The 55,065-nt window shown below is 63.0% G+C and carries 60 protein-coding genes (1 of these 60 only partly in view); 25 read left to right on the forward strand and 35 right to left on the reverse strand.

Going from position 1 to position 55,065, the window contains the following annotated elements:
* Positions 1-146: 146 nt before the first annotated feature.
* From NKI06_RS01415 to NKI06_RS01425, 3 genes are all read right to left on the reverse strand, one after another.
* Complete coding sequence (locus NKI06_RS01415; protein WP_352512606.1) at positions 147-1,559, reverse strand: circularly permuted type 2 ATP-grasp protein; 1,413 nt, start codon at positions 1,557-1,559, stop codon at positions 147-149.
* A gap of 273 nt (positions 1,560-1,832) precedes the next feature.
* Entirely contained in the window at positions 1,833-2,069 is a 237-nt protein-coding gene (locus NKI06_RS01420; RefSeq protein ID WP_023670963.1) for an Lrp/AsnC family transcriptional regulator, read from the reverse strand.
* Positions 2,070-2,137: 68 nt separating this feature from the next.
* Positions 2,138-2,749 (reverse strand): DsbA family protein, encoded by a 612-nt coding sequence (locus tag NKI06_RS01425; RefSeq protein WP_352983643.1) that lies wholly within the window; start codon positions 2,747-2,749, stop codon positions 2,138-2,140.
* Between the two features lie 193 nt (positions 2,750-2,942).
* Between NKI06_RS01425 and NKI06_RS01430 the strand changes: the two genes are divergently transcribed.
* Positions 2,943-3,365: a DUF4864 domain-containing protein gene (locus NKI06_RS01430; protein ID WP_023684643.1), complete on the forward strand. Its 423-nt coding sequence runs from the start codon at positions 2,943-2,945 to the stop codon at positions 3,363-3,365.
* A gap of 6 nt (positions 3,366-3,371) precedes the next feature.
* Here NKI06_RS01430 and tgt read toward each other — a convergent pair whose 3' ends face one another.
* The 7 genes from tgt to coaD all read right to left on the reverse strand — a co-directional run bounded on the left by tgt (position 3,372) and on the right by coaD (position 8,024).
* Positions 3,372-4,502, reverse strand: coding sequence for a tRNA guanosine(34) transglycosylase Tgt (gene tgt / locus NKI06_RS01435; RefSeq protein ID WP_352983646.1), 1,131 nt, complete (start codon positions 4,500-4,502; stop codon positions 3,372-3,374).
* On the reverse strand, positions 4,495-4,764 hold the full coding sequence (locus tag NKI06_RS01440; RefSeq protein WP_023684641.1) for a hypothetical protein: 270 nt from the start codon (positions 4,762-4,764) through the stop codon (positions 4,495-4,497). The genes tgt and NKI06_RS01440 overlap by 8 nt, the downstream gene beginning before the upstream one ends.
* Positions 4,754-5,842, reverse strand: a complete 1,089-nt coding sequence (queA, locus tag NKI06_RS01445; RefSeq protein ID WP_023746162.1) for a tRNA preQ1(34) S-adenosylmethionine ribosyltransferase-isomerase QueA — start codon at positions 5,840-5,842, stop codon at positions 4,754-4,756. The genes NKI06_RS01440 and queA overlap by 11 nt, the downstream gene beginning before the upstream one ends.
* Positions 5,842-6,291: a DMT family transporter gene (locus tag NKI06_RS01450; protein ID WP_023693398.1), complete on the reverse strand. Its 450-nt coding sequence runs from the start codon at positions 6,289-6,291 to the stop codon at positions 5,842-5,844. Before NKI06_RS01450 ends, queA begins: the two co-directional genes overlap by 1 nt.
* A gap of 12 nt (positions 6,292-6,303) precedes the next feature.
* On the reverse strand, positions 6,304-6,816 hold the full coding sequence (locus NKI06_RS01455) for a peptidylprolyl isomerase (protein ID WP_023696509.1): 513 nt from the start codon (positions 6,814-6,816) through the stop codon (positions 6,304-6,306).
* A 43-nt stretch (positions 6,817-6,859) separates the two neighbouring features.
* A complete protein-coding gene (locus tag NKI06_RS01460; RefSeq protein ID WP_352983838.1) occupies positions 6,860-7,354 on the reverse strand; it encodes a peptidylprolyl isomerase in 495 nt (164 codons plus the stop codon).
* 169 nt (positions 7,355-7,523) lie between these two features.
* Complete coding sequence (coaD, locus tag NKI06_RS01465) at positions 7,524-8,024, reverse strand: pantetheine-phosphate adenylyltransferase (protein ID WP_023670954.1); 501 nt, start codon at positions 8,022-8,024, stop codon at positions 7,524-7,526.
* Between the two features lie 194 nt (positions 8,025-8,218).
* Here coaD and NKI06_RS01470 point away from each other — a divergent pair, with 194 nt between their 5' ends.
* Positions 8,219-8,365 (forward strand): hypothetical protein, encoded by a 147-nt coding sequence (locus tag NKI06_RS01470; protein WP_023670953.1) that lies wholly within the window; start codon positions 8,219-8,221, stop codon positions 8,363-8,365.
* A 55-nt stretch (positions 8,366-8,420) separates the two neighbouring features.
* Here the strand turns inward: NKI06_RS01470 and gyrA are convergent, their stop codons facing one another.
* Positions 8,421-11,210, reverse strand: a complete 2,790-nt coding sequence (gene gyrA, locus NKI06_RS01475) for a DNA gyrase subunit A (RefSeq protein WP_023696506.1) — start codon at positions 11,208-11,210, stop codon at positions 8,421-8,423.
* A gap of 223 nt (positions 11,211-11,433) precedes the next feature.
* Positions 11,434-12,285: a helix-turn-helix transcriptional regulator gene (locus NKI06_RS01480; protein WP_352983840.1), complete on the reverse strand. Its 852-nt coding sequence runs from the start codon at positions 12,283-12,285 to the stop codon at positions 11,434-11,436.
* An 87-nt stretch (positions 12,286-12,372) separates the two neighbouring features.
* Between NKI06_RS01480 and NKI06_RS01485 the strand changes: the two genes are divergently transcribed.
* From NKI06_RS01485 to NKI06_RS01495, 3 genes are all read left to right on the forward strand, one after another.
* Positions 12,373-12,909 carry a hypothetical protein gene (locus NKI06_RS01485; RefSeq protein ID WP_352983648.1) on the forward strand — a complete coding sequence of 179 codons (537 nt, stop codon included), beginning with the start codon at positions 12,373-12,375 and terminating at the stop codon, positions 12,907-12,909.
* A gap of 33 nt (positions 12,910-12,942) precedes the next feature.
* On the forward strand, positions 12,943-13,320 hold the full coding sequence (locus NKI06_RS01490; protein WP_023706192.1) for a VOC family protein: 378 nt from the start codon (positions 12,943-12,945) through the stop codon (positions 13,318-13,320).
* A gap of 106 nt (positions 13,321-13,426) precedes the next feature.
* On the forward strand, positions 13,427-14,056 hold the full coding sequence (locus NKI06_RS01495) for a MarC family protein (protein ID WP_023670949.1): 630 nt from the start codon (positions 13,427-13,429) through the stop codon (positions 14,054-14,056).
* A 52-nt stretch (positions 14,057-14,108) separates the two neighbouring features.
* On the opposite strand, the gene NKI06_RS01500 is transcribed toward NKI06_RS01495, so the two are convergent.
* The 4 genes from NKI06_RS01500 to NKI06_RS01515 form a co-directional block, all read right to left on the reverse strand.
* Positions 14,109-14,534, reverse strand: a complete 426-nt coding sequence (locus NKI06_RS01500) for an OsmC family protein (protein WP_023706191.1) — start codon at positions 14,532-14,534, stop codon at positions 14,109-14,111.
* A gap of 23 nt (positions 14,535-14,557) precedes the next feature.
* Positions 14,558-14,956: a DUF2306 domain-containing protein gene (locus NKI06_RS01505; protein WP_023752202.1), complete on the reverse strand. Its 399-nt coding sequence runs from the start codon at positions 14,954-14,956 to the stop codon at positions 14,558-14,560.
* 37 nt (positions 14,957-14,993) lie between these two features.
* Positions 14,994-15,527 (reverse strand): single-stranded DNA-binding protein, encoded by a 534-nt coding sequence (gene ssb / locus NKI06_RS01510; RefSeq protein WP_023670946.1) that lies wholly within the window; start codon positions 15,525-15,527, stop codon positions 14,994-14,996.
* A 210-nt stretch (positions 15,528-15,737) separates the two neighbouring features.
* Entirely contained in the window at positions 15,738-16,139 is a 402-nt protein-coding gene (locus NKI06_RS01515; protein WP_023706189.1) for a hypothetical protein, read from the reverse strand.
* 132 nt (positions 16,140-16,271) lie between these two features.
* Between NKI06_RS01515 and NKI06_RS01520 the strand changes: the two genes are divergently transcribed.
* From NKI06_RS01520 to NKI06_RS01555, 8 genes are all read left to right on the forward strand, one after another.
* Positions 16,272-16,586, forward strand: a complete 315-nt coding sequence (locus tag NKI06_RS01520) for an ArsR/SmtB family transcription factor (protein ID WP_352518810.1) — start codon at positions 16,272-16,274, stop codon at positions 16,584-16,586.
* The gene (locus NKI06_RS01525; protein WP_352518811.1) at positions 16,583-17,050 is read left to right on the forward strand and encodes an SRPBCC family protein; all 468 of its coding nucleotides are present in this window, start codon (positions 16,583-16,585) and stop codon (positions 17,048-17,050) included. The genes NKI06_RS01520 and NKI06_RS01525 overlap by 4 nt, the downstream gene beginning before the upstream one ends.
* Before the next feature lie 29 nt (positions 17,051-17,079).
* Complete coding sequence (locus tag NKI06_RS01530; RefSeq protein ID WP_352983652.1) at positions 17,080-17,688, forward strand: ATP-dependent Clp protease proteolytic subunit; 609 nt, start codon at positions 17,080-17,082, stop codon at positions 17,686-17,688.
* A 146-nt stretch (positions 17,689-17,834) separates the two neighbouring features.
* Positions 17,835-18,056 carry a hypothetical protein gene (locus NKI06_RS01535; protein ID WP_245260866.1) on the forward strand — a complete coding sequence of 74 codons (222 nt, stop codon included), beginning with the start codon at positions 17,835-17,837 and terminating at the stop codon, positions 18,054-18,056.
* Positions 18,057-18,839: 783 nt separating this feature from the next.
* A complete protein-coding gene (uvrA, locus tag NKI06_RS01540; RefSeq protein ID WP_023746153.1) occupies positions 18,840-21,761 on the forward strand; it encodes an excinuclease ABC subunit UvrA in 2,922 nt (973 codons plus the stop codon).
* A 34-nt stretch (positions 21,762-21,795) separates the two neighbouring features.
* Complete coding sequence (locus tag NKI06_RS01545; RefSeq protein WP_352983654.1) at positions 21,796-22,254, forward strand: GNAT family N-acetyltransferase; 459 nt, start codon at positions 21,796-21,798, stop codon at positions 22,252-22,254.
* Positions 22,255-22,287: 33 nt separating this feature from the next.
* A complete protein-coding gene (locus NKI06_RS01550; RefSeq protein WP_352983656.1) occupies positions 22,288-23,091 on the forward strand; it encodes a DUF72 domain-containing protein in 804 nt (267 codons plus the stop codon).
* Between the two features lie 316 nt (positions 23,092-23,407).
* Positions 23,408-24,553 (forward strand): GGDEF domain-containing protein, encoded by a 1,146-nt coding sequence (locus NKI06_RS01555; protein WP_352983659.1) that lies wholly within the window; start codon positions 23,408-23,410, stop codon positions 24,551-24,553.
* A gap of 92 nt (positions 24,554-24,645) precedes the next feature.
* On the opposite strand, the gene NKI06_RS01560 is transcribed toward NKI06_RS01555, so the two are convergent.
* From NKI06_RS01560 to urtA, 6 genes are all read right to left on the reverse strand, one after another.
* Positions 24,646-24,822, reverse strand: coding sequence for a hypothetical protein (locus tag NKI06_RS01560; protein ID WP_023670936.1), 177 nt, complete (start codon positions 24,820-24,822; stop codon positions 24,646-24,648).
* A gap of 355 nt (positions 24,823-25,177) precedes the next feature.
* Positions 25,178-25,873, reverse strand: a complete 696-nt coding sequence (gene urtE, locus NKI06_RS01565) for an urea ABC transporter ATP-binding subunit UrtE (RefSeq protein ID WP_023688639.1) — start codon at positions 25,871-25,873, stop codon at positions 25,178-25,180.
* A gap of 69 nt (positions 25,874-25,942) precedes the next feature.
* On the reverse strand, positions 25,943-26,689 hold the full coding sequence (gene urtD, locus NKI06_RS01570; protein WP_023696501.1) for an urea ABC transporter ATP-binding protein UrtD: 747 nt from the start codon (positions 26,687-26,689) through the stop codon (positions 25,943-25,945).
* Between the two features lie 4 nt (positions 26,690-26,693).
* On the reverse strand, positions 26,694-27,926 hold the full coding sequence (urtC, locus tag NKI06_RS01575) for an urea ABC transporter permease subunit UrtC (RefSeq protein ID WP_023670933.1): 1,233 nt from the start codon (positions 27,924-27,926) through the stop codon (positions 26,694-26,696).
* Positions 27,923-29,539, reverse strand: a complete 1,617-nt coding sequence (urtB, locus tag NKI06_RS01580; RefSeq protein WP_023684622.1) for an urea ABC transporter permease subunit UrtB — start codon at positions 29,537-29,539, stop codon at positions 27,923-27,925. Before urtB ends, urtC begins: the two co-directional genes overlap by 4 nt.
* A 112-nt stretch (positions 29,540-29,651) precedes the next feature.
* Entirely contained in the window at positions 29,652-30,962 is a 1,311-nt protein-coding gene (gene urtA / locus NKI06_RS01585; RefSeq protein WP_352983665.1) for an urea ABC transporter substrate-binding protein, read from the reverse strand.
* 313 nt (positions 30,963-31,275) lie between these two features.
* On the opposite strand from urtA, the gene NKI06_RS01590 reads away from it, so the two are divergent.
* Positions 31,276-31,671, forward strand: a complete 396-nt coding sequence (locus NKI06_RS01590) for a hypothetical protein (protein WP_352983667.1) — start codon at positions 31,276-31,278, stop codon at positions 31,669-31,671.
* 117 nt (positions 31,672-31,788) lie between these two features.
* On the forward strand, positions 31,789-33,702 hold the full coding sequence (locus NKI06_RS01595; protein WP_352983670.1) for a PhoX family protein: 1,914 nt from the start codon (positions 31,789-31,791) through the stop codon (positions 33,700-33,702).
* A 64-nt stretch (positions 33,703-33,766) separates the two neighbouring features.
* Here the strand turns inward: NKI06_RS01595 and NKI06_RS01600 are convergent, their stop codons facing one another.
* The 3 genes from NKI06_RS01600 to NKI06_RS01610 all read right to left on the reverse strand — a co-directional run bounded on the left by NKI06_RS01600 (position 33,767) and on the right by NKI06_RS01610 (position 36,391).
* On the reverse strand, positions 33,767-35,338 hold the full coding sequence (locus NKI06_RS01600; protein WP_352983673.1) for a GMC family oxidoreductase: 1,572 nt from the start codon (positions 35,336-35,338) through the stop codon (positions 33,767-33,769).
* Positions 35,339-35,388: 50 nt separating this feature from the next.
* A complete protein-coding gene (locus NKI06_RS01605) occupies positions 35,389-35,913 on the reverse strand; it encodes a gluconate 2-dehydrogenase subunit 3 family protein (protein ID WP_352512627.1) in 525 nt (174 codons plus the stop codon).
* Between the two features lie 82 nt (positions 35,914-35,995).
* A complete protein-coding gene (locus NKI06_RS01610) occupies positions 35,996-36,391 on the reverse strand; it encodes a VOC family protein (protein WP_352983677.1) in 396 nt (131 codons plus the stop codon).
* Between the two features lie 220 nt (positions 36,392-36,611).
* Between NKI06_RS01610 and NKI06_RS01615 the strand changes: the two genes are divergently transcribed.
* A complete protein-coding gene (locus NKI06_RS01615) occupies positions 36,612-36,914 on the forward strand; it encodes a ribbon-helix-helix domain-containing protein (RefSeq protein ID WP_023670924.1) in 303 nt (100 codons plus the stop codon).
* Between the two features lie 5 nt (positions 36,915-36,919).
* Here NKI06_RS01615 and NKI06_RS01620 read toward each other — a convergent pair whose 3' ends face one another.
* Positions 36,920-37,630 (reverse strand): purine-nucleoside phosphorylase, encoded by a 711-nt coding sequence (locus tag NKI06_RS01620; protein WP_352983679.1) that lies wholly within the window; start codon positions 37,628-37,630, stop codon positions 36,920-36,922.
* Between the two features lie 84 nt (positions 37,631-37,714).
* The gene (gene cckA / locus NKI06_RS01625) at positions 37,715-40,285 is read right to left on the reverse strand and encodes a cell cycle histidine kinase CckA (RefSeq protein WP_352983681.1); all 2,571 of its coding nucleotides are present in this window, start codon (positions 40,283-40,285) and stop codon (positions 37,715-37,717) included.
* Between the two features lie 205 nt (positions 40,286-40,490).
* Between cckA and NKI06_RS01630 the strand changes: the two genes are divergently transcribed.
* The gene (locus NKI06_RS01630) at positions 40,491-41,207 is read left to right on the forward strand and encodes a hypothetical protein (protein ID WP_352983683.1); all 717 of its coding nucleotides are present in this window, start codon (positions 40,491-40,493) and stop codon (positions 41,205-41,207) included.
* Positions 41,208-41,383: 176 nt separating this feature from the next.
* On the opposite strand, the gene dksA is transcribed toward NKI06_RS01630, so the two are convergent.
* Complete coding sequence (gene dksA / locus NKI06_RS01635; RefSeq protein ID WP_023673491.1) at positions 41,384-41,800, reverse strand: RNA polymerase-binding protein DksA; 417 nt, start codon at positions 41,798-41,800, stop codon at positions 41,384-41,386.
* Positions 41,801-41,805: 5 nt separating this feature from the next.
* Positions 41,806-41,985, reverse strand: a complete 180-nt coding sequence (locus tag NKI06_RS01640; protein ID WP_023706174.1) for a hypothetical protein — start codon at positions 41,983-41,985, stop codon at positions 41,806-41,808.
* 69 nt (positions 41,986-42,054) lie between these two features.
* On the opposite strand from NKI06_RS01640, the gene NKI06_RS01645 reads away from it, so the two are divergent.
* The 4 genes from NKI06_RS01645 to NKI06_RS01660 all read left to right on the forward strand — a co-directional run bounded on the left by NKI06_RS01645 (position 42,055) and on the right by NKI06_RS01660 (position 45,815).
* Positions 42,055-42,558 (forward strand): SixA phosphatase family protein, encoded by a 504-nt coding sequence (locus tag NKI06_RS01645; RefSeq protein WP_352983685.1) that lies wholly within the window; start codon positions 42,055-42,057, stop codon positions 42,556-42,558.
* Between the two features lie 86 nt (positions 42,559-42,644).
* Positions 42,645-44,123, forward strand: a complete 1,479-nt coding sequence (locus NKI06_RS01650; protein WP_352983687.1) for a YcjX family GTP-binding protein — start codon at positions 42,645-42,647, stop codon at positions 44,121-44,123.
* The gene (locus tag NKI06_RS01655; RefSeq protein ID WP_352983691.1) at positions 44,120-45,184 is read left to right on the forward strand and encodes a YcjF family protein; all 1,065 of its coding nucleotides are present in this window, start codon (positions 44,120-44,122) and stop codon (positions 45,182-45,184) included. Before NKI06_RS01650 ends, NKI06_RS01655 begins: the two co-directional genes overlap by 4 nt.
* A gap of 82 nt (positions 45,185-45,266) precedes the next feature.
* The gene (locus NKI06_RS01660) at positions 45,267-45,815 is read left to right on the forward strand and encodes a hypothetical protein (protein ID WP_023673495.1); all 549 of its coding nucleotides are present in this window, start codon (positions 45,267-45,269) and stop codon (positions 45,813-45,815) included.
* Between the two features lie 343 nt (positions 45,816-46,158).
* Here NKI06_RS01660 and NKI06_RS01665 read toward each other — a convergent pair whose 3' ends face one another.
* The 3 genes from NKI06_RS01665 to NKI06_RS01675 all read right to left on the reverse strand — a co-directional run bounded on the left by NKI06_RS01665 (position 46,159) and on the right by NKI06_RS01675 (position 48,867).
* Entirely contained in the window at positions 46,159-46,425 is a 267-nt protein-coding gene (locus tag NKI06_RS01665; protein WP_023688654.1) for a hypothetical protein, read from the reverse strand.
* A gap of 183 nt (positions 46,426-46,608) precedes the next feature.
* The gene (locus NKI06_RS01670; protein WP_352983694.1) at positions 46,609-47,817 is read right to left on the reverse strand and encodes an MFS transporter; all 1,209 of its coding nucleotides are present in this window, start codon (positions 47,815-47,817) and stop codon (positions 46,609-46,611) included.
* Positions 47,818-47,877: 60 nt separating this feature from the next.
* Positions 47,878-48,867, reverse strand: a complete 990-nt coding sequence (locus tag NKI06_RS01675; RefSeq protein WP_352983843.1) for an AraC family transcriptional regulator — start codon at positions 48,865-48,867, stop codon at positions 47,878-47,880.
* A gap of 160 nt (positions 48,868-49,027) precedes the next feature.
* Here NKI06_RS01675 and NKI06_RS01680 point away from each other — a divergent pair, with 160 nt between their 5' ends.
* A complete protein-coding gene (locus NKI06_RS01680) occupies positions 49,028-50,875 on the forward strand; it encodes a monovalent cation:proton antiporter-2 (CPA2) family protein (RefSeq protein ID WP_023715853.1) in 1,848 nt (615 codons plus the stop codon).
* Positions 50,875-51,423 (forward strand): DUF924 family protein, encoded by a 549-nt coding sequence (locus tag NKI06_RS01685; protein ID WP_023673500.1) that lies wholly within the window; start codon positions 50,875-50,877, stop codon positions 51,421-51,423. Before NKI06_RS01680 ends, NKI06_RS01685 begins: the two co-directional genes overlap by 1 nt.
* Here the strand turns inward: NKI06_RS01685 and folK are convergent.
* Genes folK through folP form a run of 3 tightly spaced genes read right to left on the reverse strand, consistent with a single transcriptional unit; the run spans position 51,420 to position 53,144 of the window.
* A complete protein-coding gene (gene folK, locus NKI06_RS01690; protein ID WP_352983696.1) occupies positions 51,420-51,938 on the reverse strand; it encodes a 2-amino-4-hydroxy-6-hydroxymethyldihydropteridine diphosphokinase in 519 nt (172 codons plus the stop codon). The genes NKI06_RS01685 and folK overlap by 4 nt on opposite strands.
* Positions 51,922-52,281, reverse strand: a complete 360-nt coding sequence (gene folB, locus NKI06_RS01695; RefSeq protein ID WP_023673502.1) for a dihydroneopterin aldolase — start codon at positions 52,279-52,281, stop codon at positions 51,922-51,924. The genes folK and folB overlap by 17 nt, the downstream gene beginning before the upstream one ends.
* Positions 52,282-52,298: 17 nt before the next feature.
* The gene (gene folP, locus NKI06_RS01700) at positions 52,299-53,144 is read right to left on the reverse strand and encodes a dihydropteroate synthase (RefSeq protein WP_352983699.1); all 846 of its coding nucleotides are present in this window, start codon (positions 53,142-53,144) and stop codon (positions 52,299-52,301) included.
* Between the two features lie 148 nt (positions 53,145-53,292).
* Here folP and NKI06_RS01705 point away from each other — a divergent pair, with 148 nt between their 5' ends.
* A complete protein-coding gene (locus tag NKI06_RS01705; protein WP_023728091.1) occupies positions 53,293-53,913 on the forward strand; it encodes a DUF922 domain-containing Zn-dependent protease in 621 nt (206 codons plus the stop codon).
* A gap of 232 nt (positions 53,914-54,145) precedes the next feature.
* Positions 54,146-55,065, forward strand: partial view of an MDR family MFS transporter gene (locus tag NKI06_RS01710; RefSeq protein WP_352983701.1) — the 5' portion only. The gene runs 565 nt beyond the window's last position; the window shows 920 of its 1,485 coding nt (coding positions 1-920); its start codon is at positions 54,146-54,148; its stop codon lies beyond the right edge, outside the window.

A 55,065-nucleotide genomic window follows, 5' to 3' on the forward strand; every position in this document is an offset into this window, starting at 1 on the left:
CCCCGGGCCCCGCCCAGCCCCAACGAGCCAGCCCCACTACTGCCTACTGCCGACTGCCTACTGCCTACTCCCTACTGCCTACTCCCTACTGCCTACTGCCTACTGCCTACCGCCTACCGCCTACTGCCTACTGCCCTATTCCCTACCTAATCGTCCAACACCCACGTATCCTTCGTGCCGCCGCCTTGCGAGGAATTCACGACCAACGACCCCTCCTTCAGCGCCACCCGCGTCAAGCCGCCGGGAACGATCTGGATTCGGTCGGAGACCAGAACATAGGGCCTGAGATCGACATGGCGCGGCGACAGGCCTTTTTCGGTCAGGATCGGGCAAGTCGACAGCGCCAGCGTCGGCTGGGCGATGTAGTTGGAGGGCTTCGCCTGCAGCTTCTTGGCGAAATCCTGGCATTCCTTCTTGGTCGCAGCCGGGCCGACCAGCATGCCGTAGCCGCCGGAGCCGTGCACTTCCTTGATGACCAGCTCATGGATGTGTTCGAGCACGTATTTCAGGCTGTCGGGCTCCGAGCAGCGCCAGGTCGGGATGTTGCCGAGGATGGCCTTGCGGCCGGTGTAGAACTCGACGATGTCGGGCATGTAGGAATAAATCGCCTTGTCGTCGGCGATGCCGGTTCCCGGCGCGTTGGCGATGGTGATGTTGCCGGCGCGGTAGACGTCCATGATGCCGGGCACGCCAAGGGCCGAGTCCGGCCGGAAGGTCAGCGGATCGAGGAAGGAATCGTCGACGCGCCGGTAAAGCACGTCGATCTGCTTGTAGCCTTCGGTCGTGCGCATGGCGACGTGGCCGTCTACAACGCGCAGATCCTGGCCTTCGACCAACTGCACGCCCATCTGGTCGGCGAGGAAGGCATGTTCGAAATAGGCGGAGTTGAAGCTGCCCGGCGTCAGCACGGCAATGGTCGGTGCGCCCTTGGTGCTTTGCGGCCGCACTGCCGCCAGCGACTGGCGCAGCAATTGCGGATAATTCTCCACCGGCCGCACCTTGATCCGCTGGAACAGCTCGGGAAAGAGCTGCATCATCGTCTCGCGGTTCTCCAGCATGTAGGAGACCCCCGACGGCGTGCGCGCATTGTCCTCCAGCACGTAGAACTCGTTCTCCGAGATGCGGACGATATCGACGCCGATAATGTGGGTGTAGACGCCGGCCGGTGGCCGCACTCCGATCATTTCCGGCAGGAACGCCTCGTTCCTGGCGATCAGCTCCCTCGGCACGCGGCCGGCGCGCAGGATTTCCTGGCGGTGGTAAATGTCGTCGAGGAAAGCGTTCAGCGCCTGCACGCGCTGTTCGATGCCCTGCGTCAGCCTTCGCCATTCATTGCCGGAGATGATGCGCGGCACGATGTCGAAGGGGATCAGCCGCTCGGAGGCTTCCTGCTCGCCATAGACGGCGAAGGTAATGCCGGTCTTGCGGAAGACGCGCTCGGCGTCCTGCATCTTTTCGGTAAGCCTGGCCGGATCCTGCTCCTTCAGCCAGCGGTCGTAAGCCGTATACGGTTGTCTCAGCCCGGAAACTTCCGGAAGCATTTCATCGAACGCTGCCAATCGCATACTCCCCTGTGACGCCATTTCACTGGCGTCGCGGGAGAAAATCAAGCGCAATCGGTGATTTGGAGGATATCGGCGATCAGTATGTTCCGACTGCCCAAAATTCGGGCAGTCGGAACAGGACCTTAATCAGGCTCTGCCTTGTCGCCGGGCAAGTGCCTGATGCGGCCATAGCAGTTCACCGTTTCATGGAAACGGTGAACTGCTATGGCTTTTTGCTTCGACGCAATTCCGGACGGAAAACCGCTTCACACTTTTCCTGGAATTGCTTTAGAAAGCGCGGAAAGTGACGACCGTGAAGGTGTCCTTGATTCCGGGAATAATCTGCACCTTCTCGTTGACGAAGTGGCCGACATCTTCCTCGTCGTCGACGTAGAATTTGGCAAGCAGGTCGTAATTGCCGGCGGTCGAGTAGATTTCCGAGGCGATTTCGGCATCGGCGAGCGCGCTGGCGACCTCGTAGGACTTGCCCAGATCGCACTTTATCTGCATGAAAAACGTCTTCATTGCCGGTCCCGATCAAGCTTCAGCACACAAGCGGCCCTTGTGGCAGACTGCCGCCCGGCTTTCAAGCATCAGGCCGAGCGCGCCTTGGCGACGGCTTGTCTCAGTTCGGACACCGGCATGCCGCGCCGATACAAGTTGCCGCCGATGACCAGGGCTGGCGTGCCGCGCAGCTTGAACGCCGTCGCCTGGACTTCGGTGCGGACAAGGGCAGCGTCGATGTCGGGTTCACGGATGGCGAGGTCGGCACGCACCATCGCCACATCGACACCGACGGAAGAAAGGATGTCGTTGGTGCGGCGTTCCGAAAGGCCGCGCTGGTTGGTCATCAGCGCATCGACCGCCGCGCCATAGTGTTCGCCGCTCAGCAGCGTCACCCGCGCCGCGTCGCGCGACACGTCGCCGAAGATCGGCCAGTCCTTCATCACAAGCCGGACGCCGTTGTCCTCTTCCATCAACTTCTTCAGCTCGACGAAGACGAGCTTGCAGATCGGGCACTGATAGTCGACGAATTCGGCGATGGTGACGTCGCCATCGGGGTTGCCGAGCGCTGGAATGGCGGGATCGAAGGCGACTTCCGTGACGGTCGGCCCAGTGCTTGCCCGGGCGGGCAAGGGAGCCAAAACTGCGAGGCTTGCCGCGCCCTTCAGCAAAAGGCGCCGGTCGATCGGCTGCTTGAACATGGTTGTCCCCTGGTTGCGCGAACGGGTCCCCACCCGTCCCTACGATGCGCGCCCCGCGTTAAAGGAGGCTTAAGCATGATCATGTGGCACTTGCGTGGCGAATATTGCGGTTGCTGAAACCGTGAGGCTCCGCAAAGCGTATGGTATGATGCGTCCCGGGACAGGTTTTGTTGGGGGACAATGGAGACAGGCCATGCGCCGCACCGCATTCGCAGTCGTTTCATTGCTGTTCGCGTTGTTCGTGTCGGCAGCCCTTGCCGGCGACGCCGAAGTCAAGGCCGGCCAGGCCGTCATCGATGGTCAGTTGAAGGCGCTCATCGCCAATGATGGCGCCAAGGCGTACAGTTTCGCCGCTCCAAATGTGAAGCGCATCTTTCCGACCGTCGACACCTTCATGAACATGGTGACCAACGGCTATCCGCCGGTGCGCCAGCCGCAGAGCTATTCCTTCGGCAAGGTCGAGCAGATGGGGCCAACTTCGCTAATCCAGCAAGTGCTGATCGTTGGGCCCGACGGCAAGGACTATGAGGCGGTCTACACGCTGGAACAGCAGCCCGACGGCAGCTTTCAAATCACCGGCTGCAGCTTGCGCGCAGCGAATTCGCTCAGCACCTAGATGTGCTTATAGCACCGGAATATCGCCCCTCGCCCATCCCTCTGAAATGTCTGATGTGCGCGCCTCGAAGGCCTTTGCCTCGATCGCGGCGCGAATCTCCTGCATCAGCTTCTGATAGTAAGACAGGTTGTTCCAGGTCAGAAGCATCGCGCCCAGCGCCTCCTGCGAGCGCACGAGATGATGCAGATAGGCGCGTGAATAGTCGCGTGCCGCCGGGCAGTCACTCTCCTCGTCCAGCGGCCGCGGATCGTCCGCATGGCGGGCATTCCTGAGATTGACCTTGCCGCGCCTGGTATAGGCCAGGCCATGGCGGCCGGCGCGGGTCGGCATCACGCAGTCGAACATGTCGATGCCGCGCGCCACCGATTTCACGATGTCGTCCGGCGTGCCGACGCCCATGAGATATCGAGGCTTGTTGTCAGGCAATTCCGGACAGGTGATCTCCAGCATATCCAGCATCACCGCTTGCGGTTCGCCGACGGCCAGGCCGCCGACCGCATAGCCCTTCAGCTCCATCGCGCTCAGCGCCTGCGCCGAACGCACCCTGAGAGCTGCGTTGTCGCCACCCTGGACGATGCCGAACATCCCCTTGCCGGGCTGATCGCCGAACGCTGTCTTGCAGCGCTCGGCCCAGCGCAGCGACAGCTCCATCGCGCGCTCGATCTGCTTGAGGTCGGCCGGCAGCGCTGTGCATTCGTCGAGCTGCATCTGGATGTCGGAATCGAGCAGGCCCTGGATCTCGATCGAGCGCTCCGGCGACATCTCGTAGGCAGCGCCGTCAATGTGCGAGCGAAAGGTGACGCCCTTCTCGGTCAATTTTCTGAGCTTCGACAGCGACATGACCTGAAAACCGCCACTGTCGGTCAGGATCGGCTGCGGCCAGCGGGCGAATTCATGCAAGCCACCAAGCCGCGCCACGCGCTCGGCGCCTGGCCGCAGCATAAGATGATAGGTATTGCCCAGGATGATGTCGGCGCCGACGCCGCGCACCTGGTCCATATACATGGCCTTGACCGTGCCGCCGGTGCCGACCGGCATGAAGGCCGGCGTGCGGATTTCGCCGCGCGGCATGGTGATGGAACCGCGCCGCGCCTTGCCGTCGGTGGCGAGGATCTTGAAGGTGAATGTCTCAGCCATTGAATTCCTTGTCATGGACAGGCGCGCCTGGCGCCTGCCTGTCGAGCGACTGGCGGTATTGGATGCAGCCGCGCATGAATTTCGGCCATGGCGGCACGGCAATCGATGGATCGGTCTTTTCCGGCAGCAGGTCCCACAGGTTGGGATGATGCCAGCATAAATCATGGCCGGTAGAATCTCGATGCTGGCGAATGCCGGCACGCAATTTCTTCACTTCGGCGATCAGGCTTTCGCGATCAAAGGCCTGCAGGTCATCGTCCATCGCTCATCTCCGCTCGATAAAGCAGGCTTGCATCTCCGTAGGAATAGAACCTGTAATTGTTCCCGATGGCATGAGCATAGGCCGCACGCATCGTATCTAGGCCGCTGAAGGCCGAAACCAGCATGAACAGCGTCGAACGCGGGAGATGGAAATTGGTCATCAGCAGGTCGGCGGTCTTGAACCGATAGCCCGGCGTGATGAAGATGTCGGTCGGGCCGGACCAGGCGGTCAGCGAGCCATCAGGCCGTGCCGCGCTCTCCAGCAAGCGCAGCGAGGTGGTGCCGACAGCGATGATGCGCCCGCCCCGCGCCTTGGCGCCATTCAGAGCGTCGGCTGTTGCTTCGCTGACCGAGCCGGTCTCGGCATGCATCTTGTGGTGAGCGGTGTCGTCCGCCTTGACCGGCAGGAAGGTGCCGGCGCCGACATGCAAGGTCACGAAGCGGCGTTCGATGCCTTTTGCATCCAGCGCGGCAAACAGCTCCGGCGTGAAATGCAGGCCTGCGGTGGGGGCAGCGACTGCGCCCTCCTCCTTGGCATAGATTGTCTGGTAATCCGTCAGGTCGCGCGCGTCGTCGTCGCGCTTGGAGGCGATATAGGGCGGCAGCGGGATGTGGCCGACGGCATGCAGCGCCTCGTCGAGAAACGGCCCCGACAGGTCGAAACCGAGCAGCACCTCGCCGGCATCGCCCTTCTCGATCACTGTGGCGTCGAGCTGGCCGAGGAAACAGGAATTGCCGTCATGGCCGAAATGGATGCGGTCGCCGGCGGCGATGCGCTTGCCCGGCCGCATGAAGGCCAGCCAGCGGTCCGGCGCCATGCGCATATGCAGCGTGGCGTCGACCTGCGCCTGCGCTTCGCCGCGCCGCCTGATGCCTCTCAACTGGGCAGGAATGACCTTGGTGTCGTTGAAGACCAGCACGTCGCCCGTTCTGAGCAAGGACGGAAGGTCGCGCACCGCGCGGTCCGCAAAGTCTTCGCCTGGCCTGACCACCAGCATTCTGGCGCTGTCGCGCGGCTCGGCCGGGCGCAGCGCGATGCGCTCCTCCGGCAGGTCGAAGTCGAAGAGATCGACGCGCATCAGTAGAGCCGGACGAGCAGCGCTCCGGCCAACAGCAGCACCGCGCCGGCGATGCGGCCGAGCGAAATCTCGCGCACCGCCACGCCGAGAAAGCCGACGCGATCGATCAGCATGCCGGCCAGCAACTGGCCGGCAACCAGGAACGCCATCAACGCGGCTGCACCAATGCGCGGCGTAAGAATGGTTGACAGGGTAACATAGAAACCGCCGAGCATGCCGCCGGCGATGAACAGCCAAGGCGCCGGCGCCTTCCAGTCGAGCGAGATGTCCTGCAGCCGCACAACGGCAATGGAGATGATACCAAGCACGATCGCGCCTGACAGGAACGAAAACGCAGCAGCCGCGACCGGGAGCCCCAGGCCGCGCGCCAGCTGCGAGTTGATCGGCGCCTGGACGGCGATGAAGGCGCCTGACAGGATGCCGAGCAGCGACCAGACCACGCCCATCATCGTCGTTTGTCCTTACTTGACGTCGGCCGCGACCTTCAGCGACACGATCTTGTCGGGATCGACCACCGGCTCGCCGCGCTTGATCTTGTCGACATTGTCCATGCCTTCGATGACCTGGCCCCAGACCGTGTACTGGCGGTTGAGGAAAGCGGCATCGTCGAAGCAGATGAAGAACTGCGAATTGGCCGAGTTCGGGTTCTGCGAACGGGCCATCGAGCAGGTGCCGCGGCCATGGTTGGCGTTGGAGAACTCAGCCTTCAGGTCCGGCTTTTCCGAGCCGCCCATGCCCGCACGCGAAGGCGCGAAGGTCGGCTTCGACGAATTGCCGAACTTCACGTCGCCGGTCTGCGCCATGAAGCCTTCGATGACGCGGTGGAAGACCACGCCGTCATAGGCGCCTTCGCGGGCCAGTTCCTTGATGCGGGCGACGTGGCCGGGAGCCAAATCGGGGAACAGTTCGATGACGACCTTGCCCTTGGTCGTTTCCAGGATGAGCGCGTTCTCGCGGTCCTTGATCTCAGCCATGTCGTATATCCTTTATCTCAGAAAACAGATTGATTTGATTGGTTTACTTGTCGGCGGCGATGCGTACCTTGATCATGCGGTCGGGGTCGCTGACCGTGCCGTTGTCGGCCTCGTCGCCCTTCTTGATCTTGTCCACCAGCTCCATGCCGCTGACGACACTGCCAACGATGGTGTACTGGCCATCGAGGTTCGGCGCCGGCGCGAACATGATGAAGAACTGCGAATTGGCGGAGTTCGGGTCCTGCGAGCGGGCCATGCCGAGCGTGCCGCGCTTGAAATGTTCGCTCTGCGAGAATTCGGCCGGCAGATCGGGCAGGTCTGAACCGCCAGTGCCGACGGCCTCGGGGCTGAACCCCTTCTTCATGTTGCCGAACTTGACGTCGCCGGTCTGCGCCATAAAGCCGTTGATGACCCGGTGGAATGCGACATCGTTATAAGCGCCTTCACGCACCAGCTTCTTGATCTGCGCGACATGCTTGGGTGCCAGGTCGGGGCGTAGCGCGATGGTGACGTCGCCGTTCTTCAAGGTGATGACCATGGTGTTTTCCGGTTCGGCGGCGAAGGCCGAAACGGATGCGGTCACGAGACCGGCAAGCACGACGAGGAACGAGGCGAGCTTTTTCAGCTGCATAAGGGATCTCCGAAGGTCTTTGTTAGGGTGCATGTCGTTGCCCCAAAAACCGGCATCCACTTTGGGGCGACATGCACTATTTCGCGAATTTGGCGGTGAGCGCACCGGCAACGGCGGCCGGTACGAAGGGACGGATGTCTCCGCCCATCGAGGCTATCTGGCGCACAAGTGTGGCAGTAATGGTGCGTACCGATGGGCTGGCGGGCAGAAAAACCGTCTGCAGTTCCGGCGCCATGGTCTCGTTCATGCCAGCCATCTGCATCTCGTAATCGAGATCGGTGCCGTCGCGCAGGCCGCGGATCATGATCGAGGCGCCATGCTTGCGGGCCGCGTCGATGACCAGCCCGTCAAAGGCGACGACCTTGATACGGTCGCCGTCGCGGCCAAATTCGGCCTTGGTCGCGGCCTCGATCAGCTTCACCCGTTCGTCGAAGGAAAACAGCGGCGTCTTGCCGGGGTGGGTGCCGATCGCCGCATAAACCGTGTCGGCGACAGCCAGCGATGCCTTCAGGACATCGAGATGGCCGTTGGTCAGCGGGTCGAAGGAGCCGGCATAAAGGGCGATGCGATCGGTCATGGGAGGTGCTTCTAGCGGGGCATTGGGCGGAAGGCAAATGCGATTGGGAACATCTGCGTGAACCTTTTCGCAGACATGAACGACAGATGAATGCCTTGATCACGAAGACTTCACGCCGCGTTCGCTAGTTTGCACTTCGGAAAATGAAACCAAAACCCGATCTAACCGTTGGATAGGCGCAGGAGAACACGCACATGCTGATCTACATGCTCGCCACCGCAATGACCGTCGCCATGCTGATCGCCACCGCATTCGGATTGCATAGCGAGGCAGAGCGCGTCCGTGTCCGCACAAAGCGGTTCGAAGGTTTCGGCGCTCGCTGGCCCCACCGTCGCCCCTGATTTATTGCTAGTTCTTGTTTGCGCCGGCCCATCGGGCCGGCGTTGTTGCTCAAACCTATTCGGTGCTGTCCGGTACGGCATCTCCGGCGCCGGCCTCAATGACACCCTCTTCGACATCCTCGTCGGCCTGCGGCTCCGAAATCCGTTCGACCGAAACCACCTTCTCGCCTTCGGCGGTGTTGAAGATGGTCACGCCCTTGGTGGCGCGGCTGGCGAAACGGATACCGTTGACCGGCACCCGGATGACCGTGCCGCCATCCGAAACCAGCATGATCTGGTCGTCATTGCCGACCGGGAAAGTCGCCACCAGCTGGCCGATCTCGGCCACCTTCGACACGTCGGTGGCGCGGATGCCTTTGCCGCCGCGTCCGGTCAGGCGGAAATCGTAGGATGACGAGCGCTTGCCGTAGCCATATTCGGTCACCGTCAGCACATACTGCTCATGCGCCTTGAGCTCTTCGTAACGGCTGTCGGAAAGCTCGGTCTCCTCGCCAATCTCCTCATTGGTGAGTGCAATCTCTTCTTCCTCGCCGGTCACCTCGGCGGCAAGCCGCCGCTCCAGTGCTGCCCGCTTGAGGTAGGCGGAGCGTTCCGCCGGCGAAGCATCGACATGCTCGATCACCGACATGGAGATGATGCGGTCGGTCTCGGCCATGCTTATGCCGCGCACGCCGACCGAATTGCGGCTCTGGAAGACGCGCACATCGCCAACGCGGAAGCGGATGCACTGGCCGGAACTGGCGGTCAAAAGCACATCGTCATTGTCTGTGCAGGTCTCGACGCCGAGAATCTCGTCGCCCTCCTCCTCCAGCTTCATGGCGATCTTGCCATTGCGGTTGACCTGGACGAATTCGGACAGCTTGTTACGGCGCACGGTGCCGCGCGTGGTGGCGAACATGACGTCGAGTTCGCCCCAGCTGGTCTCGTCCTCGGGCAGCGGCATGATGGTGGTGATGCGCTCGCCCTGCTCCAGCGGCAGCATGTTGATCAGCGCCTTGCCGCGCGACTGCGGATTGCCGATTGGCAGCCGCCAGACCTTTTCCTTGTAGACGATGCCGCGCGAGGAGAAGAACAGCACCGGCGTATGCGTGTTGGCGACGAACAGCCGGGTGACGAAATCCTCTTCCTTGGTCGACATGCCGGAGCGGCCCTTGCCGCCGCGGCGTTGCGCCCGGTAGAGCGACAGCGGCACGCGCTTGATGTAGCCGGAATGGCTGACGGTGACGACCATGTCCTCGCGCTGGATCAGATCCTCGTCTTCCATGTCGGCGCCGCCGTCGGTGAGCTCGGTGCGGCGCGGCGTGCCGAACTCGTCGCGCACGGCGGCAAGCTCGTCCTTGACGATCTGCTGGATGCGGGCGCGGGACGACAGAATATCGAGGTAATCCTTGATCTCGTCGCCGATGGTGTTCAGCTCGTCGGCGATTTCGTCACGGCCGAGCGCGGTCAGGCGCTGCAGGCGCAGTTCGAGGATTGCGCGCGCCTGTTCCTCGGAGAGGTTGTAGGTGCCATCCTCATTGATGCGATGGCGCGGATCGTCGATAAGCAGAATCAATGACTCCACGTCCCCGGAGGGCCAGCGCCGCTCCATCAACTGCTCGCGCGCCGTCTGCGGATCGGGCGCGGTGCGGATCAGCTTGATCACTTCGTCGATGTTGGCGACGGCGATGGCGAGGCCGACCAGCACGTGGGCGCGGTCGCGCGCCTTGCGCAGCAGGAATTTCGTGCGCCGGCTAATCACCTCTTCGCGGAAGCTGACAAACGCCTTCAGCATGTCGGTCAGGTTCATCACTTCCGGCTTGCCGCCGTTCAGCGCCACCATATTGGCGCCAAAGGAGGTCTGCAGCGGCGTGAAGCGGTAAAGCTGGTTGAGAATGACGTCGGCGACAGCGTCGCGCTTCAGCTCGATGACGACGCGGTAGCCCTGGCGGTCGCTTTCGTCGCGAATGTCGGAAATGCCTTCGATGCGCTTGTCGCGCACCAGCTCGGCCATTTTCTCAATCATCGAGGCCTTGTTCACCTGGTACGGGACTTCCGTGATGATGATCGATTCACGGTCGTTTCCGCGCTGTTCGACATTGACCTTGCCGCGCATGACGATGGAGCCACGGCCAGTCGCATAGGCGCTGTAGATGCCGGAACGGCCGAGCACGATGCCGCCGGTCGGGAAATCGGGACCCGGAATGATCTCCATCAGCGCCGGCAAATCGATCGCCGGATTGTCGATGATGGCGATGGCGCCGTTGCAGATCTCGGCCAGATTGTGCGGCGGGATGTTGGTGGCCATGCCGACGGCGATGCCGCCGGAACCATTGACCAGAAGATTGGGGAAGCGGGCCGGCAGCACCTTCGGTTCGGTGTCGGATGCGTCATAAGTCTCCTGGAAATCGACGGTTTCCTTGTCGATGTCCTCCAAGAGTTCATGCGCGACCTTGGTCAGCCGCGATTCGGTGTAGCGCATCGCCGCCGGCGGATCGCCGTCGATGGAGCCGAAATTACCCTGCCCGTCGATCAGCGGAACGCGCAGCGACCAGTCCTGCGCCATGCGCACCAAGGCGTCGTAGATCGAGGCGTCGCCATGCGGATGGTATTTACCCATCACGTCGGCGACCGGGCGGGCCGACTTCACATATTTGCGGTTCCAGTGGTAACCGCTCTCATGCGCCGCATAGAGAATGCGGCGGTGAACCGGCTTCAGGCCGTCGCGTACATCGGGCAGCGCACGGCTGACGATGACGCTCATGGCATAAGAGAGGTAGGAGCTCTGCATCTCCTCGATGATGGAGATGGGCTCGATGCCGGTAGGGCCGCCGTCGGCGCCGCGCGGGGGTTTTTGGTCGGTCAAATCGGATCACAATCTAATCAGGAATCACTGACCGCTTATATAGGAAGCACGGCCGAAACTCCAATATTCGTGGTGCTTTTCCAATGAGGATTTCAGTGGTAAATTCAAATGGATACCTCTGATTGCGACGATTTGGCCATAACGCATTCGCCGCCGCCAGGGGCAAAAGCCTGCGAAGGACAGTTTTCCAAGCCAAGAGCGTATCTGGAGGCAGACAGACGCGTCAGCGGGTAGCCACCCGCCGGGCGCGATAGTGGCCAGGCGTCTCACCCATGACGCGCCGGAAACGGCGGTTGAACGTCGACAAATCGTTGAAACCGGCCTCGAAGGCGATTGCCGAGATGGCATCGCCTGACATGCGCAGCCGCACCGCCGCGCGGTGCAGCCGGGTTCTCAGCAGAAACTGATAGGGCGTCATGCCGGCGACCTGCCGGAAGGTGCGAAGGAAATGATACGGGCTGGTCGCCGTCGCGCAGGCAAGCTCGGAAAGCGAGACCGGCCTGCCGGCATTGAGCTCGATCTGCCGCACCGCCTCGGCAACCCGTTTCTGGTCGCGGCGGCTCGGCGGTCGAAGGCCAGGCACCGCATCGCTGGCGACGGGCAGTGCTGCGCCGGCAACTGCCAGTGCTGCACCGGCAATTCGCAGGCCAAGCTCTTCAAAGGCGTCGATGTCGACCATCTCGCGCGCCGCTTCCGCCTCGGCCAGCAGCGATGCGAGCGCCGGCAAAGGCGGCATATGCGGCACGCCGAAGGCGAGCTTGCTCGCGCCGGGCACGTCGCTGGCGATGCGGTCGAGATAGGCCGGAGCGAAGTGGAAGGACAGGCAACGGTCGCCGGCGCCATGCTCATGCCCGCATTCATAGCAGGCGCCGACATTGCCGAGCAGGATTGCGCCCGGCGCCAGCATGGCGGCGCCTTGCCTGGTGCGGTAGCGGAAGGTGCCGCTGGTGACAGCGGCAACGCAGAAGGTGTCGTGCGCCTCCTCGAACGGGCGGTCGCCGGCGCCGGCCGTGCACAGCACGTCGGACACATGCCAGCCCTGCCCCGATGCCAGGTTTTGTTCGCTCGTCGTCATGGCTTGAAAGATAGCAATTTTTGCCAAGCGCGACACCCTGCCGGGGCCTATCGCTTGCAGCCTCCTGACACAACGAAGGCAGCAAGTATGATCGGTACATCCTCCTTTGCCGAAGCGCTCCACAGCGACGGCCCCAACCCCGGTCTGGCTGACAAGCTTGATCTCTACGGCCGCTTCGTCGGCGCCTGGACATTCGATGCCACGCGCCATCTCGAGGACGGCACGGTTCTCACCGGACGCGGCGAGGTGCATTTCGGCTGGGTCCTGGAAGGCAGGGCGATCCAGGATGTATGGATCCTGCCCGCGCGGGATGCCGGCCCCTCGCCTTCTCTCGGCAAATGGACTTTCTATGGCACAACGCTGCGGGCCTATGATCCCGGCTCGGATGCCTGGCACATCTTCTGGAGCGACCCGCGCAACCAATACTACAGCCGCCAGCTTGGTCGCGCCGAAGGCGACACGATTGTGCAGGTCGGCGCCGACGGCACTGGTTCCTCGGTCCGCTGGAGCTTTTCGCGCATCACGAAAGACAGCTTCCGCTGGCTCGGCGAGCGTTCGCACGACGATGGCAAGACATGGCGTCTCGAAGTCGAGTTCCTGGCGCGCCGCGTCACCCAGGACTGATGACGCAACATATTGCAAAAAAGGTGAAACAACATGCTTGACCATGTCTCGATCGGCGTCCGCGACACCAACGTTTCGAAGCCCTTCTACGATGCCGCGCTAAAGCCGCTCGGTTATTCCTGCCTCAGCCAGTCGCCAGGCTCACTGGGTTATGGTGCGCAAGCCGTCGCGCTGTGGGTGAACGACGCGGAGCGGCCAGTGCCATCGGACGAGAAGTCCGGTCTGCATTTCTGCTTTGCCGCGCCGACGAGGCAGAGTGTCGTCGCCTTCCATGCCGCCGCCTTGCGTGCAGGCGGCAGCGACAATGGCGCGCCGGGCCTGCGCGCCGACTATGGCGAGGACTATTACGCTGCCTTCATCGTCGATCCCGACGGCTATCGCCTGGAGGCCTATTGCAACGCTGCCGCCTAACATAGCCGGCGTCTCCGGTATCGGCATCTCAGACGGTTCCCACCGGCCAGGCTTTGCTCTACCACTATCGTGGCGCAGGGGTCCGGCCCGGCGGGAGGGGTCAGCGATGCCGAGTTTCGACAGCCTGTTCAACGCCTTCGTCACCATTCTGGTGACCATCGACCCGCCAGGTCTCGCGCCGCTCTTCCTCGCGGTGACACGCGGCATGAACCGCGAGGAACGTCAGCAGGTTTCGGTGCGCGCCTCGATCATCGGCTTCCTGGTGATGGCGCTGTTTGCGGTGGCCGGGGCGTCCATCCTGTCGGTGTTCGGCATCACGTTGCCGGCTTTCCGCGTCGCCGGCGGGTTTTTGCTGTTCTTCATCGCGTTCGAAATGGTGTTTGAGCGCCGCCAGGACCGCAAGGAGAAGATCGGCGACGTCGCCATCACCAAGGACATGATCCACAACATCGCGGCCTTCCCGCTGGCGATCCCGCTGATCGCCGGCCCCGGTGCGATTTCGGCGACTGTGCTACTGTCGGGCTCTTTTCAGGGTTTTGCAGCACAAGCGGCGCTGGTCGGCATCATCTTCGTCTGCCTTGCCATCACCTATCTGGTGTTCGTGCTGTCGGAGCGCATCGACCGCATCCTCGGCCAGACCGGCCGCTCGATCCTCACCCGCCTGCTCGGCGTCATCCTGGCCGCGCTTGCGGTTCAGTTCGTCGCGGATGGGATCAAGGCGCTGATGGCGGGGTGAACGGCAGCCCCTGCTCCCTGCTCCCTGCTCCCTGCTCCCTGCTCCCTGCTCCCTACTCCACCGCCGTATCGACGACCTCGAAATCGTGGGTGATGACAGCCGTCTTGGCCAGCATGGCCGAGGCCGAGCAGTATTTCTCGATCGACAGGTTGATGGCGCGCTGGACCTTGTCGCGCGACAGCGCGTGGCCCGTGACGATGAAATGCATGTGGATGCGGGTGAAGACTTTGGGGTCGGTTTCGGCCCGGTCGGCGTCGAGTTCTACAACACAGTCCTCGATCGCCTCGCGGCCTTTTTCGAGGATGTGGACGACATCATAGGCCGAGCAGCCGCCGGTGCCGATCAGCACCAGCTCCATCGGGCTCGGACCTGGCGTCTTGCCTTCCGGCCCGGGGGCGGTCCCCAGCACCAGTTTGTGGCCGCTGCCGGACTCGCCGACGAAGGTGCGCTCCTCGACCCATTTAATCCGTGCTTTCACGGCAATCTTCGTTTCAGAAAGCGTCACTGGCCGAAGACGACCGTGTGCATGATCCGCCCCGGCAGCAGCGTGAACACGCCGGCGCCGATCAGGGCGAAAACATACAGCGATATCATGACCCTGCGATGTTTCGCGACCCGATGCATATGCGCGTGCCAGACCGCCAGCGGCACGGCGATCAACACTAAAATCGACAAGAGATGGATCGGGCTGAACGGACCGACGAGGCGTATCTGCTGGATCCAGAAACTGGAGATGGCGACGACCAGCATCAGCGCCGCCCAGGTATAGCCGACGACACGATGACGCGTCGTGCCTTTCGGCAGCGCCAGTTGCGTAGCGCCAATGGCCAGCGCGGCAAGGGCCGCGAAGGCGTGCCATGGAATGGGAGGGCGCGCCGATAGAAGCGGTCCGAGCGACATCGCGCCCTCTCCTCAGATATCGCTGACTACCGTCAGCTCAGAACGGGATTTCGTCGTCCAGTTCGCGCGACGAGCCGCCGCCACCGCCGCCCTTGGAACCGCCGCCACCGCTATTGCCGCCGCGGTTGAAGCTCTCATTGGGGCCAGACTGGCCGAAATCCGAGCCACGGCTCGCGCCGCCGCCGCCGGCATAGTTGCCGACCTGACCGCCGCCCTCGCCGCGAGAATCGAGCATCTGCAGCTCGCCGCGGAATTTCTGCAGCACGACTTCGGTCGTGTACTTGTCGGCGCCGGTCTGGTCTTGCCATTTGCGTGTCTGCAGCTGGCCTTCGACGTAAACCTTCATGCCCTTCTTCAGGTACTGCTCGGCGACCTTGGCGATCTGGTCATTGAAAATGACCACGTTGTGCCATTCGGTCTTTTCCTTGCGCTCGCCGGAGTTCTTGTCGCGCCAGCTTTCCGACGTGGCGATGCGGATGTTGACGACCGGATCACCGGAATTCAGGCGGCGGATTTCAGGGTCCGCGCCGAGGTTACCGACCAGAATGACCTTGTTGACGCTACCCGCCATGACACTTCTCCGTGCTCATCCGAAACAAATTTCAAGTCGTTCACCTTACAGGCCGCGCACAATCCTGGCTTGCCGCGGCTGGCTTTTCCCACAAGGTTTTTGTTCCCTTTTCGTTCCTATACTGTTAACCACGGATTGTCAAGGAATGGCAGCAATCGCCGACGCGGGCGCGTGGATTTAGCTGACACGCAGGGGCGAGAAGCGGTGTCGTCAGCGCCGTTTTTTAGCTGGCCGCAACGGACCGAAAAAGCCGCTCCACTCCATGCCCATGCCATGGGCGCGCTGTGCGATCACGGTTGGCGCCGACATCAGCCCGACTGCAGGTTCAGATTTCAGAGCCGGGTCATTCAGCAATTTCCCGATCGCGCGCCCGTGCCACCACACCTGAGCGACGAGCGCCGCTACCACCGCGATCAGGCCCCAGGTCCCCAATCCTTCGCCGAAGATGTAAATCCCGTGTGGCGGCGATAGCGCCGTACCCAGCTTGGCCAACAAGATCACGGCCACGAAACCGATGACGGCGATCGCTCCTATACCGAGTACGAGGCGGCGATAGAGCCTCAGAGCCTCGTTGAGGTTCTCGGCGGACGAAAGATCGACGTTGGAATTCATAAATACTACTCCTGCCTCGCGATGATCGGCCCATCTTGTTCCCCACGGCTTAGAGGCCCGGCAGGATCCAATCAATACGGGCATTCAAAACACCCCTTGCCAAATCGATAAGTATCGACTTATGCTTTTGCCATGATCGAAGCAGAGATTTTTCGCGCCCTGGCCGACCCGACGCGACGCGCCGTCTACGAGCGGCTGACCGCCGGCGAGATGAGCGTGTCGGAGTTGCGCACTGGCATGAGCGTGTCGCAGCCGGCGGTGTCGCAGCACCTTGCCGTGCTGCGCGGCGCAGGCCTGGTCAGCGAAAGACGCGCCGGCCGCAACGCCTACTATCGCGCCGATCCGCAAGGGCTCGAGCCGCTGCTCGGCTGGATCGAACGCTACCGCGCATTCTGGCCGGAGCGCATCGAAAGACTGAAGGCCGTTTTGAAGGACATGGACCAATGACCGACGAAAAGCAGACGCAGACCGCCAAAGATGCCCTCGCCTTCGAATGCGATCTGCCGGACGCACCGGAAAAAGTGTGGCGGGCACTGACCGTGCCGGACCTCTTGGCGGAATGGATGATGCCGAACGACATCAAGCCGGAAACCGGCAGCCGCTTTGCCTTTGCCGGGCCTGAGAAGCCGATCGAGTGCGAAGTGCTCGATGCCGAACCGGGGCGCCTGCTGCGCTATTCCTGGCGCGAGCGTTCCGGCGACGCCGACCGCGAGGAGCTGGAGAGCATCGTCACCTTCACACTCGCCCGCACCGTTTCCGGCGGCACGCATCTGCGCATCGTCCATGACGGGTTTGTCCTGACGCCTGCGGTTGCGATGGCCGGCGCCGGCTGCCTGCTCTCGCTGCACGCATATAAGCCCAAGCCGCCAGTCGCAGCCAACGCGCCGCGCCTGTTGCTGCGCGCTGCCTGACCCGGAAAAATCAAAACGGAGACAATGAGATGAGCGGCTTTGCCAATCTGGTGCCGATGGTGATCGAGCAATCGAGCCGCGGCGAACGTGCCTTCGACATTTTCTCGCGGCTGCTGCGCGAGCGCATCATCTTCGTCAATGGCGAGATCAATGACGGCATGTCGGCGCTGGTCTGCGCCCAGCTTCTGTCGCTGGAATCGGACAATCCCGACAAGGAGATCTCGCTCTACATCAACTCTCCGGGCGGCGTGGTTACCAGCGGCTTCGCCATCTACGACACGATGCAATATGTCAGCTGCCCGGTGTCGACCGTGTGCATGGGCTTTGCCGCGTCGATGGCCTCCTTCCTGCTGATGGCGGGAACGCCGGGGCGGCGCATCGCGCTGCCCAATGCCAGCATCGTGCTGCATCAGCCTTTGGGCGGCTTCCAGGGCCAGGCCTCCGACATCCAGCGTCACGCCGAAGGCATTTTGCGCACCAAGCGGCACATGGCCGACCTCTACGCTCACCATTGCGGCCGCACCCACGAAGAGGTCGAACGCACGCTCGACCGCGATTTCTTCATGACCGCGAAGGAGGCCATGGACTGGGGCCTCGTCGACCACGTCTTCGACACCCGCAAGCAGGCAGCGGCCTGATCGGCGGATTGAATGCAGGCCGGTGTTCCCTCAATTTCAACGCCGCTGGTCTGGCCTCGCCTTGAGCGCGGCACTATAGTCTTGCCATGCGCTACCACCTGAACAGACTGACCATAGCCATTGCCATCACGGCGGCGACATCGAGCATGGCCTTTGCCGGGGGCAGCACCAGCACGTCGTGGAAAGGCGCCCTGCCCGGCGTGGCCGGCGACTACCGCATCGCCAAGCCCGCGCCGCAGCCGGACCCGGACGACGCGCTGCCTGCCGGCGAGAACGGCACGTTCAAGATCGGCGACACCGATGTCAGGATTTCCGGCAGCATCACTGTCGATGTCGGCACGGGTGGGATCAAGCCGCCGCGCCGGTAGCCCCTTCTCCCAGCTACTATACGGGAGAGAAAGCCTGCGCCGACGACTTCCTCGCAAAAGAACAGCCCCGCCGTTGCTTCCGCTAACGGTCGGGGCTTTTTTTGGATTCCAAATCCAAACTGCCGGTAGTGTTATACCGACTTTGATTTCGGATGCTTCGCGGCATTCAGCCGACGATCCGACTAGCCGTCTCTGATTTTTGTGGGATTCGGCAGGTCACGGTTTGTCTGGTGGTTTGTTGGACTGACGCGATGCGTTCGTTTGGACGCATACACTCCAATGCCTTGAAACTACCTGGCACTTATGCCCGCCGCGGCTCCACTAGCAGGTGGAGCCTCAAGGGACTATCCGGTGGCGTCATGCTCCGCTCCTATGTCCGTTGCGACTGGTGTCAATCCGAAGCACAAATCGCAAAAACCTGCGGCGTCTCGCAGGCCGCTATGGGCGGCGAGGCCATCAAAGACGGCCGGCTCCGTTGACTCCGGCAGAGTGCGCCCCTGATTTGACGGCGTCAACCTTGAATAGCCGGTTACGGAAAATGTGATCGCCGGGAGCTTACGTCAGGGTCAGTTTCTGAAACACCCTTGTCAGTTTCTGCACAGCTTTGTCAGGAGCGTGTTCGGCCTTTGTTCTTTCCGCTTGCCCCTTCGCTCGAAAGACGGTTAAACGGCTTTGGTCGAGAAGTGTGGCGTCTCTCGACGTGGCGGCAAAAATACCTACATAGGGAATGGCCGGGAAAACCCGCCGATCCCACTGACACCAGACCTGAGGCGGCGACCGGCGATGGCCGACCATAAATACCTTTCCATTCGCGGGGCACGCGAACACAACCTGAAGAATGTCGATCTCGACCTGCCGCGTGACAGCCTGATCGTCATGACCGGCCTGTCGGGCTCCGGCAAATCGTCGCTTGCTTTCGACACCATCTATGCCGAGGGCCAGCGCCGTTACGTCGAGAGCCTGTCGGCCTATGCGCGCCAGTTCCTCGAAATGATGCAGAAGCCGGATGTCGACCAGATCGACGGCCTATCACCGGCCATCTCCATCGAGCAGAAGACCACGTCTAAGAACCCGCGCTCGACAGTCGGCACCGTCACCGAGATCTACGACTATATGCGCCTGCTGTTTGCGCGCGTCGGCATCCCCTATTCGCCGGCCACCGGCCTGCCGATCGAGAGCCAGACGGTTTCGCAGATGGTCGACCGGGTGCTAGCGGTCGAGGAAGGCACGCGCCTTTTCCTGCTGGCGCCGATCGTGCGCGGCCGCAAGGGCGAGTATCGAAAGGAACTGCTGGAGCTGCAGAAGAAGGGCTTTCAGCGCGTCAAGGTCGACGGCGTCTTCTATGAGATCGCCGATGTGCCGGCGTTGGACAAGAAGTACAAGCACGACATCGACGTCGTCGTCGACCGCATCGTCGTGCGCGGCGACCTGGCGACACGGCTTGCCGATTCCATCGAAACGGCGCTGAAGCTCGCCGAAGGGCTGGCGGTGGCCGAGTTCGCCGACCGGCCGCTCGACGCCAGCCAGACCGGCGAGGACTCGGTCAACAAATCGAAGAACGAGACGCATGAGCGCATCCTGTTCTCGGAAAAATTCGCCTGCCCGGTTTCCGGCTTCACCATTCCGGAGATCGAGCCCAGGCTGTTCTCGTTCAACAACCCGTTCGGCGCCTGCCCGACCTGCGACGGCCTCGGCAATCAGCGCGCCATCGACGCCAGCCTGATCGTGCCGGACGAAAACGTGTCGCTGCGCGACGGCGCCGTCAGCCCGTGGGCGAAATCGACCTCGCCCTATTATGCGCAGACGCTGGAAGCGCTGGGCAAGGCATACGGCTTCAAGCTCGGCGACAAGTTCAAAGACCTGACCGAAGAGGCCAAGGAAGCCGTCCTGCGCGGCACCGGCGAGCGCGAGGTCACCTTCCAATATGATGACGGCCTGCGCTCCTACAAGACCACCAAGACGTTCGAGGGCGTCATTCCCAATCTCGAACGGCGGTGGAAGGAAACCGAATCCGCCTGGATGCGCGAGGAGATCGAGCGCTTCATGTCGGCGACGCCCTGCCCGGTCTGCAAGGGATACCGGCTGAAGCCGGAAGCGCTGGCGGTGAAGATCGCCGGCAAGCATATCGGCGAAGTCACAGAGCTGTCGATCCGCAAGGCCGACCAGTGGTTCACCGAACTCCCGCCACATCTCAACGACCAGCAGAACGAGATCGCGGTGCGCGTTCTCAAGGAAATCCGTGACCGCCTGCGCTTCCTCAACGATGTCGGCCTCGACTATCTGACGCTGTCGCGCAATTCCGGCACGCTGTCGGGCGGCGAGAGCCAGCGCATTCGTCTGGCGTCGCAGATCGGCTCCGGCCTCACCGGCGTGCTCTATGTGCTGGACGAGCCGTCGATCGGCCTGCACCAGCGCGATAATGCCCGCCTGCTCGACACGCTGAAGCATTTGCGCGACATCGGCAACACGGTGATCGTCGTCGAGCATGACGAGGACGCCATCCTGCATGCCGACTATGTCGTCGACATGGGCCCGGCCGCCGGCATCCATGGCGGCGAGATCATCGCCCAGGGCACGCCGCAGCAGGTGATGGCCAACCCGAATTCGATCACCGGCAAATATCTGTCGGGCGCGCTTGAAGTGGCGACACCTGGTGTCCGGCGCGAAGCCAAGAAGAACCGCCGGCTGAAGATCGTCGGCGCGCGCGGCAACAATCTGAAGAACGTCACTGCCGAAATCCCGCTCGGCACTTTCACCGCCGTCACCGGCGTGTCGGGCGGCGGCAAGTCGACCTTCCTGATCGAGACTTTGTTCAAGGCGGCGTCGCGCCGCATCATGGGCTCGCGCGAGCATCCGGCCGATCACGACCGCATCGAGGGCCTCGAATTCCTCGACAAGGTCATCGACATCGACCAGTCGCCGATCGGCCGCACACCGCGTTCGAACCCGGCCACCTACACCGGCGCCTTCACACCGATCCGCGACTGGTTCGCCGGCCTGCCCGAGGCCAAGGCCCGCGGCTATCAGCCGGGCCGCTTCTCCTTCAACGTCAAGGGCGGCCGCTGCGAGGCCTGCCAGGGCGACGGCGTCATCAAGATCGAGATGCACTTCCTGCCCGACGTCTACGTCACGTGCGACGTCTGCCATGGCAAGCGCTATAACCGCGAGACGCTGGATGTCGTGTTCAAGGGCAAGTCGATCGCGGACGTCCTGGACATGACGGTCGAGGAAGGTGTCGATTTCTTTGCCGCCGTGCCCGGCGTGCGCGACAAGCTCGACACGCTGAAGCAGGTCGGCCTCGGCTACATCCATATCGGCCAGCAGGCGACGACGCTGTCGGGCGGCGAGGCGCAGCGCATCAAGCTCGCCAAGGAATTGTCGCGCAAGGCGACCGGCAAGACGCTCTACATCCTCGACGAGCCGACCACCGGCCTGCACTTCCACGACGTCGCCAAGTTGCTGGAAGTGCTTCACGAACTGGTCGACCAGGGCAACACGGTGGTGGTCATCGAGCACAATCTCGAAGTCATCAAGACCGCCGACTGGGTGCTCGACCTCGGCCCCGAAGGCGGCGATGGCGGTGGCGAACTGGTGGCACAGGGCACACCGGAAGCCATCGTGCGCGAAAAGCGCAGCTACACCGGCCAGTTCCTGAAGGAGCTTTTGGAGCGGCGGCCCGGAGGCAAGCGCGAAGCGGCGGAGTAACTGACAGACCGGTCGGGCGCCTGGAGAGCTTTGAATGACAGTCCGACAGGCGCTTGCCGGTGATCTCGACGCAGTCGTCTCGCTGACGCAGACCGCCTATGAGCACTACACGCCCTTGTTAGGCGCGCCGCCGCTCCCAGTCACCGAGGACTATGCGCCACGCATCGAGCGTGGCGAGGTCTGGCTCTTGGAGAGCGGCGCGGAACTCGCCGGGCTGATCATTATTGAGCGCCATCCCGATCATGCGATGATCTTCAGCGTCGCGGTCTCCCCCGCTTTCCAGGGCAGGAAACTCGGCACCGCGCTGCTCGACTTCGCCCAGGAACAGGCGCGGCTATGGGGTGTGCCGGAGGTGCGGCTCTACACCAATTCGCGCATGGAGCGGAACATCGAGATCTATACGGCCTATGGCTTCCACGAAACCGGCCGCCGAGCCAATCCCCACCGTCCCGGATGGACCGTGGTCGACATGATCAAACCGGTTGGAAACTAGCCTGACCGCATTTTTAGAACTGGGAGGAAGACGATGACCAGCCAAGGAACAATCCGCGCCGGCATGGGCGGCTGGACTTTTGAGCCTTGGGATACGTCTTTCTACCCGGACAAATTGCCCAAGGCCAAGCAGCTGCACTATGCCAGCCGCCAGGTGCCGAGCATCGAGGTCAACGGCACCTACTATTCCAGCTTCAAGGAGCCGACCTTCGTCAAATGGGCTGGCGAGGCGCCGGACGGTTTCGTCTATTCGGTGAAGGGCAATCGCTTCGTCACCAACCGGCGCGTGCTTGGCGAAGCCGGCGAGTCCATGACGCGCTTCCTCGGCTCCGGCATTGCCGCGCTGGGCGACAAGCTGGGCCCGATCCTGTGGCAGTTCGCGCCGACGAAAAAGTTCGACGCCGACGATTTCGAGGCCTTCCTGAAGCTGCTGCCGGAAAAGCAGGATGGCGTCGCGCTGCGCCATGCGCTGGAAGTGCGCAACGACAGTTTCAGCGTGCCGGAATTTGTGAGCCTGGCGCGCAAATACAAGGCGGCGATCGTCTATGCCGACCATGCCAAATATCCTGGTATCGCCGACATCACCGGCGATTTTATCTATGCGCGGCTGCAGACCGGCAGCGACGACAATCCGGATTGCTATACGCCGAAGGGCCTGGACGAATGGGCAGCGCGGGTGAAGACCTGGGCGCAAGGCAAGCAGCCGGCAGATCTGCGGCGCGCCGATCCGACTTTCGACGCGCCGGTGAAACCGCGCGACGTGTTCGTCTACTTCATCACCGAGGGCAAGGTGCGCGCGCCGTTCGGCGCCATGGCGCTGATGAAGCGGGTGAGCTGATCGGTTAAAGCGCGTCGCGCTGAACCGGATTCGTACGTCGCGATTTAAGTCTTTGTCTTGATGCAAGCCGTTGTCCCAGAACCGCGGCACACTTCTGGGCGACATGCATTAGGAGCAATTCCAGGAAAAGTGCGGACCGGTTTTCCCGGAAATCCGCGTAGCGCTTTCCCTTGAAAAGGGTTTCAACCCAGAATTGCTACGATCAACCGAAGCGTGATAGCTTATGCGCATCGTAACCTTATCGATTACCTCCTTCCTGCATAAATCCGGTGCGGGTCCTTTCTAGAGGCCGGCCGCCGCGCGCAAGGACGAGGGCATGTCGCTCGACTACAGTTCCCTTCTGTTGGCTGTCGGGTTTTCCGCCGCTTGCCTCGGCCTGACGCTGTTCGGCATTTGGCTTACCGCGCGCTCGGAAAAATTCCTGCTGACCTGGGCGGTCAGCGTGCTTCTGATCGTCGCCGACGTCTTCGCCTACCAGGCCTATATCGACGCGCCCGGACGCCTGCTCGGCCTCGCCAGCTTCACGTTCCTGCTGCTCGGCTTCGCGACCATGCTGGGCGCGGCCCATCAGTTCACGACCGGCCGCTCGCCATTGCCGCGCATAGCTGTCGGCGCCGGCGTCTCGCTGGCAGTCGCCTTGCCGCCGATGGCGCTTGGCTATGAAGGGCTGGGCTTCATGCTGGAGAATGCCTTCGCCGCGCTGCTTTTGTTTGCGACGGCCTATGAATACTGGAAGGGTCGTACGGAATTCCCGGCCCCGATCCTCGGCATTGCAGGGCTCTACACCGCCACCGCAATTTCCTTCGTGCTGTGCTCCGGTGCACTTGTCTGGGATGGCAGGCTGGTGCTTGGCCATGCGCCGAGCAACTGGGCCGAGGATTTCAGCCTCATCGTCGTCATCGCCTGCATGACCGGCATCGGCGCGCTCTCGCTGGCGCTCAACCAGGGACGCCTGGCGCAGCATCATCGCCGCGAAGCGCTGACCGATCCGCTGACCGGACTGCTCAACCGGCGCGCTTTGTTCGACCTTCACGGCAAAACACCGGTCCGGTCCTTCACCGCCGTGATCGTGTTCGATCTCGACGGCTTCAAGGCCATCAATGACGAGTTCGGCCATGCCACCGGCGATGAGGTGCTGAAACTGTTCGCCAAGGATTTGACCGCCAATCTCCAGCCAGGCGATGTCGCCGCGCGCATGGGCGGAGAGGAATTTGCATTGGTGCTCGATCGCACCTTGCCTGAAAAGGTGGAATTCATAGCCGAGCGCATCCGGGCCAGTTTTGCCATGCGCCGGATCGATACCGAGACCCGCCTGCTCTCCTGCACGGTCAGCGCCGGCTACGCCTTCGGCAGCGAGGGCGGCACCAAATTCGACAAGGTGCTCAGCGCCGCCGACAAAGCGCTTTACGGCGCCAAGCGCGGCGGCCGCAACCGTGTGCTCGCCTTCCGGCGCGCCGGGTAGGTTGGGCTGATATTCAGCCGGCCTGAACCTCACCACACGTAAAACAACACCCCAAAGCGCGTCGCATGAGGCCGTTCAGGCGCGACGCGCTTTTAGGCCGCTATGACGATCTCGTTGTAAGTGTCGAGGTCGACGTAGAAAACCTTGGTGATTTCGCCGATCAGCTCATCCTGCTGGTAGCCTTGCGAGCGCAGAATGTTGATGGCGGTAATGATGTCGACACGCTCTGTCAGCCGTCGTTTCTGGTGGTCCTCGACGAACCGTTCCATAGCCCTATTCTCCTGGCAAGATTATCTGAACGCATTGACCGACAATCAGAACTGCGAGGGAAGCTAGGGTGGCTTGCTTGCGTGGAACTTGCAGGCTGAGCCAGCATATTCCCTCGATCTGCTACAGAACCAGACTGATACGGAAGCGGCCGACTCACCGAGGCCTAGGAAAGACTAGCATGCAGTATTCGGCGTGCCAGAGTGTGCGCATCGCCTTGTACGAGAACGAGCAAGGCGATCTGGTTACTTCGCACGAATGATGGGCCGGGCTTCGCACAGGATAAAACCGTTCCGTAGCGATCCTTCACGCCCCCCTCTGTCCTGCCGACGTCAAACGTTCGGAATCCCGGTCCGTCTACACCGTCAGAAACTTCCTGACGTCCGCCCGGTCGAGATCTTCGGCCGGGCCGGTGTGGACGATCTGGCCGCGGTCCATGATGTTGACCTCGTCGGCGAGCTCGCGGCAGAAATCGAGATATTGCTCGACCAGAAGCACCGCAATGCCGGCCTGATCGCGCAAATAGCGGATCGCGCGGCCGATGTCCTTGATGATCGAGGGCTGGATGCCTTCGGTCGGCTCGTCGAGCACCAGCAGTTTCGGCCGCATGACGAGCGCCCGGCCGATGGCGAGCTGCTGCTGCTGGCCGCCTGAGAGATCGCCGCCGCGCCGCCCCAGCATCTGCTTCAGCACCGGAAACAGTTCGAAGACATGCGCCGGCACGTTGCGGTCGGCGCGCTTCAACGGCGCAAAGCCGGACTCCAGGTTTTCGCGCACCGTCAGCAGCGGAAAGATCTCCCTGCCCTGCGGTACGAATGCGATGCCCGACCGGGCGCGGTCATACGCCGCGCTCCGGTCGAGCGCCTTCCCCTCGAAGGCAACGCTTCCGCTCGTCAGCCGGTGGTGGCCGACGATCGATCTCATCAAACTGGTCTTGCCGACGCCGTTGCGGCCGAGCACGCAGGTGATCTTGCCGGCACCTGCCGTCAGCGACACGCCGCGCAGCGCCTGGGCGGCGCCGTAATGGAGCGTGGCGTTGGAAACTTCGAGCATGTCAGCGCCTTCTCCAGAAGCGGAGGAACGAAAACTCGAAGCGATGGAATTGCACCCGCCAGACCATGCTCATCTCCCGAGATAAACTTCGACGACCCGCTCGTCGGCCGAGACGAAATCGAGCGAGCCTTCCGACAGCACCGATCCCTCATGCAGGCAGGTGACCTTGACGCCGAGTTCGCGCACGAAATGCATGTCGTGCTCGACGACGATGACCGAATGGTCGCGCGCTATGTCCTTGAGCAGCCGCGCGGTTTCCTCGGTCTCGGCATCGGTCATCCCTGCGACCGGCTCGTCAACCAAAAGCAGCTTCGGGTCCTGCGCCAGCAGCATACCGATCTCCAGCCACTGTTTCTGGCCATGGCTGAGATTGGCTGCCAGATCGTGGCGCTTGTCGCCCAGCCGGATGATGCCGAGGATGTCGTCGATCTGTCTGGCTTCGGCGGCCGAGCGGCGATGGAACAGCGCCGGAAAGATCGAGCGCGGGCCCTTCAGCGCCAGCATCAGATTGTCTTCGACGCTGTGGCTTTCGAAGACGGTCGGCTTCTGGAATTTGCGGCCGATGCCCATCATGGCGATCTCCGCCTCGTCGTGCCGGGTCAGATCGACCTGGCCGTCGAAGAACACTTCGCCCTCGTCGGGCCGGGTCTTGCCGGTGACGATGTCCATCATCGTCGTCTTGCCGGCGCCGTTGGGACCGATGATGGCGCGCATCTCGCCCTTGTCGAGCACCAGCGACAGATTGTTGATGGCGCGGAAACCGTCGAAGGAGACCGAGACGCCGTCGAGATAGAGGATGGTGTTGGACTTCGACATCGCTCTATTCCGCCGGCTGCGGTTCAGGCCCGGACGCGGACCAGGCACCGGGCGTTGTTGCTGCGCTGCGCACGATCTTCGATGGCGGCGGGGCATCAGGGTCTGTGCCCGCTTCCTCTGCAATCGCTGCAGCCCGCATCGCCCGAGCGTTACCGCGCCAGGAATCCCACATGCCGACGATGCCCTTGGGCAGGAACAGGGTTACGGCGACGAACAGGCCGCCGAGCGCAAACAGCCAGAACTCCGGCAGCAGGCCGGTGAACCAGGATTTGCCGGCGTTGACCAGCAGCGCGCCGACGATCGGGCCGACAATGGTGCCGCGCCCACCGACGGCTGCCCAGATCACGACTTCGATGGAATTGGACGGCTCGAATTCGCCGGGATTGATGATACCGACCTGCGGCACATAGAGCGCGCCGGCGATGCCGGCCATGACAGCCGAGACGGTGAAGGCAAACAGCTTCACGTTCTCCGCCCGCCAGCCGAGGAAGCGGGTGCGGCTCTCGGCGTCGCGCACCGCCATCAGCAGCTTGCCGTATTTGGAGCCGACGATCGCCCAGGTGATGAAGACGGCGAGCGCGAGTATGATGGCGCTGGCGGCAAACAGGGCCGAGCGGGTGGCGTCGGCCTGCACGTTGAAGCCCAGAATATCCTTGAAATCGGTCAAGCCGTTGTTGCCGCCGAAACCCATGTCATTGCGGAAGAAGGCGAGCAGCAGCGCGTAGGTCATCGCCTGGGTGATGATGGAGAGATAGACGCCGGTGACGCGGCTGCGGAAGGCGAACCAGCCGAAGACGAAGGCGAGCAGGCCGGGCACCGCCAGCACCATGATGGCGGCGAACCAGAAGTGGTCGAAACCGGTCCAGAACCAGGGCAATTCCTTGTAGTTCAGGAACACCATGAAATCGGGCAGGATCGGATTGCCGTAAACGCCGCGCGAGCCGATCTGGCGCATGAGGTACATGCCCATCGCATAGCCGCCGAGGGCGAAGAAGGCGCCATGGCCGAGCGAGAGGATGCCGCAATAGCCCCAGACGAGATCGAGCGCCAAGGCAAGCAATGCATAGCAGAGGTATTTGCCCGTCAACGCGACGATGTAGGACGGAATATAGAACGCGCTTTGCGGCGACACTGCGAGGTTGAGCAGCGGCACGATAATGGCGGCCGTCAGCAGGATGAAAATAGTGATGGCGATGCGACGGTCGGCACCCGCGGCGAAGAAGCGTCCCGTGATCATGTTTCCACCGCCCTGCCCTTGAGCGCGAACAGGCCGCGCGGGCGCTTCTGGATGAACAGGATGATCAGCACCAGCACGACGATCTTGCCGAGCACCGCGCCAGCATAGGGTTCGAGAACCTTGTTGACGATGCCGAGCGAGAAGGCGCCGACCAGCGTGCCCCAGAGATTGCCGACGCCGCCGAAGACCACGACCATGAAGCTGTCGATGATGTAGCCGCGGCCGAGATTGGGCGAGACATTGTCGATCTGGCTGAGCGCGACGCCGGCAATGCCGGCAATGCCGGAGCCGAGCGCAAAGGTCAGCGCATCGACCCAAGGCGTCCTGATGCCCATCGAGGCGGCCATGCGGCGGTTGGCGGTGACGGCGCGCATCTGAAGGCCCCAGGGCGTGCGCTTCATAACAAAGAGCAGCACGCCGAAGACGGTGAGCGCGAACACCAGGATCCAGAGGCGGTTCCAGGTGACGGCGAGTTGGCCGACATCGAACGATCCCGACATCCAGGAGGGGTTGCCGACCTCCTGGTTGGTCGGTCCGAAGATCGAGCGCACCGCCTGCTGCAGGACAAGCGAGACGCCCCAGGTTGCGAGCAGCGTTTCCAGCGGCCGGCCGTAGAGGAAACGGATGACGCCGCGCTCGATGATCAGGCCGACGGAAGCGGCAACCAGGAAGGCGAGCGGCAGCGCGATCACCAGCGACCAGTCGAACAGGCCGGGGAATGAGGTTCGGATCACCTGCTGGACGACGAAGGTGGTGTAGGCGCCGAGCATCACCATCTCGCCATGCGCCATGTTGATGACGCCCATGACGCCGAAGGTGATGGCGAGGCCGATGGCGGCCAGCAGCAGCACCGAGCCAAGCGAGATGCCGTACCATATGTTCTGGCCGGCATCCCACAGCGCCAGGCTCGAATTGATGCTGGCGATTGCCGCCGTCGCGGCATCCTTGACCGCGCCTTGCGCATTGGCCTCGACCGCGGTGAGCAGCGAGACCGCGTCGCGGTCGCCGCGCGCGCCGATCAGGGCAATGGCGGCAAGCTTGTCGGCCTCCGGCTTGTCGGAGACCAGCACCGATGCCGCGCGCGCCTGTTCGAACAATGCCTTGACCTTGGCGTCGGTCTCGGCGGCGATGGCTGCATCGAGCGGCTCGATATTGGCGGCATCGGGGGTCTTGAACATGGTGTCGGCGGCGGCGATGCGGACAGAAGGATCTTTCGCGCGCAACGTCAGCGTTCCCAGCGCATCTCGGATGACACGACGCAGCGTGTTGTTGACCTTGATCTTCGTGATGTCGGCCTTGGGGGCGTCGCCGGCTTTCTCGCCACTCAGCGGGTCGAGCAGCGTGACGCTGTCGGCGGCCTCACTGCCGACGAAGACGGCTGAATCGGCTTTACGGATGTAAAGGTTGCCTTCGGCGAGCGCTGCAAGCGGGCGCTCGACCAGCGGATCGCCGGTGGCGGCAAGTTCGCGCACGACGGCCTCAGTGGCGGCAAAGCCCGTGCCCGTGGCGAATTTGGCGACGATGGCGCGCAGATCGGCTTCGGCTGCGTTCGACGGCAATAGGCTTGCCACCAGGAACACCAGCATGAGGCCGAGAGTGCGCAACAGGATCATCCGTTCAGATACTCTTCTGTGGGGAAATTCCGCGTCCGGGCGGGCTGAAGCGCCCGGACGCTTGGCGGTACCGATCGTGGGCGCGTCCACGCTCGGTCGGTCCCGGGAGGGATCAGTTCGTGCCCTTGCCGCCGCATTTGCCGGTGGCAACGTTGAAGTTGCCGCAGGACAGAGGCGCGCGCCAATCCGAAATCAGGTCCTTGGAATCGGGCAGATAGTCGGACCATTCGTCGCCCATCACGAGGCCGGGCGTCTGCGACACGGTCTCGAACTGGCCGTCGGCCTGGATCTCGCCGATCAGCACCGGCTTGGTGATGTGATGGTTCGGCATCATGGTCGAATAGCCGCCGGTGAGGTTCGGCACGGACACGCCGACCATGGCGTCGATGACCTTGTCGGGATCGGTGGTGCCGGCCTTTTCGACCGCCTTCACCCACATGTTGAAGCCGATATAGTGAGCTTCCATCGGGTCGTTGGTGGTGCGCTTGTCATTCTTGATGAACTTGTGCCAGTCGGCGATGAACTTCTTGTTTTCGGGTGTGTCGACGCTCTCGAAATAGTTCCAGGCAGCGAGATGGCCGACCAGCGGCGCGGTATCGAGACCGGCCAGTTCTTCCTCACCGACCGAAAAGGCCATGACCGGGATGTCCTCGGCCTTGATGCCCTGGTTGCCGAGTTCCTTGTAGAACGGAACGTTGGCGTCGCCATTGACGGTCGAGACGACGGCGGTCTTCTTGCCGGCCGAGCCGAATTTCTTGATTGCGGAGACTTCGGTCTGCCAGTCGGAGAAGCCGAACGGCGTGTAGTTGACCATGATGTCTTCGGCGGCGACGCCCTTGGCCTTCAGATAGGCCTCGAGGATTTTGTTGGTGGTTCGGGGATAGACGTAGTCGGTGCCTTCCAGCACCCAGCGCTTCACCGAGCCACCGTCCTCGCTCATGAGATAATCGACGGCAGGAATCGCCTGCTGGTTCGGGGCGGCGCCGGTGTAGAACACGTTGCGCTCGCTTTCCTCGCCCTCATACTGGACGGGGTAGAACAGGATGTTGTCGAGTTCCGAGAACACCGGCAGCACCGATTTGCGCGACACCGAGGTCCAGCAGCCGAACACGGCGGCGACCTTGTCCTTCGAGATCAGCTCGCGCGCCTTTTCGGCGAAGAGCGGCCAGTTGGAGGCCGGATCGACAACGACCGCCTCGAGCTTCTTGCCGAGCAGACCGCCCTTGGCATTCTGCTCTTCGATGAGCATCAGCATGGCGTCTTTCAGCGTCGTCTCCGAAATCGCCATGGTCCCCGACAGCGAATGCAGAATGCCGACCTTGATCGTATCTTCGGCGGCCTTGGCCGGAGACGACATCGACAGGCCGGCGGCGAACACGCCGGCCGAAAACATTTTTGTTATTGTGGAGAAATTACCCCTCATACCGAAGACTCCCAAGCTGTTTGATTGCACCGCGACAATGCAAAGCAACTGCCGTGCCAAACGCGAAGGCGCCGCTCACGAAGATGGAATAGCCGAGCGTTTTCAGCCGGTTGGTATATTGGCCTGGAGAAAAACAAAGGCAGCCGGTAAAAATTGATTGAGGCAAATTTGCGCAGCGCACACGACTTTTGCCTAATTTTCGCCCAAATAGGATAAATGCCTAGTTTTTGATCTCCGGCCGTGGGTTCCGGGCGAACAATGTTGCGGCACCGCGCAAAAATAGGGCAAGCTCGCCCTTCAAAAGAGAGACGTCATGACATCTCGCATCTCACGGATTTCCGGCATCCTGCTGCTGATGGCAACGAGCGGCGCCGCGCGCGCCGATTTCAGCGAGGGCAAACTTCCGGACGGCACCTATCATTGCGAGGTCTATTTGCTCGGCGCCTTCCTCAACCTCGGCGACATCACTATCAAGGGCAATGTCTATACCGGCCCGGTGACGTTCGGAACGGCGCTGCAAGGCTACAACTATCAGATGAACGCCAATGGCGAGATCACCTGGCTCGGGCCGCTGGGCGGCTATACCACCGGTGGCAACTCCGTCTCCATGACACAGGCAACACTGGACGGCGAGACCGCCCCGTCATTCGACGTCATTCTGAAGCAGCCCGACGGCGCCTTCACCGCCTCGACCTGCACCAAGGGCTGAGCGATGCGTAGTGCCGCGCCCAGTTGCGGCAAAACCTTCCTCTTATGTCATGTGAATGTTGCCTAAGCAGACTAGGGCAACGGTGCGCCGTAACATCCACCCTGAGAGGCAGACACCATGGCCAATGCACCGTCTTCATCCTCCCCCGTCATCCGCGAAATCATTGCCGAGCGCGTCTCGCGCCGGTCTCTTTTGAAAGGCAGCCTCGCCTCCGGCGCGCTGATTGCCGGCGGCAGCTTTGTCGGCTCCTTGTTTGCCGGCGAAACGCATGCCGCCACAGCGCAGTCGACGCTCGGCTTTCCCGAGCTGAAACGGGTCTACGGCAAGACCCATGCCGCCGCCGAAGGCTATGAGACGACCATCGTCGCGCGCTGGGGCGATCCGCTTGCAGCTGGCCTCGCCGAATTCGACGGCAACAAGGTCGCGGCGGAGGAACAGGAAAAGCGCTTCGGCTACAATTGCGACTACATCGCCTTCATGCCGCTGCCGAAGGGCACGGTGAATTCTGATCATGGCCTGCTCTGCGTCAACAACGAATACATCTCGCCCAATGTGATGTTTCCGGGGATGACCGAGGGCGATGCCGGCAAGACGATGACCAGGGAACAGGTCGATCTCGGCATGGCCGCGATGGGCCATTCGATCGTCGAGGTGCAATTGAAGGACGGCAAGTGGGAAACCGTGGCCGACAGTCCGCTGAACCGCCGCATCACCGCCAACACCGAAATGACCGTTTCCGGACCGGTTGCCGGCCATGCGCTGATGAAGACCTCGGCCGACGCGACTGGCACCAAAGTGCTCGGCACCAGCTACAACTGCAGCGGCGGTTTCACCCCGTGGGGTACGGTGCTGACCTGCGAGGAAGGCGTGTCCGACATTTTCGGCGGCGACCCGAAAAGGGCGCCGACCGCCGACCTGCTTGACCGTTACGGCTTCGACGGCTCCGACATCTATGGCCGCGGCCGCTTCCATGACCGCTTCAACCTCGACAAGGAACCGAACGAGGCCAACCGCTTCGACTGGGTGGTCGAGATCGACCCTTACGATCCTCAGTCCAGGCCGGTGAAGCGCACGGCACTTGGCCGCATGTCGCATGAGGCCTCGACCGTGGTCCTCAACAAGGACGGCCGCGTTGTCGTCTATATGGGTGACGACGACTATTTCGAATATATGTACCGCTTCGTCTCGGCCAAGGCCTATGACAAGGCCAACCCGGCCTCCGGCGCCGATCTGCTCGACGATGGCGTGCTGTCGGTCGCCCGCTTCGATGCCGATGGCTCGATGACGTGGCTGCCGTTGGTGCACGGCCAGGGCAAGCTTACCGTCGAGAACGGTTTTGCCGACCAGGCCGAGGTGCTGTTGAAGACGCGGTTTGCGGCAGATGCGCTCGGCGCCACGCCGATGGACCGGCCCGAGGACATCGAGACCAATCCGGTGACCGGCCGCGTCTATGCGGTGATGACCAAGAACAAGAAGCGCGACCAGTCAAAGGTCAATCCGGCCAACACGCGGCCGGAAAATCTCTGGGGCCATATTGTCGAACTGATCCCGCCCGGCGGCCGCGGCGCGGACGCCGACCACACGGCCGAAAACTATGCCTGGGACCTGTTCGTGCTCTGCGGCAATCCCAGGGATGCCAAGGTCGGCGCCACCTTCCATCCGGATACGTCGGACAATGGCTGGTTCGTCTGCCCCGACAACATCACCTTCGATCCGGCCGGGCGGCTGTGGGTGGCGACGGACGGCGCCAATGATTTCGACCTGCCGGACGGCGTCTATGGCGTCGATACCGAAGGTGCGGCGCGCGGCCTGCCGAAGCTGCTGTTCACCTGCCCGCATGGCGCCGAAGCGACCGGCCCATGCTTCACGCCGGACGGCACGACTTTGTTCCTGTCGGTGCAGCACCCTGCGGAAGATGCAGAGACGCTCGACAAGGCGCAGACGCTGTGGCCCGACTTCAGGGATGGCCAGCTGCCGCGACCGTCCGTCGTCGCCATCCGCCGCAAGGACGGACAGCCGGTCGGCGCATAGTGAGTCCTAGGGAAAAGGGCGGAACGCGCCATGCGCGTTCCGCGTAGCGATCCGGGAGGACGGCTCAGATCGTCTTGGCCGACATTTGCGAAGCGATGTATTCGGCCTGGCGGATAGCCAGCGACACAATCGTCAGCGTCGGATTTTCAGCCGCACCGGTCGTGAACTGGCTGCCGTCCGACACGAACAGGTTCTTGATGTCGTGCGCCTGGCCGTGCTTGTTGACGACGCCGTCTTCCGCCTTTTCGCTCATCCGGTTTGTGCCGAGATTGTGGGTTGAGGGATAGGGCGGCGTCGGGAAGGAGCGCGTCGCGCCGACCGCATCGTAAAGCGCTGTGGCCTGCTTGTAGGCATGATTGCGCATCGCCGTGTCGTTGGGATGATCATCGAAATGCACGTCGGCGATCGGCATGCCGTGCGCGTCCTTCTCGTCCTTGTGCAGCGTGACGCGGTTTTCCGCGCGCGGCATGTCCTCGCCGACGATCCACAGGCCAGCCATGTGATCATAGTGGTCGAGCGCGGTGGTGAATGAACGGCCCCAGCCGCCGGGATTGAGGAAGGCGGCCATGAAGGGCAAGCCGAGCGACAGCGTCTCGAATTCAAAGCCGCCGACAAAGCCGCGTGAGGGATCGTGCCGCGCCTCGTCGCGGATAATGCCGGCCATGGTGGTGCCGCGATACATATGCACCGGTTGGTCGAAAATGGCGTAGACCGAACCGGTGGTGTGGCGCATGTAGTTCTTGCCGACCTGCCCCGACGAATTGGCAAGCCCTTGCGGAAACTTCGCTGACTCGGAGTTCAGCAGCAGGCGCGGGCTTTCGATCGAGTTGCCGGCGACGGCGACAATGCGGGCCTTCTGCTCCTGCAGATTGCCGTCCTTGTCGGCATAGACGACGCCGGTCACTTTTCCGGTAGCGTCATGGTTGATCTTGATCGCCATGGCGTTTGGCCGGACCTCGAGATGGCCGGTCGCCTCACCCTTGGGAATCTCGGTGTAGAGCGTCGACCATTTGGCGCCCCATTTGCAGCCCTGGAAGCAGAAGCCGGTCTGTTGGCAGGAGTTGCGGTCGTCGCGCTCGACCGAATTGATTGCCATGTTGCCGGTATGACATTCCTTATAGCCGAGCTTGTCGGCGCCGGCCTTGAGCACCTTGAAGTTGTTGTTGCCGGGCAGCCGCGGCCAGCCATTGGTGCCGGTGACGCCCATCTTGGCTTCCGCCTTGGCGTAGTACGGCTCCATCTCGGCCAATGTGACTGGCCAGTCCAGCAGGTTGGCGCCTTCCAGCTTGCCGTAGGTCGAGAGCGTCCTGAACTCATGCTCCTGGAAGCGCAGCGAGGCGCCTGCCCAGTGCGTGGTCGAGCCGCCGACCGATTTGACGATCCAGGCCGGCAAATTGGGGAAATCCTTCGACACCCGCCAGTCGCCTGAGGTTGTGCGCTTGTCCGTCCAGGCGAGCTGGCTGAAGGAACCCCACTCGTCATTGATGAAATCCTCGTATTCGTGGCGCGCGCCGGCCTCGAGGATGACGACATCGACGCCTTTCTGGGCGAGTTCGTTGCCGAGCGTGCCGCCGCCGGCGCCGGAGCCGATGATCACGACCACGCCGTCGTTGTTGAGATCAAATGAAGCTGCCATGGTTTCCTCCCATGAATTCCTGTTTGCGGGGTTTCAAAACGACGGAGGGCTCAGAGCCACTCTATGTCGTCGAAACCGCGCGCGATGTAGCCGCCCTTGGAGTAGGATTCGCCCTCGTAGCCGAAGATCGGCCACACCTCCTGCTGGTTGTAGAGGCTGACGACGAGGCCGCCGCGGATGGACTGGAAGAACGGCGTCGCCTCGATCTGCTGCAGCACGGCGACGCGCTGCTCCTCCCAGCCGAGGCCGCGATAGCCGCCCTCGCCCGACTTCTTGTCGAGGTCGGCGATGCCGTCTTCGATCATCGTCTTGTAGGCAGCGTCCTTGCCGGCCTGCTCGTCATGGCTTTTTACGGCGATGGCGTAGTATTTGTCGGGCACCTGATCGTGCGGATAGATGTCGCGCGCCATCTGGATCAGCGTCGCCATGGTTTCGGGCTTGAGCGCCGATGTCTCGAGCCCCCAGGCATTTTCAGGGCTGATGACGGCGCTGCCGGAAATGACGAGCAACGCGCCGATGCCGCCGCGTTTGAGAAGTTCACGACGTGAGAGCCTCGCGTCATAGATCGTGACCATTTTGTTCCTCCCTGCTTGCTGTTTGCGCCCTTGAACAGCGCCGTTGCTGGCGTCGCGCGGGCTGAATGCGGCCGATAATCCCCTACTGGAAGCGCCCTCCACGCTGCAGAACCTCGATCTTGTAGCCGTCGGGGTCCTCGATGAAGAAAAAGCGGGCGATCAGCGATCCGTCGCGGTTGAATTCGACGATCTTCTTGGGGTTGAGGCCGAGCGCGCCGATCCGGTCGTGTTCTCTGTCGAGATCGGACACCGAGACCGCCAGGTGGCCGTAACCGTCGCCTAGCCCATAAGGCTCGGTGCGGCCCTTGTTCACGGTGAGTTCGAGCTCGAACCCCGTTTCGGCGTTGGCAAGGTAAATCAGCGTGAATGTCTCGAAATCCAGCCTGTCGGCGACTTCGAGCCCGAAAGCGTTTCTGTAGAAATCGACGGATCTGGCCTCTTGGAGAACCCGGATCATGGAATGGATTGCCTTCGCCAAATCAGTCTCCGCCGCTGCATGTTGGAGGCGATTATGGGCGGCACGCGCGAAAGGTGGTGGCAGCCGGTTACCACGGCTAAATTTGCAATCGCTGCTATGCCTGCGCCTAAAGACGAAAGTCCGATTGCCGATTCGGCCCACAAGGCCGAACATGCAGGGACAACCACAACTTGAAGGCGCGACACGCTGCGCCCAAAACCAACAATATCGGGAGGTAAGGATGTGCAGGGTTTTTGCCGGGCAGGATCCGGAAGGCTATCGACAGATCAACCGGTCGATCCGCATCGACGGTCACTCTACGAGTATCCAGCTTGAAGGAACGTTCTGGGCGCTGCTTGACGAAATTGCCGACAGCCAGGGCCTGACGACGCCGAAGTTCATCTCAAAACTCTATGACGAGGCGATCGAGATCAACGGCGCCATTCCCAACTTCGCGTCGATGCTGCGTACCACCTGCGCGCTCTATCTGCGCGGTCACCGGCCAGACATGGATGAGCTGACGCCGAAGCGCGAAGCGGCCTGAGGAAGCTAGCCTTCCGCCGCAACGTCGAGCCCGAGCCGCGCCATATCGGTGAACAGCGCCTGACGTTCGGAATAGGCAGTCTGTTCGCCGGTCACGATGTTGTCGACGACGGTCAGCAGCGACAGCGCGCGGGCGCCGAAATGCGCCGCGATTCGGTAGAGTGCGCTGGTTTCCATATCGACAGCGAGAGCGCCAAGCGCCTGCGCTTCGGCAAAGCGGTCGCGCCCTTCAGGGTGGTAGAAGACATCGCTGCAGATGGTCAGCCCGGCCTGGTGGTCGATGCCGAGCTGGGCGGCGCAGGCCAAAGCGTGGGCGAACAGGCCGGGATCGGGCCCGGCGGCAGCATAGTAGAGGCCGAAGACCTGGCCGCTTTGGTCGCTTTCGGCGCGCACCGACTGCGAGATCACCAAGGAGCGCAGCGGCACGCGGGGTGTCAGGCCGCCGCAGGTACCTGTGCGGATCAGCGTTTTGACGCCGTGAACATCCAGGAGTTCATGCACATAGACCAGGAAAGACGGGACACCGATGCCGGTGGCCTGGATGCTGATGGGACGGCCGCGATAGAGACCAGTGAAGCCGAGTGCGCCCCGGCGGCGGTTGACGCAGCGCGGTGCCTCAAGAAATGTCTTTGCCATCCACTCGGCGCGTTGCGGATCGCCCGGTAACAGCACCGTTGCGGCATAGTCGCCCCTGGCAGCCTCGTTGTGCGGCGTCACGACATGCTCCCCAAAACCCGCCGCCCGTTTCGCCTGCAATCATGGCAGTGTCACGTCATTGCGCAAGCTTTGAATTAGGGCGCCCTAGGACTCCAATACATCCTTGACCACGGTGGCCAGTTGCTTGAGGGAGAACGGCTTCGGCAGGAAGCCGAATTGCGCGTCCGGCGGCAGGTTTCTGGCGAAAGCGTCTTCGGCATAGCCGGACACGAAGACGAACTTGATGTCGGGCTGGCGCTTGCGCAGTTCGCCGAGCAGCGTCGGTCCGTCCATTTCCGGCATCACCACGTCGGACACGACGATATCGACCTTGCCGCCGAGCGCTTCGAAGACTTCCAGCGCCTCGACGCCCGAGGAGGCCTCATGGACGGTATAGCCGCGCGAGGTCAGCGCCCGCGAGCCGCCCATGCGCACGGCGTCTTCGTCCTCGACGAGGAGCACAGTGGCCGAGCCCGACAGGTCCTTGGCGCTGTCGGCGGCTTTCACCGGCGCAGCCGGCGCCTCGCTGACGTCGCCGGGCTTCTTCGCCTCCACGATATGGCGCGGCAGGAAGATGCGGAAGGTCGAACCCTTGCCGACTTCGGAATCGCAGAAGATGAAACCGCCGGTCTGCTTGATGATGCCATAGACCATCGACAGGCCAAGGCCGGTGCCTTTGCCGACTTCCTTGGTGGTGAAGAACGGCTCAAAGATCTTCTTCAGCACGTCCGGGGCAATGCCCGAGCCGCTGTCCTCCACCTCGACCACGACATAGTCGGCAGGCGTGAGCTCGCGGTAGGAGAAGCTCTTGCATTGTTCGGCGGTGACGTTGCGGGTGCGCACGGTGAGGTCGCCGCCGGCCGGCATGGCGTCGCGCGCGTTGACGGCCAGGTTGACCACCACCTGCTCAAACTGGCCGATATCGACCTTGACCGGCCACAAATCGCGGCCGTGGTCGACCTTCAGCTTGATCTCGTTGCCAACCAGGCGGGCAAGCAGCATCCGGAGATCGGCAAGCACGTCGGTCAGGTTCAGCACTTCCGGCCGCAATGTCTGCTTGCGCGAGAAGGCGAGCAACTGCCGCACCAGCGAGGCCGCCCGGTTGGCATTCTGCTTGATGTTCATGATGTCGGGGAAGGACGGGTCCGACGGCCGGTGATTGGTCAGCAAAAGATCCGACGCCATGATGATGGCGGTCAGCACATTGTTGAAGTCGTGGGCGATGCCGCCGGCGAGCTGTCCGACCGCCTGCATCTTCTGGCTCTGCGCCATCTGGCCCTCGAGCGCCTTCTGCTCGGTGGTCTCGACGGCATAGACGATGGCCGATTCCTCGGCGCCCTCGCCGGTGCCGTCGGCGACGGCGTTGACGTAGAAGCGGATGTGACGCTCCTCATTGCCGGGCAGCAGCGTGTCGATCGGCTCGATGTCGGCCTGCCTCAGCCGCGCCTTTTCGAACGCGGCGGCAAAGGCCGGCCGGTCGCGCTCGTGGATCACGGTGTCCAGCCGCACGCGGCGGTCGACCGCGTCGCCGTCGACGACGGAGGAAAACAGCGACAGGAACGGCGCATTGGTGCGCAGGATGCGGCCGCCATTGTCGACGGCGGCAATGGCCATCGGCGTCGAATTGAAGAAGCGAGTGAAGCGTACCTCCGAAGCCCGAAGATCGGCCGATGCGTCCTCGCCCTGGGTGCGGTTGAGCACGATGGTGCGGGTGGGACCGTTGGTCCCCTCGCGGCTGGCCGAGACCCGATGCATGAAGCGCACCGGCAGCGCCTCGCCGGTCGTCGTCGTAAGATCGAGATCGATGACGGCGTTGCGGGTGGTGCCGGGATCGGCCTTGACCGAGCGCACCAGCGCCATGCCGTCGCCGGCGACGATTTCCGGGAGTGTCACGGCGCCAGGGGTGAAGCTCGCCAGATCGATGCCCAGCCATTCGGCGAGCGTGGCGTTGATGTAGGTGACACGGCCTTCCTGGTCGGCCGAGAAGAAACCGGCCGGCGCATGGTCGAGATGGTCGATAGCCTTTTGCAGGTCGAGGAAGAAACGCTCCTGCTCGGCCCGTTCCTGCGAGATGTCGGCGAGTTGCCAGGCAAGCATCGGCAGGCGCTGACCGGGAACGCTGAAGGTACGGGCTCGCGCCCGGTACCAGCGCGCGCCGGGTTCGGCGCCCGGCCGGATCGACTGTGCCAGCCGGAACTCACCGTCGCCGGCCTGGCCGTCGCGCAAGCCCGAGGCCAGCCGGTATATGGTCACCGAAGCTTCGGGGACATCGGAAAGCAGGCCTTCGACCGTCTTCAGATCGGCGGCCGACGCAGCCCCGCTCATCTCGGCATAGGCCCGGTTGGCGTAGACCACGCGGCCCTTCGTGTCGGTGACGATCAGGCCCTGCGACATGGAATCGACGAAGGCCTTCGACAGTTCATCCCCGGTCGAACGCGGCGCGATCTGCACGAAGCCGATGGCCGTGGCGAACAGGAAGCCGACGCCGATCATGGCAAGCACGCCCAGCATGCCGAGCAGGAACGGATCGCCAAGACGCTCGCGGAAAATGCCGAAAACGATCGCGGCCCCAGTCAGGACGATGATGAACACGATGAGCCGGGTAACCGCGCCTGGCCGCGTGTTCTGATCGACGATCGGTACCGGATAGAAATCGCCTCGCGTTTCCCTGGCCATATGCCCCCTGCTCGTGAGTTGTCCGACACCGCCCCCGGCCGGTTGAATCACATTCTCCTAATCCGGAAAAGGCCTTGGCGGCAAATGTCGGATAAAAATGACGCGTCGGTGTTTTCAAGCTGTTCACGAAGCGTGAAGGCAACTTGCGGTGGCTGGCCGCAACGGTCTAGTGTCCCTCCACTTCAAAAGCCGATTGGGGGCACCGATGCAGTGGCTGGATAATGTGGCGGGTCCCGGATATGCCGCAGCGCTGCTGTGGACGTTTGCTGCCCTTGTCCTGCTGGTCATCGTGCTCATCATCATCAAGCTGGTCCGCAACCTGACCTTCGGCACCTTCGTTGCCGGCGGCAGGAACCGCAAGACACGGCTGGCGGTCATGGACGCCACGGCGGTCGACAGCCACCGCCGGCTGGTGCTCATCCGTCGCGACGACATCGAACACCTGCTTTTGATCGGCGGCCCAACCGACGTTGTCGTCGAGCGCGATATCAGACTTGCAGCGCCACGCCGTCCGGCATTGACCGGCGATGGCGGTGTTGGCCAGCAGCAACAGGCGCCGCGTCCGCGCGCAGCACAACCCGCTCCCGCCGCGCCCGCAAGGCAGGCGCCGCCGCCGCAACCGGTAAGGGCTGCTCCGGCCGCCGTTCCGCCGCGCCAGGCCGCGCCGGCGCCGAAACCGGCTCAAATCTACCAGGCGAGCAATGTGACACCGCTGCCGGCCTATGGCTCCGCCGCCAATACTGCCCGGCAGGCCCCGCCACCGAAGCATGAGTCCATCGACGATACCCTGATGCGGGAGCTCGAGGTCTCGCTCGACGATTCGCACCCCAAACCGGCAAGCAAGCCGGCTGCGAAGGCACCGCAGTCTCTCGACGACGAGATGACCAAGCTGCTCGGCGAACTCGCCAGCCAGAAACGATAAAGCCCGGCGAACCGTCATCTTGCCGATTCCCGATCGGAACGCCGCTTAAAGCGCGTCGCACAAATCCGTTCAGCGCGACGCGCTTTAACTTCGTGCGATTAAACCCTTCGCTAAAAACACAAATGGCCGGGAAACCCGGCCATTTGTGATGAAACAGCCTGCCTGACGGCAGCGGCTCAATCGTCGCGATAGACCTTCTCGCGGCGTTCGTGGCGCTCCTGCGCTTCGATCGACAAGGTCGCGATCGGACGCGCGTCGAGTCGCTTCAGCGCGATCGGCTCACCGGTTTCCTCGCAATAGCCGTAAGTGCCTTCATCGATGCGCTGCAGCGCCGAATCGATCTTTGAAATGAGTTTGCGCTGGCGGTCGCGGGCGCGAAGCTCGATGGCGCGGTCGGTTTCCGAGGAAGCGCGATCGGCGAGATCGGGGTGGTTGGCGTTTTCCTGCTGCAGGATTTCGAGTGTTTCGCGCGCTTCGCGCAGTATGTCGGTCTTCCAGGTGACGAGCTTCAGGCGAAAGTAGGATTTCTGCCGTTCGTTCATGAACGGCTCGTCTTCGGAGGGTACGTAATTGGCTGTAACGATATCGTTCATTCGACTCACCCAACAACCCCAAATTTGGCGCCTATATATTCGCGCAGAGAAGGCTGCACAAGCGTAATCCGCGCGCGTTTCACGCAATTGTTAATGCCGCGCGGGCGATCCTCAGCAAAGCCTTCCATAGGAAGGGCGCGGGCGAATTCGCACATGATTCGCTGCGCTTGGGCGTCGCCGCCCATTGTGCCTCAGGCCTTTCTCGTGGCTAATCCAGTTGTGTCATTGGTGGGCAGCACACCATTGGGGGTCCGGTGAGCAGACTGTATCTGTTGAGGCATGCGAAGGCTGGCTGGGCCCTTCCCGGCGTGCGCGACTTCGATCGCCCGCTCGACGCATCCGGCATTGCCGATGCCGAAATGATGGGGACGGCGATGCGTGCCCGCAACTACATCCCCGATATCACGCTCTGCTCCAACGCCAAGCGGGCGCGCCAGACGCTGGAAGGCATCGCCGGCCACACCGATACCGGCCGGGTGCTGTTCTTCGACACGCTCTACAGCGAGGATGCCGCCGGCTACCTCGCCATCATCCGCAGCAATGGCGGGCCGGGCTCGCTGCTCGTCATCGGCCACAATCCGATGACGGAGGACCTTGCCATGGCGGTCTCGGGCGACGGCGACGAGGCTGCTCGGGCCATCATGAACCATGGTTTCCCGACCTCCGGCCTTGCGGTCGTGCGCTTCAGCGGCAACCTTGCGGAAGCCTCGCAAGGCGCCGGCTACCTCGAAGCCCTCCTGACGCCCGTCGATCTCTGAGCCGAGCCGGCCGAGGCCGGGCGCCATTTCAAACTTGAACCGCAAAGCCTATATCGGGCGCAAGAGCACGCCTGAGAGAACAGATTTTGGCATCATCGCTGACCACTTTCACCGACGAAGCGAGAATTGCCCTGGATACGCTGTCGGGGCGTGCGAGCGGGCTTTTTTCGCCGTCGCTTCGGCTGGGCGTCACCGGCCTGTCCCGGGCCGGCAAGACGGTGTTCATCTCGGCTCTCGTCCACAATCTCATCCATGGCGGGCGCCTGCCGCTGTTCGAGGCGCAGAAGTCGGGACGGATCGCGCGCGCCTTCCTCGAGGAACAGCCGGACGATGCCGTGCCGCGTTTTCAGTACGAGGACCATATCTCCGCCCTGGTCAACGACCGCATCTGGCCGGACTCGACGCGCGCCATTTCGGAACTCAGGCTCACCATCGAATATGAGTCTGCCTCCGGTTGGAACCGGATGTTTTCCAGCGGCCGATTGTCGGTCGACATCGTCGATTACCCCGGCGAATGGCTGCTCGACCTGCCGCTGCTCGGCAAATCCTTCGCAGATTTTTCGCGCGAGGCGTTCGAGATGGCGATGCTGCCGGTGCGGGCCGACGTGTCGCAGGACTGGCGGACGCTGTCGGCGAGGATCGAACCCAATGCCGACGCCGACGAGATGACGGCGCGGCGCCTCGCCGAGAGTTTTGCCGCCTACCTCAAGGCCTGCAAGCTCGACGAGCGGGCGCTTTCGACCTTGCCGCCCGGCCGTTTCCTGATGCCTGGCGACCTCGAGGGATCGCCGGCGCTGACCTTCGCGCCCTTGCTGCTCAAGGGTGAGAAACGGCCGCGCTCCGGCTCGCTGCAAGCGATGATGGAGCGCCGCTACGAGGCCTACAAGACGCATGTGGTGAAACCGTTCTTCCGCGAACACATCACCCGCCTCGACCGCCAGATCGTGGTGATCGACGCCATGCAGGCGCTGAACGCCGGCCCCGGCGCGATGGCCGACCTGGAACGCGCGGTGACCGAAATCCTCTCCTGTTTCCGTCCTGGCCGAGGCAATTTCCTCACCGACCTGTTTTCACGCCGCATCGACCGCATCCTGGTTGCCGCGACCAAGGCCGACCATTTGCATCACGAAAGCCATGACCGGCTGCAGGCAATCGTGCGGCGGCTTGCCGACCGCGCCGTGGCGCGGGCAAATTTCACCGGCGCCGATGTCGACGTGGTCGCCATGGCGGCGGTGCGCGCGACGCGCGAAGGCACGGTCAAGCAAGGCCGCGAAACCCTGCCGGTGATCATCGGCACGCCGCTGAAGGGCGAGAAGATCAACGGCGAAACCTTTGATGGTAAAGCCGAAACCGCCATATTTCCCGGGGACTTGCCGGAGAAAATTGACGCGGTTTTCGACGTTTCCGAAGCCGACCACCGGCAGAGCAGCGACGATCCGGCGATCCGTTTCGTGCGCTTTCGCCCGCCAAAGCTCGAACGCACCGCTGAAGGCGTCACGCTGTCGCTGCCGCATATCAGGCTCGACCGCGCCTTGCAGTTCCTGATCGGAGACCATCTGGCATGACCGCGCCCCGCAGACCGGCAGCTTTCCGCATCGAGCCGGAGGCCGAACCGAAGCAGGAAACGCGCCGCCCCCATGCCGAGCCGCCACGCAAGCCGCGCACCGTCGTCGTGCCGGCCGAGATCGATGTCTTCGATGAGCCGGACATTGTCGCCGCCGAACCGCCGCCGGCGACCGCGCCGCGCAGGCGCTCGCTGTTTGCCAGCCTGTTTTTCGGCGCGGTCGGCGTGCTGGTTTCGCTCGCCGTCGGCCTGTGGACCGACCAGCTCATCCGCGACCTGTTCGAGCGCGCAGAGTGGCTGGGGTGGCTGGCAGCGGGAATGGCCGCAATTGCCGTGTTGGCCCTCGCAGTCGTGCTGGTGCGCGAATTCCTGGCTATCGCCCGGCTGGCCGAGGTCGAAAAACTGCAAAAGCGGGCGCTCGATGCCGTGGCCCGCGACGATCCGAAGGCTGCAAGGGCCGTCGTCGAAGAGCTTTCGGCCTTTGTCGCTGCGAAACCCGAAACCGCGGCCGGCAGGCGCTCCCTGGCCGAATTGCGCGGCGAGATCATCGATGGCGGCAATCTGGTGCGACTGGCCGAGACCGAGATTCTCGGGCCGCTCGATGCGAGAGCCAAGGTGATGATCCTCGAAGCAGCCAAACGCGTGTCGCTGGTCACCGCCGTCAGCCCCCGCGCACTCGTAGACGTTGCCTATGTCGTGTTCGAGGCCGGGCGCCTGATCCGCCGCTTGTCCGAACTCTACGGCGGCAGGCCGAGCACGCTGGGCTTTTTCCGGCTGGCGCGCAGCGTTCTTGCCCATCTGGCGGTGACCGGCTCGATCGCCGTCGGCGACAGCTTTGTCCAGCAGATCGTCGGCCATGGCCTTGCCGCACGGCTTTCGGCGAAACTCGGCGAAGGCGTGGTCAACGGCATGATGACGGCGCGTATCGGCATTGCTGCCATGGAGACGGCGCGGCCCCTGCCCTTCATTGCCGGCAGGCGGCCGGGTATGGGCGATTTCCTGTCGGCGCTGACCTCGTTTGCGGCCAGAAAAGAGAATGAAGCACCCGCCTCGACCAAGTGAACGCCCCCTCGCGGTCACCAAGCATTAACCAATCTTGTTCATGGTCGTCCAACAACAGCCTCCTTGTTGCCGGGTGTCGTCTATGAAAAGCGTAATCTTGTCCTGCGTCCTGCCCCTGGTCGCGCTTGCAGCACCTCTGGGCCCGACCGGGAAAGCCTTTGCAGCCGAGCCCGACAAACAGTTCTTCCGCACCGTCGAAGGCAAATGGGTCGGCCCGGGCGAAATCATCGCCGGCAAATACAAGGGCACGAAGTTCACCTGCAGCTTCGACGGCTCGACGCCGGACAACAAGACCGGCATGACGCTCGATGGCGACTGCCGCGTCGGTGTCTTCACCCAGAAAATGTCGGCGACCGTCGAGCGCAAGGGCCGCGACTACAAGGGCAATTTCATGGGCGGCGCCGCGGGGTCGGGCCTGGACATCATCGGCGGCAACGTGGTCGATGCCCGCAAAGTCGTCTTCACCATCAACCGCAACCAGCTGCGCGGCGTCATGCAGGCCCGCATTCCCGACGACAATTCGATGACGGTGACCATCGCCGTGCGCGTCGACCAGCAGCTGGTGCCGGTCATCGGCATGAGCCTCAAGCGCGTCGATGCCGTCGAAGTTGGCTCCATCGCCAAAAACTGACTCTCAAGCGGTTCCCCCAAAAAGCGCGGAACGGGGTTGCACTGCGCGATAGCTGAGCGATTCCGCTCAGCTCGATGTCGGGAAATGACAGGCCACCTTGCGGCCGGGTCGGCGCTCCTCAAGCACGGGCCGCTCGGTGCGGCACCTTTCTGCCGCGATCGGACATGTGGCGCGCAACCGACGATGTCAGCGTCTCCGACGGCCCAAGCCACAGCAAGGCCAACGTGTCAGGGTCCTGTGCGTGCCGGCCGTCCTTCGTGTCAGCGCGATGCGCTTTAAGAACACCAGCAAAAAAGGCGGCGGCTACTCGAGCCACCGCCTTTCTCAATTTCCGAACGAAGAATCAGCCCTTGATGGCGGCCGTCAGCTCGTCATAGGCCTTGCAGGCGTCGGCCGGCGTGGTGGCGCCCTGATATTTGGTCGTCACAGCCTGCACCTTGGCGGTCAGGTCGGCGGCCTTGGACGGATCCTTGGTGATCGCCTCCTGCAGCGCGGCGGTCATCTCCTGTGCCTTCTTGGCGGCAATCTCCTGCGTGCATTCAGGCGCCTTCGAACAGGCCGATGCGGCAAGCATGGCGACACCCACGCCGACGAGCAAAAACTTCTTCATGTCAGTCATTCTCCTCACGAAGGCAGAACTTGATCGTCGCTGCCTTCCAACGGCCGAAGCCTGGCGTCCCATAGCCGCCGATTGCGGCAAAACGCAACGTGTGCGGCGCATAAACTTGTGCAGCGCTGCTGCAACGGCGCGGACGGCCTGATTGAGGCCGCCCGTGTCAGACGAAGCAAGGTTTCAGCCACGAGGCTGCAGCAGCGCCAGTGCGGCCGTCGCCGCGGCAAGGACGGCGGTTAGGGTCAAAGGCCCCGTAGCGCCATAGGTGTCCACGACATACCCGCCGACAACCGCACCGACGGTGATGGCAACCTGGAAGGAAGTGACCATCAGGCTGCCTGCTGCTTCCAGCGCATCAGGCGCCGCGCGGGATATATTGGTCGGCAGCACAACCGGCGCCATGCCGAAGGCGAAGCCCCACAGCGTAACAAAGCCGAAGGCAACGCCGGTTTGCGCGCCCCAAAGCACCAAAGCGAGTGCCGCAAACGCCATCAACGCGGCGGTAACTGCGAGGGCCATGTGGATGTTGGTGTCGGCCAGGCGGCCACCGGCAATATTGCCGATCACAGCGGCGATGCCGAACCCGAGCAGCGCCAGGGCAATCGGCCCGGTTGTGAGGAGCGTCACCTGTTCGAGGAACGGGCGCACATAGACCGAGCCGGCAAAATGCCCGGTCATCAGCAGAACAATGGCAAGCATGCCGAGTTGGATGCCACGCCGCCGTGTCAGCCGAAAGACGTCTGCAAGGCTGTTGCTTGCCGCCGCAGGCAAGGTCGGCAGGCTGAGAAGCTGCAGCAGCATGGCAAGCGCGGCCAGCCCCGCCGTCATGGCCATCGCGCTGCGCCATCCCAGCCAGTCGCTGATCAACGCACCCATCGACGGCGCGGCAATGGTCGCGAGCGAGACGCCGAGGGTCACGATCGCCATGCCGCGACCTGTCGCATTGGCGCCGACCAGCCGCGCCACGACGGCAACGGAAAGTGCCCAGAAAGCGCTGAGAGCAATCCCCAGTCCGGCCCGGCCCAGCAACAACAGCCAGAAATTGGGCGCCAGCGCCGCAAGAATATTGGAACCGACCGCCAGGGCCATGAGGCCAACCAGCACCGCCTTGCGGTTCAATCGACCGATGAGAACATTGCTCAACATGGCCGTCACGGCGCCAACGGAAGCGGTGGCGGTGACGACCTGTCCGGCCGTTCCCTCGCTGATGCCGAGATCGCGCGCCATCGGCGTCAACAGACCTGCCGGCAAGAATTCGGCAGACACCAGGGCAAAGCTGGTGGCCGCCAATGAAAGGACCGCGAACCAGGTGGCCGCGCTCCACGCGGCTGGTGCATCGGCATCAAGGCCAATGGCGGCGTCTTCAAGCTGTAATGTTGTGTCAGTCACGGGAAGATCTCCACAGTTTGGAGATCTTAGATAGGCGAGTCCGCCCGGATGTTATGTACCTTAAAATCCGAAATTCATATCCATTCGTCCGGGAATTGTGCGGCGCACAACGCCTGGCGAGACATTGGTGATGCGCTTGAACGCGCGGGCGAAGGACGCCTCGGAATCATAGCCCAAACGGGTAGCGACTTCGGCAACAGACAAGCCGTTTTGGCCCAGCAATTCGCGGGCAAGCTGCATGCGCAGGCGGGCGAGATAATGTGCGGCGCCCTCCCCCAATACCGCGCTGAAGCGCTCGGCGAAAATCGAACGCGATTGGCCTGCCACGCCGGCCAGGCTTCCCAGCGTCCAGCTGTGGCCGGGGTCGCGATGCATGGCCGCCAGAGCGCGCCCTATATGGGGGTCGCGGATGGCTGCAAGCCAACCGATGGTCGAGGCGCCGTTGCAATTGACCCAGCAGCGTATGAGCCTGGCTGTCAGCAAATCCGCCATACGCGACAGGATGGTGGCGCTGCCCATCTGCGGTTGCGCGGCCTCCACCGTCATGGCCGCCAGCAAAGGGCCGACCATCGGGTCATTGCCGGCCACGTCGCAACCCTTGATGAGAGGCGGCATCAACGTGATCAACGGATTGAGCGCATAGGAGCCGAGAGACATGGAGCCGCAGAAAAGGGTGCTTGTCGCGCCCGTTCCCTGCCGTATCACTTCGCAAACGTTGCCGCCCAACTTGATCACCTGGCAGCCCTCGAGCGAATCGCCCACCACGTCCGGCGCACTCGCCAGCCGATGGGCGATGCCTTGCGGCAGCAGCACCAGATCGCCATCGCGCAACTCCTGCCAGCCTTGCGCTTCGGTGTGAATCCAGCATGGACCCTGGCCGACAAAGTGAAAACGAAGCAGTTGTTGTTGCGGAAAGTCTATGCTCCATGGGTGCCGGAGTTCGCAGCGGACATAGTTGACGCCACTCAAGCGAAAGTCTTGCAGAACTTCGCTGAGCGCATCCATCGGGATATGTGGCAGCGGCGACGGCCGGGACGAATAATCAGGCATTTGCCAGATATAGATACCGGCCGTCCGACAGGCAAGCGCAGACTGTTGTTCCACCGGGGAATCGCTGCCACGGCACCCTACCCATTCTGGCAGGCTTCCCGCCCTTGCCTCCCGCTCCCAGTGCATGCAAGGAGTGCTGTCGGACACAGGGACAAGAGGCATGGCAGCGGAAGCATCGGGCAGCGATCTCATTCAGGTGGTGGCGCTGCTTGCCGCAGGCGTCGTCGCCGTTCCGATCTTCAAACGCATGGGGCTGGGCTCGATCCTCGGCTATCTCGCCGCGGGCGTGGTCATCGGCCCGTTCGGTATTGGCATTTTTTCCGAATCGGAAGCCATTTTGCATGTCGCCGAACTCGGCGTGGTCATGTTCCTGTTCATCATCGGGTTGGAGATGCAGCCGTCGCGGCTATGGGGCCTGCGCCGCGAGATTTTCGGCCTCGGCGCGCTGCAGGTCGGCGTCTGCGCATTGCTGCTGACCGGTGTTGGTCTCGCCGGCGGCTTTCCGATCGCGCAATCCTTCGTTGCCGGCGCCGGCTTCGTCCTGACCTCGACGGCGATCGTCATGCAGCTTCTCGAAGAGCGTGGCGAGATGGCCAGCCCCAAGGGCCAGCGCATCGTGTCCATCCTGCTGCTCGAGGATCTGGCAATCGTGCCGCTTCTGGCGCTGGTCGCCTTCCTGGCGCCGGGCGGCGCCGAGATGACCCTGCAGCAGAGGCTGGCCGAAATCGGCATCGGTCTTGGCGCCATCGTCGGGCTGGTGGTGGCCGGCCGCTATCTGCTCAACCCGTTCTTCCGCATCCTGGCCGACGCCAAGGCGCGCGAAGTCATGACGGCGGCAGCACTTCTGGTCGTGCTGGGGTCGGCGCTGGTTATGCAGCTTTCCGGCCTCTCGATGGCGATGGGCGCCTTCCTGGCCGGCGTGCTGTTGTCGGAATCGACCTTCCGCCACCAGCTGGAGGCCGACGTCGAGCCATTCCGCGGCATCCTGCTTGGCCTGTTCTTCCTCGCCGTCGGCATGTCGCTCGACCTGCATGTGGTGGCCGACAACTGGCGGCTGATCGCCGTCTATGTCGTCGCCTACATGGCGATGAATGCGCTCGGCATCTATCTCGTCGCCCGCATGCTGAAGAGCGGTCATCGTGAAGCGCTGGAACGCGCCGTGATCATGGCGCAAGGCGGCGAATTCGCCTTCGTCCTCTATTCGGCCGCGGCGGCGGTTGGCATCATCGACAGCCGGGCCAACGCAACGCTGACCGCTATCATCATCATCTCCATGGTGCTGACGCCGCTGGCCATCATTGCGCTCAAATATTTGACGCCGCGCGACGAGCAGTCGCTTGAAGGCGTCGACATCGCCGACGGCCTTACCGGCAGCGTGCTGGTCATCGGCTTCGGCCGTTTCGGCCAGATCGCGAGCCAGCCGCTTTTGTTGCGCGGCATCGATGTGTCGATCATCGACAATGATGTCGAAATGATACAGGCGGCCGCCGATTTCGGCTTCAAGGTCTACTATGGCGACGGCACGCGGCTCGACATTCTGCGCGCCGCAGGTGCAGGCCGCGCGCGCGCCGTGCTGATCTGCGTCGACAAGCCGGACGCCACGGTGCGCATGGCGGAACTGATCAAGGCGGAGTTCCCGTTGCTGACTGTCCTGGCGCGTGCCTTCGATCGCGGCACCGCCCTGTCGCTCATCCGCGCCGGGGTCGACTTCCAGCTGCGCGAGACCTTCGAATCGGCCCTCGTCTTCGGCGGTTCCGCGCTCGAGGTTTTGGGCGTCGAGCCGGAAGATGTCGCCGATGTCATCGAGGATGTGCGACGGCGCGACAATGCCCGACTGGAGACGCAGCTGGCCGAAGGCGTCCGCGCCGGGCAACGTTTCCTCAGGGGCAATACCGGCACGCCGATCCCGACGCCGCTGACGCAACCGCGCCGGCCCGGCCAGGCGCTGAACGAAGAGACGGCCGGCGTGCTGCACAAGCCCGAGCCCGCCGATCAGGGGGAAAGCTGATGACCGCATCGGATGAGCGCGCGCTCGCCGTCACCAAATTCTGGCGCGAGGCCGGCGAAGACGCGTGGTTCGAGAAGAACGACGTCTTCGACGCGGATTTCCGCAGCAGGTTTCTCGACCTGCACTTTGCCGCCGCGCGGCGCGAGTGCGACGCATGGTCGGAGCATGCCGAGGGTTCGCTGGCGCTGATGATCCTGCTCGACCAGTTTCCGCGCAACTGCTTTCGCGGCTCAGGCCATATGTACGCCACCGATCCGCTGGCACGGCACTTTGCCGCCAAGGCGATTGCGGCCGGCCATGACCTTTCGCTGGAAGAAAACCTGCGCGTCTTCCTGTACCTGCCCTACGAACATTCGGAACTGCCCGCCGACCAGGACAGATCGGTCGAGCTCACCACCGCCAGGGCGCCGGAGTATGTGAAATACGCCATCGAGCACCGCGACATCATCCAGCGCTTCGGCCGCTTTCCGCACAGGAACAAGATGCTTGGCCGCGAGACGACGGCGGACGAACAGGCATTTCTCGATGGCGGCGGCTTCTCCGGTTAACCCAGCCACCAATCGCGGCCGGAAGCCAGCCGCTCTATGCCTGACGTATCGACGGCGCTGAGCCGCTCGGTCACGCTCCTGCCGCCCACCGCCAGATCCGGCGCGATCTCTGCCAAGGGCGCCAGCACGAAGGCGCGCTCCACCATTCGGGGATGCGGCACCTCCAGCCCGGTTTCGTGGATTGTGCGGTCGCCGAACACCAATATGTCGATGTCGATCAGGCGCGGACCCCAGCGCTCCTCGCGCACCCGCTTCAGCTTGCGCTCGGCCTCGAGGCAGAGGTCGAGCAGCGCCCTTGGCGCCAGCGAGGTCGAGATTTCGGCAGCGGCGTTGAGGAAATCCGGCTGGTCGAGCTTGCCCCAGGGCGGCGTGCGGTAAAGTGAGGAGACGGCGACGACGCGCGTGCTCTCGTCGGTGTCGAGCAGGCGCAGCGCCGCCGCCATCGAGGCCGAGGGATCGCCGAGATTGCCGCCAAGGCTGAGATAGACCGTGTTATTGTTACTCTGGCCAGACAACGGTCACCTCGACATAATCGAGCACGCCGGGCACCGGTGCGTTGGGCTTGCGCACGGTGATCTCGGCCTTCCTGATCTGCGGGAACCGTGAAGTCAGTGCCTTCGCCACTTCGAGCGCCAGCGCCTCGATCAGGAAGCGGCGATGTCCAGTGACGATCTTTTCAATCACCGTGAAGGCGATGCCGTAATTGACGGTGTCCTCGATGGAATCATCCTCCAGCGGGCGGCTGGGCTCGACCGTCAACTCGGCATCGACATAAAAACGCTGGCCAAGCGCCTCTTCCTCATCCAGCACGCCGTGCCGGGCAAAGAAGGCGCAGTTCTTCATGCGGATGACGTACATTTCTTAGTGTCCTGGGCTCAGCGTCCTGGCTTTTCGCGCGCCAGCATAGCATCGGCGACCGCCAGTGCGTCCACGTTGATTGCGACATCGTGGACGCGAAACAGATCGGCGCCCTTCAGCCTCAGAATGACACTGGTGGCTGCCGTCCCGGCGGCGCGCGCGCCGGCTTCGCGGCCGGTGACGGTGCCGATGAAGCGTTTTCTGGAGGTGCCGGCCATCAAGGGAAAACCGAGCTCCTTAAGCTCGGAAAACCGCGCCATCAGGTCGAGGTTTTCCTCAGCCGTCTCCTTGGCGAAGCCGAAGCCGGCATCGAGTACGATATGATCGTCCGCAACGCCGCTGCGCCTGGCGACTTCCAGCGAAGCCTTGAGGAACAAAAACTGGTCGGCGATGACGTCGGGCAGTTTTTGCCGCCCGCGCCCGGTATGCATGATGACCAGTCCGGCGCCGGTCTCGGCGGCGACGCGGGCGATGCCGGGTTCACGCTGCAAGCCCCAGACATCGTTGACGATATGCGCGCCGGCGGCGACGGCGAGGCGCGCGGTTTCCTCGCGATAGGTGTCGACCGAAATCAGGGCTTCGCCTGAACTGGCGAGCGCGGCGATGACCGGCAGGATGCGGGCCTGCTCTTCTTCAGGCATCACGGGCGAGGCGCCGGGGCGCGTCGATTCCCCGCCGATATCGACGACGGCGGCGCCTTCTTCCACCATGCGGTGCGCCTGCGCCACCGCCTGGTCAGGCGTGATGAACAGTCCGCCGTCCGAAAAACTGTCGGGCGTGACGTTGAGAATGCCGACCACAATGGCTTTCTCGCCAAGGTCGAGATGGCACTTATGCGCCAGTTGCCATCGCCTTGTCGTCATTGTCCTTCAACCATGTGTGTCATTGGCATGTGGCTCATTGGCATGTGGCTCATCGAGCGCTTGCAATCCATCAACGATGCGTGATCGGTGGAAGATCAATTCCGTTGCGCCGGCAACGGCCGTAAAGCAAGGTGAGTGAAGAGGCAACATGATGAAACGACCCCTGCTCTGCGCCCTGATGCTGGCTTTGACCGTCCTGCCGGCGAATGCTGCCAATCTGGTGAAGACCTACAGCTATTTTGCCATCGGCGGCAGCACGCTCGATGACATCGAGACGCAATTGTCGAAGCATGGACCCGAGGTGAAAAGCACCGGGATGCGGCATCCAGGCGCCACCCAGATGGCGTTCACCACCCGCATCAGCTACGCGCAAACCGCAGACACCTGCCGCATCGCCAAGGCCGCCGTTACCGTCAAGGTCAAGGTCATCCTTCCGGAGTGGCGCAGGCCGCGCAAGGCCGATCCCGATGTCAGGCTGTTCTGGGACACCCTGTCGGCCGACATCAAGCGCCATGAGGAGCGTCATGTCGAGATCGCCAAGAACCACGGCCGTCTGCTCGAAGACGCGCTGAACGCGAGCTTTGCGCAAAAGACCTGCGCCGGGGCAAAGGCGAAGGCGGCGCAGATCACCGCGGCCGAACTCGCCAGGCATGACCAGGACCAATTGCGCTTCGACCGCGTGGAAGGCGTGAATTTCGAAAGCCGCATCCTGCGGCTGCTGCGCTACCGCATGCAGCGCGTCGAGAACGGCCAGCTTCCGCCCGGCTGAAACACGGACTGATACCAAGCCAATCTGCCGAAACATGAGGCCAGCCCCAGAAAATTTTCGGGCATAGGTCGAAATCGGCCTATACGGGACGACATATGTCAGGCTCGCAAGATATGTCAGGCTGGCAAGACGCGAGCTTCGAAACACCAGATCAAGACCAATTGAGGCGGCGTGTAGCGGAGCGGCCATTTGGCGCCGCGCAATCGCTCTCGAACGTTATGGATGAACTGATATGGACCAGGCTGTCGACAAGCCGGATAGGGTGGCGCCCGCCGCGCCGCTGACGGAAAGCGAGAAGAACGTCATCATCGCCGGCATCCTTTTGTCGATGCTGCTGGCGGCGCTCGACCAGACAATCGTCGCGCCGGCCATGCCGACCATCGGCCGTTCGCTCGGCCATGCCGACTACCTGCCGTGGATCGTGACCGGCTATCTCCTGACGGCGACGGCCATGGCGCCGCTCTACGGCAAGATTTCCGACGTCTATGGCCGCCGGCCGACCGTCTATGCGGCGATCCTGATCTTCCTTCTGGGATCGCTGGTCAGCGCCATGGCCCCCAACATGTTCGTGTTGGTTGTCGGCCGGGCGATCCAGGGTGCGGGCGGCGGAGGCCTGTTCGCCCTGGCGCAGATCGTCATCGGCGACCTGGTGCCGCCGCGCGAACGCGCGCGTTATGCCGCCTGGATTTCGGGCACCTGGGCGGTCGCCAGCATCGCCGGGCCTTTGCTCGGCGGCGGATTTGCCGAACATCTGCATTGGTCGCTGATCTTCTGGATCAATATCCCGCTCGGCATCTTGGCCATGGCCATCATCAACAAGCCGCTGCGCAAACTGCCGGTCGCCGCAAAGCGGCATCGCATCGACGCGCCGGGCGCGCTGCTTCTGGTGGTGGCGACGGCATTGCTGCTTTTGGCCCTCAACTGGGGCGGCAGCGCCTATCCATGGGCCTCGCGCGAGATCGTCGGCCTGCTCGCCTGTTCGGCGGTCTTCTGGGGTGCGTTCGCGCTCAGGCTGATGCGTGCGTCCGAGCCGCTGATTTCGCTTGAAGTGCTGAGCAATCCGATCGTGCTTGCCGGCACGGCGTCGATGTTCCTGCTGCAGGCCGCCAATATCGGCCTGTCGGTGTACCTGCCGGTCTATCTGCAGTCGAT

This window comes from Mesorhizobium sp. M0772 (assembly GCF_040320135.1).
In the GTDB taxonomy this organism is placed as follows: Bacteria; Pseudomonadota; Alphaproteobacteria; order Rhizobiales; family Rhizobiaceae; genus Mesorhizobium.

Coding starts and splice junctions, on each gene's coding strand:
- NKI06_RS01555 (WP_352983659.1), top strand. CDS start 23,408: ATGTCGCTCGACTACAGTTCCCTTCTGTTGGCTGTCGGGTTTTCCGCC.
- folP (WP_352983699.1), bottom strand. CDS start 53,144: ATGACGACAAGGCGATGGCAACTGGCGCATAAGTGCCATCTCGACCTT.
- NKI06_RS01425 (WP_352983643.1), bottom strand. CDS start 2,749: ATGTTCAAGCAGCCGATCGACCGGCGCCTTTTGCTGAAGGGCGCGGCA.
- NKI06_RS01590 (WP_352983667.1), top strand. CDS start 31,276: ATGACATCTCGCATCTCACGGATTTCCGGCATCCTGCTGCTGATGGCA.
- cckA (WP_352983681.1), bottom strand. CDS start 40,285: ATGGCCAGGGAAACGCGAGGCGATTTCTATCCGGTACCGATCGTCGAT.
- NKI06_RS01640 (WP_023706174.1), bottom strand. CDS start 41,985: ATGGGCGGCGACGCCCAAGCGCAGCGAATCATGTGCGAATTCGCCCGC.
- uvrA (WP_023746153.1), top strand. CDS start 18,840: ATGGCCGACCATAAATACCTTTCCATTCGCGGGGCACGCGAACACAAC.
- NKI06_RS01605 (WP_352512627.1), bottom strand. CDS start 35,913: ATGGTCACGATCTATGACGCGAGGCTCTCACGTCGTGAACTTCTCAAA.
- ssb (WP_023670946.1), bottom strand. CDS start 15,527: ATGGCGGGTAGCGTCAACAAGGTCATTCTGGTCGGTAACCTCGGCGCG.
- NKI06_RS01495 (WP_023670949.1), top strand. CDS start 13,427: ATGCCGAGTTTCGACAGCCTGTTCAACGCCTTCGTCACCATTCTGGTG.
- NKI06_RS01485 (WP_352983648.1), top strand. CDS start 12,373: ATGATCGGTACATCCTCCTTTGCCGAAGCGCTCCACAGCGACGGCCCC.
- tgt (WP_352983646.1), bottom strand. CDS start 4,502: ATGGCTGAGACATTCACCTTCAAGATCCTCGCCACCGACGGCAAGGCG.
- NKI06_RS01460 (WP_352983838.1), bottom strand. CDS start 7,354: ATGGTCATCACCTTGAAGAACGGCGACGTCACCATCGCGCTACGCCCC.
- NKI06_RS01550 (WP_352983656.1), top strand. CDS start 22,288: ATGACCAGCCAAGGAACAATCCGCGCCGGCATGGGCGGCTGGACTTTT.
- NKI06_RS01535 (WP_245260866.1), top strand. CDS start 17,835: ATGGCCTTTGCCGGGGGCAGCACCAGCACGTCGTGGAAAGGCGCCCTG.
- NKI06_RS01615 (WP_023670924.1), top strand. CDS start 36,612: ATGTGCAGGGTTTTTGCCGGGCAGGATCCGGAAGGCTATCGACAGATC.
- NKI06_RS01430 (WP_023684643.1), top strand. CDS start 2,943: ATGCGCCGCACCGCATTCGCAGTCGTTTCATTGCTGTTCGCGTTGTTC.
- NKI06_RS01675 (WP_352983843.1), bottom strand. CDS start 48,867: ATGCCTGATTATTCGTCCCGGCCGTCGCCGCTGCCACATATCCCGATG.
- NKI06_RS01420 (WP_023670963.1), bottom strand. CDS start 2,069: ATGAAGACGTTTTTCATGCAGATAAAGTGCGATCTGGGCAAGTCCTAC.
- NKI06_RS01455 (WP_023696509.1), bottom strand. CDS start 6,816: ATGGCTGAGATCAAGGACCGCGAGAACGCGCTCATCCTGGAAACGACC.
- NKI06_RS01440 (WP_023684641.1), bottom strand. CDS start 4,764: ATGGACGATGACCTGCAGGCCTTTGATCGCGAAAGCCTGATCGCCGAA.
- NKI06_RS01600 (WP_352983673.1), bottom strand. CDS start 35,338: ATGGCAGCTTCATTTGATCTCAACAACGACGGCGTGGTCGTGATCATC.
- NKI06_RS01705 (WP_023728091.1), top strand. CDS start 53,293: ATGATGAAACGACCCCTGCTCTGCGCCCTGATGCTGGCTTTGACCGTC.
- NKI06_RS01655 (WP_352983691.1), top strand. CDS start 44,120: ATGACCGCGCCCCGCAGACCGGCAGCTTTCCGCATCGAGCCGGAGGCC.
- urtC (WP_023670933.1), bottom strand. CDS start 27,926: ATGATCACGGGACGCTTCTTCGCCGCGGGTGCCGACCGTCGCATCGCC.
- NKI06_RS01545 (WP_352983654.1), top strand. CDS start 21,796: ATGACAGTCCGACAGGCGCTTGCCGGTGATCTCGACGCAGTCGTCTCG.
- NKI06_RS01680 (WP_023715853.1), top strand. CDS start 49,028: ATGGCAGCGGAAGCATCGGGCAGCGATCTCATTCAGGTGGTGGCGCTG.
- NKI06_RS01630 (WP_352983683.1), top strand. CDS start 40,491: ATGCAGTGGCTGGATAATGTGGCGGGTCCCGGATATGCCGCAGCGCTG.
- NKI06_RS01665 (WP_023688654.1), bottom strand. CDS start 46,425: ATGAAGAAGTTTTTGCTCGTCGGCGTGGGTGTCGCCATGCTTGCCGCA.
- dksA (WP_023673491.1), bottom strand. CDS start 41,800: ATGAACGATATCGTTACAGCCAATTACGTACCCTCCGAAGACGAGCCG.
- folB (WP_023673502.1), bottom strand. CDS start 52,281: ATGTACGTCATCCGCATGAAGAACTGCGCCTTCTTTGCCCGGCACGGC.
- NKI06_RS01530 (WP_352983652.1), top strand. CDS start 17,080: ATGAGCGGCTTTGCCAATCTGGTGCCGATGGTGATCGAGCAATCGAGC.
- urtD (WP_023696501.1), bottom strand. CDS start 26,689: ATGTCGAAGTCCAACACCATCCTCTATCTCGACGGCGTCTCGGTCTCC.
- NKI06_RS01515 (WP_023706189.1), bottom strand. CDS start 16,139: ATGAATTCCAACGTCGATCTTTCGTCCGCCGAGAACCTCAACGAGGCT.
- NKI06_RS01595 (WP_352983670.1), top strand. CDS start 31,789: ATGGCCAATGCACCGTCTTCATCCTCCCCCGTCATCCGCGAAATCATT.
- NKI06_RS01525 (WP_352518811.1), top strand. CDS start 16,583: ATGACCGACGAAAAGCAGACGCAGACCGCCAAAGATGCCCTCGCCTTC.
- NKI06_RS01520 (WP_352518810.1), top strand. CDS start 16,272: ATGATCGAAGCAGAGATTTTTCGCGCCCTGGCCGACCCGACGCGACGC.
- NKI06_RS01490 (WP_023706192.1), top strand. CDS start 12,943: ATGCTTGACCATGTCTCGATCGGCGTCCGCGACACCAACGTTTCGAAG.
- coaD (WP_023670954.1), bottom strand. CDS start 8,024: ATGACCGATCGCATCGCCCTTTATGCCGGCTCCTTCGACCCGCTGACC.
- NKI06_RS01560 (WP_023670936.1), bottom strand. CDS start 24,822: ATGGAACGGTTCGTCGAGGACCACCAGAAACGACGGCTGACAGAGCGT.
- NKI06_RS01470 (WP_023670953.1), top strand. CDS start 8,219: ATGCTGATCTACATGCTCGCCACCGCAATGACCGTCGCCATGCTGATC.
- NKI06_RS01505 (WP_023752202.1), bottom strand. CDS start 14,956: ATGTCGCTCGGACCGCTTCTATCGGCGCGCCCTCCCATTCCATGGCAC.
- urtA (WP_352983665.1), bottom strand. CDS start 30,962: ATGAGGGGTAATTTCTCCACAATAACAAAAATGTTTTCGGCCGGCGTG.
- NKI06_RS01685 (WP_023673500.1), top strand. CDS start 50,875: ATGACCGCATCGGATGAGCGCGCGCTCGCCGTCACCAAATTCTGGCGC.
- NKI06_RS01480 (WP_352983840.1), bottom strand. CDS start 12,285: ATGACGACGAGCGAACAAAACCTGGCATCGGGGCAGGGCTGGCATGTG.
- NKI06_RS01450 (WP_023693398.1), bottom strand. CDS start 6,291: ATGATGGGCGTGGTCTGGTCGCTGCTCGGCATCCTGTCAGGCGCCTTC.
- urtE (WP_023688639.1), bottom strand. CDS start 25,873: ATGCTCGAAGTTTCCAACGCCACGCTCCATTACGGCGCCGCCCAGGCG.
- NKI06_RS01660 (WP_023673495.1), top strand. CDS start 45,267: ATGAAAAGCGTAATCTTGTCCTGCGTCCTGCCCCTGGTCGCGCTTGCA.
- urtB (WP_023684622.1), bottom strand. CDS start 29,539: ATGATCCTGTTGCGCACTCTCGGCCTCATGCTGGTGTTCCTGGTGGCA.
- queA (WP_023746162.1), bottom strand. CDS start 5,842: ATGCGCGTCGATCTCTTCGACTTCGACCTGCCGGAGGAGCGCATCGCG.